Raw genomic sequence first — 55,957 nt, forward strand, 5'->3', positions numbered from 1 at the left:
CTTGCCGAGGAGGACGGCCTTGGAGAGCGGGGGCCGGTCGTAGGGCTGGTGGGGTTCGGCGCCGATGAGGGTGACGGGGCCTTCGAAGCCCTGCTCGCGCAGGGCGACGGCGGTCTGCACGCCCGCCATGCCCGCGCCGACGATCACGACGTGCCGCTGGGTCTGCTTCTGCTCGCTCACCCGTCCACCTTACGCAGCTGACGATCCGTCAGGAAGGGAGGTGCCCTGTGACCCCCCGGCCTCGGGGGCTAGGGTGGCGGGCACACACCACTCGCGGGAGCCCGGACGCACCGGGCTGAGAGGGAGGCTGGCCGGCCTCCGACCGTACGAACCTGATCCGGGTCATGCCGGCGAAGGGAGGGGCGGGAACGCCCATGCGTACGTCCGAAGCACACCGGAACGAACCCACCACCGACGTGCTCGTCGTCGGCGGCGGCGTCATCGGCCTGGTCACGGCCTGGCGGGCGGCCCTGCGCGGGCTGAGCGTCGCGGTCGTCGACCCCGAGCCGGGCGGCGGCGCCGCCCGGGTCGCGGCCGGGATGCTCGCCGCCGTCACCGAACTGCACTACGGCGAGGAGACCCTGCTCGGGCTCAATCTCGCCTCGGCCGCGCGCTACCCCGCGTTCGTCGCCGAGCTGGAGGAGGCCACCGGCCTCGACGTCGGCTACCGCGCCTGCGGCACCCTCGCCGTCGCGCTCGACACCGACGACCGGGCCCACCTGCGTGAACTCCATGCCCTCCAGACCCGCTGCGGGCTCGCCTCCGAGTGGCTGAGCGGCCGCGAGTGCCGCCGCCTCGAACCCATGCTGGCGCCCGGGGTGCGCGGCGGACTCCGGGTGGACGGCGACCACCAGGTGGACCCGCGCCGGCTGGCCGCCGCGCTGCTCAGGGCCTGCGAGCGGGCCGGGGTGGTCTTCCACCGGGCGCTCGCGGAGCGGCTCGTCGTGGTCCGCGAACGGGCGCGCGGGGTCGTCCTCGCCGACGGCACCGAACTCGCCGCGGGCCTGACGGTGCTCGCGGCGGGCAGCCTCAGCGGCCGGCTCGCGGGCGTGCCCGAAGCGGTGCTGCCGCCGGTCCGCCCGGTGAAGGGCCAGGTCCTGCGGCTGCGGATCCCCGCCCCGTACGCCCCCTTCCTCTCCCGGACCGTCCGGGCCGTGGTGCGCGGCAGCCACGTCTATCTGGTGCCGCGCGAGAACGGCGAGCTGGTCGTCGGCGCCACCAGCGAGGAGCTGGGCTGGGACACCACGGTGACCGCGGGCGGGGTGTACGAGCTGCTGCGCGACGCCCACGAGCTGGTCCCCGGTCTCACCGAGCTGCCGCTCACCGAGACCGTGGCCGGACTGCGCCCCGGCTCCCCCGACAACGCGCCGATGCTCGGGCCGAGCGCCCTGCCGGGCCTCCACCTGGCCACCGGCCACTACCGCAACGGGATCCTCCTCGCCCCCGTCACCGGCGACGTCATGGCGGAGGCGCTCGCCACGGGCGCCCTCCCCGACGAGGCGCGCCCCTTCTCCCCCCGCCGTTTCCCCCTCGCTCTCCCCGTACGTCAGGAGCAGCCCGCATGAACGTGTCCGTGAACGTCTCCGTGAACGGCGAGCCGCGCGCGCTCGCCGCCCCCGTCTCCCTGGCCTCCCTGGTGGCCGGTCTCACGACCGCCCCCGCCGGGGTGGCCGCCGCCGTCAACGAGGCGGTGGTGCCGCGCGGCGAGTGGGCGGCGACGCTGCTCGCCGACGGCGACCGGGTCGAGGTCCTGACCGCCGTGCAGGGGGGCTGAGCGCGATGTCCGACGACGTGTTCGTCCTCGGCGGTACGGAGTTCTCCTCCCGCCTCATCATGGGCACCGGCGGCGCCCCCAGCCTGGACGTCCTGGAGCGCTCGCTGGTCGCCAGCGGCACCGAGCTGACCACGGTCGCGATGCGCCGCCTCGACCCGACCGTGCAGGGCTCGGTCCTCTCCGTCCTGGACCGGCTCGGCATCCGCGTCCTGCCGAACACGGCGGGCTGCTACACGGCGGGCGAGGCCGTGCTGACGGCCCGGCTGGCCCGGGAGGCGCTGGGCACCGACTGGATCAAGCTGGAGGTGGTCGCGGACGAGCGGACCCTCCTGCCCGACGGGGTGGAGCTCCTCGACGCCGCCGAGACCCTGGTGGACGACGGCTTCACCGTCCTCCCGTACACCAACGACGACCCGATCCTGGCCCGGAAGCTGGAGGACGTGGGCTGCGCGGCGATCATGCCGCTCGGTTCCCCGATCGGCTCCGGCCTCGGCATCCGCAACCCGCACAACTTCGAGCTGATCACCGAGCGGGCGGGCGTGCCGGTGATCCTGGACGCCGGCGCGGGCACCGCCTCGGACGCGGCGCTCGCGATGGAACTGGGCTGTGCCGCGGTGATGCTCGCCTCGGCGGTCACCCGTGCGCAGGAGCCCGTCCTGATGGCCTCGGCGATGCGGCACGCGGTGGAGGCGGGCCGTCTCGCGCACCGCGCGGGCCGCATCCCCCGCCGCCACTTCGCGGAGGCGTCCTCCCCCGCGGAGGGCCGCGCCCGGCTGGACCCGGAACGCCCCGCGTTCTGACCCGGCGCGGAGCGGGGTACGTCACAAGCGTGCTGCGGTCGGGGCAGGCGGGGCGGGGCGTCCGTACCGGCTCGTAGACTCGACGCCGTGGACACGACCCTTCAGGACCCCCTCGTCGGGCGGCTGCTCGACGGCCGCTACCGCGTCGACGCGCGCATCGCCGTCGGCGGGATGGCCACGGTCTACCGGGCCGTGGACACCCGCCTCGACCGCGTCCTCGCGCTCAAGGTGATGCACCCCGCCCTGGCGGCCGACGCGGTCTTCGTCGAGCGGTTCATCCGCGAGGCGAAGTCCGTCGCCCGCCTCGCGCACCCGAACGTGGTCGCCGTCTTCGACCAGGGCGCCGAGGGCGCGTACGTCTACCTGGCGATGGAGTACGTCTCCGGCTGCACCCTGCGCGACGTGCTCCGCGAGCGCGGCGCCCTCCAGCCCCGCGCCGCCCTGGACATCCTGGAGCCGGTCCTCGCCGCGCTCGGCGCGGCGCACCGGGCCGGCTTCGTCCACCGGGACATGAAGCCGGAGAACGTCCTGATAGGGGACGACGGCCGGGTCAAGGTCGCCGACTTCGGGCTGGTCCGCTCGGTCGGCTCGGCGACCGCCACCACCGGCGCGGTCCTCGGCACCGTCTCGTACCTCGCCCCCGAGCAGATCGAGCACGGCACCGCCGACACCCGCGCCGACGTGTACGCCTGCGGCGTCGTGCTGTACGAGATGCTGACGGGCGGCAAGCCGCACGGCGGCGACACCCCGGCCCAGGTCCTCTACCAGCACCTGAACACCGACGTGCCGGCTCCGTCCGCCGCCGTCCCCGGGCTGCCGCTCGAACTGGACGAGCTGGTCGCCGCCGCCACCGCCCGCAACCCCGAGGTGCGCCCGCACGACGCCGTCGCGCTCCTCGCCCTGGCCCGGGAGGCGCGCGCGGCGCTCACCGACGCCCAGTTGGACGCGGTGCCGCCGCGCGCGCGGGCCGGGCAGCGGGACACCGGCGAGGACCGCACCGGTGTCATCGCCCGCCCGGTGCCCGGGCCGGAGGCCGGCGACCCGCACCCCGTGCAGCACACCAGCCGCCTCGCGACCCCCGAGCCCCCGCCGCCGGCCCGGCGCCGCCGCACCCGCCCGCTGCCGCCGCGCGGCCCGCTCCTCGTCGTCGTCGGTGTGCTGCTCGCCCTGGGCCTCGGCGCCGGCGTCTGGTACATCAACGCGGGCCAGTTCACCCGTGTCCCCGCCGTCCTCGGCCAGACCGAGCAGGTGGCCGCGGGACGGCTCGCCGACGCCGGCCTGGAGCTGGGCACGACGCGCCGCGCCTTCAGCGACGTGTACGAGCGCGGCACCGTGATGGGCGTCGACCCGGCGCCCGGCGAGCGGATCCGCAGCCACACCACCGTCACCCTCACCCTCTCCCGGGGGCCGGAGATCGTGAAGGTGCCCAATCTGAAGAACAAGCCGCTCGGCGAGGCCAAGCGGATCCTCGCGGAGCAGGGCCTCGCCCCCGGCGTGGTCACCACCGAGTTCAGCACCACCGTCGCCCAGGGCGCGGTGATCGGCTCCGACCCGGAGCCGGGCACCGAGCGCGCCCCGGACTCGGCCGTCGCCCTGCTCGTCAGCAAGGGCGCCCCGGTCGACGTCCCGGACGTGACCGGCGAGACCGTCGAGGACGCCACCGCCACCCTCCAGGAGGCCGGCCTCAAGGTCTCCGTCGCACCGGAGCGGGTCCACTCCCCCGAGGACGCGGGGGCGGTCGCCGCCCAGTCCCTCGCCGAGGGCAGCCGGGCCGCGAAGGGTGACACGATCACCCTGACCGTCTCGAAGGGACCGCGCCAGGTCGAGGTCCCGGACGTCGTCGGCATGACGACCGACGAGGCCCGCGAGGAGCTGGAGGCCGCCGGTTTCGAGGTGAAGGTGGAGAAGAACTTCCCCTTCCTCGGGGACGAGGTCACAGGTCAGTCGGTCGAGGGCGGCGGGACCGCTCCTGAGGGCTCCACCGTCGCCATCACGATCAAGGGAATCTGAGACACCCATGCGCAACCCCGTCGGCGGCCACGTCCCCGTGGCCGGCGGACTCGCCACGACCGGCCTGGGCTACGCCCGCGAGCTGGGCGCCGAGACCGTCCAGGTCTTCGTCGCCAACCCACGGGGCTGGGCCACCCCGACCGGCAACCCCGCCCAGGACGAACGCTTCCGGGAGGAGTGCGCCGCGGAGTCGCTCTCGGCCTGGGTGCACGCCCCGTACCTGATCAACTTCGGCTCCCACACCGAGGCGACCGTCGAGAAGTCGGTCGAGTCGCTGCGCCACTCGCTGCGCCGCGGCCGGGAGATCGGCGCGAAGGGCGTCGTCGTCCACACCGGCTCGGCGACCGGCGGCCGCCCCCGCGCGGAGGCGCTGGCGCAGGTACGGGAGCGGATGCTGCCGCTGCTCGACGAGCTGACCCACGAGGACGACCCGTACCTCCTCCTGGAGTCCACGGCCGGCCAGGGCTTCTCGCTCTGCTCCCGGGCGGAGGACTTCGGCCCCTACTTCGACGCGCTGGATCACCACCCCAAGCTGGGGATCTGCCTCGACACCTGCCACATCTTCGCGGCAGGCCACGACCTGGCGGAGCCGGGCGGGGCGGTACGGACGCTGGACGAGCTGGTGGCCACGGTCGGCGAGGGCCGGCTGCGGCTGATCCACGCCAACGACTCCAAGGACGTCTCCGGCGCGCGCAAGGACCGGCACGCCAACATCGGCGTCGGCCACATCGGCCAGGAGGCGTTCCGGCAGCTCCTGCGCCACCCGGCCACCGACGGCGTACCGCTGGTCATCGAGACGCCGGGCGGCAAGGAGGGTCACGTCGCCGACATCGAGCTGCTCAAGAAGCTGCGGGACTGATCCGGCCGGTCCGTCCTGTCCGGCCGTTCCGCGGCTGATCATTCCCGATTGAGGAATACCCCGAGGGGGTATACGGTTCCCGAGGAAGCAGGAACCGCTACCCGAGGTTGGGGGCACCCTCATGGAGCACGAAGCGCACCACGACCACACGGGACACACCGCCCACACGAGCAACTCCGCCCACGCGGACCACACGGGCCACACGGGCCACGAAGGCCATCACGCAGGTCACGGCGACCACGGCGGCCACGCGGGCCAGGCCGGCGGCGGGGCGTCCTGGAGCATGGCGGCGAAGGCGACCCTCCACTGCCTCACCGGCTGCGCCATCGGCGAGGTCCTGGGCATGATCATCGGCACCGCGCTGGGCTGGGGCAACGCGCAGACCATGATCCTCGCGATCACCCTCGCGTTCTTCTTCGGCTACGCGCTCACGCTGCGCGGCGTCCTCGCCGCCGGCCTGGACTTCAGGTCCGCCTTCAAGGTCGCGCTCGCCGCCGACACCCTCTCGATCGCCGTCATGGAGATCGTCGACAACGGCGTCCTGCTGCTCGTCCCCGGCGCCATGGACGCCCACCTGGACGCGCCGCTCTTCTGGGGCGCCCTCGCCTTCGCCTTCCTCGTCGCCTTCGTGGTCACCACGCCGGTGAACAAGTGGCTGATCGGCCGCGGCAAGGGCCACGCGGTGGTGCACCGGTACCACCACTGAACGCGGACCCGCGGCGGCCCGGGGCTACAGCTCCGGGCCGTCGCCCGGTTCCTCCTGGTACGAGTACCGCTGCTCGGTCCACGGGTCACCGAGGTTGTGGTAGCCGCGCTCCTCCCAGAAGCCCCGGCGGTCGGCGGTCATGTACTCCACGCCGCGGACCCACTTCGGGCCCTTCCACGCGTACAGGTGCGGCACGACGAGCCGCAGCGGGAAGCCGTGCTCCGCGGTGAGCAGCTCGCCGTCCTTGTGGGTGGCGAAGATCGTGCCCTCGGCCGCGAAGTCGGCGAGCCGCATGTTGGCGCTGTAGCCGTACTCGGCCCAGACCATCACGTGCGTGACGTGCGGCGCGGGCGGCGCGAGCTCCAGGACCGTCCGGGCGGCGACCCCGCCCCACTCCGCGCCGAGCATGCTGAACTTGGTCACGCAGTGCAGATCGGCCACCACCGAGGAGAACGGCAGGGCCGAGAACTCCTCGTGGTTCCAGCAGCGCTTGTCGCCGTCCGCGGTGGCACCGAAGACGCGGAACTCCCAGCGCTCGGGCTTGAACTTGGGCACGGGCCCGTAATGGGTGACCGGCCAGCCCCGCTGGAGTCTCTGCCCCGGCGGGAGCTCGGGAGAAATGTCCGCCATCCCCGCTTCCCGGTGTACCCCGCTCTCCGGCTGACCCATGTCATCCATGGTGACAGACGGCGAGGGGTGGTCATGACCAGCCACCCACCCGGACGCAGCCATTCGGGCAAGTCCTACTAAGCCTGCACTTACTGGACGACCCCCATTCGGAGTGCGAGGATGCGGCCATCCTGCCCTGTGAGAGGCCGGATACACCCCGTGATGGAAGGAACCTGGAGCGATGCAGGGCGACCCCGAGGTCCTGGAGTTTCTGAACGAGCAGCTGACCGGCGAGCTGACGGCCATCAACCAGTACTGGCTGCACTACCGCATCCAGGACAACAAGGGCTGGACGAAGCTCGCGAAGTACACCCGCGAAGAGTCCATCGACGAGATGAAGCACGCGGACAAGCTGACCGAGCGCATCCTGATGCTCGACGGCCTGCCCAACTACCAGCGGCTCTTCCACGTGCGCGTCGGCCAGACCATCACCGAGATGTTCCAGGCCGACCGCCAGGTCGAGGTGGAGGCGATCGACCGCCTGAAGAGGGGCATCGAGGTCATGCGCGCCAAGGGCGACATCACCTCGGCCAACCTCTTCGAGGAAATCCTCGCGGACGAGGAGCACCACATCGACTACCTGGACACGCAGCTGGAGCTGATCGAGTCCCTGGGCGAGGCGCTCTACATCTCGACCCTCATCGAGCAGCCGAGCTAGCGGGCCGCCCGAACGGGCTAGGCGGCCTCGGAGAGGTCGTCGAGACCATCGAGGCCGTCGAGGTCGGTGACGTCGGCGGCGAGGGCGGGCACACCCTTGTCCAGGAGCTCGCGGCGCGGGCAGTTCCCCCGCCCGAGGAGGGCCTGGATGCGACGGACGCACGAACCGCAGTCCGTGCCCGCCTTGCACGCGGAGGCGATCTGGCGGGGCGTGTGGGCGCCGGCCTCCGCGTGCTCCTTGACCTGCTTCTCCGTGACACCGAAGCATGAGCAGACGTACACGCGGTTCACCTCCCGCCGAGATCGATTAGGCTAACCTAACCTTACCCGGCGGCCGGGGAGCGTAAAAGCCTTCATTACGACGATGGGGCGCGGATCACAAGGATCCGCGCCCCATCGTCGTAGGTATCTACTTACTGATCGCGGTACATCTCGGCCACGAGGAAGGCGAGGTCGAGCGACTGGCTCCGGTTGAGGCGCGGGTCGCAGGCCGTCTCGTAGCGCTGGTGCAGGTCGTCGACGAAGATCTCGTCGCCGCCGCCCACGCACTCGGTGACGTCGTCACCGGTGAGCTCGACGTGGATGCCGCCCGGGTGGGTGCCCAGCTCCTTGTGGACCTCGAAGAAGCCCTTGACCTCGTCGAGCACGTCGTCGAAGCGGCGGGTCTTGTGGCCCGAGGCCGCCTCGAAGGTGTTGCCGTGCATCGGGTCGGTCACCCAGGCGACGGTCGCGCCCGAGGCGGTGACCTTCTCGACCAGCTCCGGGAGCTTGTCCCGGACCTTGTCGGCGCCCATGCGGACGATGAAGGTCAGCCGGCCCGGCTCGCGGTCCGGGTCGAGGCGCTCGATGTACGTCAGCGCCTCCTCCGGGGTGGTCGTCGGGCCCAGCTTGATGCCGATCGGGTTCGCGATCTGCGCGGCGAACTCGATGTGCGCGTGGTCCAGCTGGCGGGTGCGCTCACCGATCCAGACCATGTGGCCGGAGGTGTCGTACAGCTTGCCCGTGCGGGAGTCGGTACGGGTGAGGGCGCCCTCGTAGTCGAGCAGCAGCGCCTCGTGGGAGGCGTAGAACTCGACGGCCTTGAACTCGGCCGGGTCGGTGCCGCACGCCTTCATGAAGTTCAGCGCGTTGTCGATCTCGCGGGCGAGCGCCTCGTAGCGCTGGCCGGACGGGGACGACTTCACGAAGTCCTGGTTCCAGGCGTGCACCTGGCGCAGGTCGGCGTAGCCACCGGTGGTGAAGGCGCGGACCAGGTTGAGCGTGGAGGCGGAGGCGTTGTACATCCGCTTCAGGCGCTCGGGGTCCGGGACGCGGGCCTTCTCGTTGAAGTCGAAGCCGTTGACGGAGTCGCCCCGGTAGGTGGGGAGCGTCACGCCGTCGCGGGTCTCGGTGCCCTTCGAGCGGGGCTTGGAGTACTGCCCGGCGATGCGGCCCACCTTCACGACGGGCACGGAGGCCGCGTACGTCAGGACGGCGCTCATCTGGAGCAGGGTCTTCAGCTTGGCCCGGATGTGGTCGGCCGACACCGCGTCGAACGCCTCGGCGCAGTCGCCGCCCTGGAGCAGGAACGCCTCGCCACGGGCGACGGCTCCCATCCGGGCGCGCAGCTGGTCGCACTCGCCGGCGAAGACGAGCGGAGGATACGACTCGAGGTCCGCGATCACATCGCGCAGAGCCTCGGCATCGGGGTACTCGGGCTGCTGCGCCGCGGGCAGGTCTCGCCAGGTCGCCTTGGCGACGGCGTGGGATTCAGCGTTCACGGTCACACGGACCACACTACGGGGTTATTCGTCCTGTCCATCCCGGTGCCCAGTGGCTGAGACGCGCGCCCGTAATGTCCGGCGGGATCTTCACGCCATCGAGTGATGTTACCCTCGGGCCCGTTTAGCAAACGAGCAAAGCCGCTCGGGGCTGGCGTACATATACATAGCTGATGACACAGGGGTGGGCGTGACCCAGAGGCACCGCAGGGATCGCAAGAAGAAACGACTCTTGTACGGAGCGGCGGCCGCGGTCGTCGCCACGGCCACGATCGGCACGATCGCGGTCGCCTCGCCGGGCCTCCTCGGCACGGCCGACGACCCGAAGCCCGGCACCGCGGAAACCCTCCAGGAGCAGTTCGCGGCGGCGGCGGCGGAGTTCGATGTGCCGCAGAGCGTGCTGATGGCGGTGTCGTACCGCCAGACGCGGTGGGAGTCGCACGACGGGCAGCCGAGCGTCACCGGTGACTACAACGTCATGGGCCTGACGAAGGTCGACCCGGAGGACCTCGAGGACTCCGAGGAGCACATCGAGCACCTGGTCAACGGCACCGGCGACCCGTCGCTCGACAAGAAGATCGACAAGAAGAAGCTGCTTGCGCCGCTGCCCAGGCAGGAGGTCGACACCGACGACCCGAAGCTCCACACGCTGGACAAGGCCGCCGAGCTGATCGACAGTTCGACGGACGCCGTCCAGAACGACCCCGACGCCTCCATCCGGGCCGGCGCGGCGCTGCTCGCCGAGTACCAGAAGCAGGCGGGTGCCGAGCTGTCGGAGGAGCCGGGCGACTGGTACCCCGCCGTGGCCCGCTACAGCCAGTCCTCGGACCGCAAGGGCGCGGACCAGTTCGCGAAGCGCGTCTTCGAGTCGATCAGGACGGGTGAGGCGGAGATCACCACGGACGGCGAGCAGGTCGTCCTGCCGGCCGACCCGGGCGTCGAGCCGGTCAAGCCGGCCAACGTGCCGCTGGCCGCGGCGTTCGCCGCCACGACGGCCACTCCCGAGTGCCCCGCCGGTCTCGCCTGCACCTACGACTCGGCCGCGTACGTGAAGGACAAGGGCAACTACAACATCGCGACCCGCGTCCCGTACGGCCAGGGCGGCTTCGACATCCGCCAGATCGTGATCCACGACGTCGAGGGCACCCTCGCCGGAGCGGTGAGCACGTTCAAGGACCCGGAGCGGTGGGCCAGCGCCCACTACATCGTGGACGCGACCGGCAAGGTCACGCAGATGGTCGAGACCAAGAACGAAGCGTTCCACGCCGGCAACAAGACCCTCAACATGCACTCGATCGGCATCGAGCACGAGGGCTACGCCATCAAGGGCGGCAGCAACTGGTACAAGGAGTCGCAGTACGACACCACCGCGGAGCTGGTGAAGTACCTGGCGGCCAAGTACAAGGTCCCGCTGACCCGTGAGCACATCATCGGCCACGACGAGATCCCGGGCGTCGCCGATCCCCTCGCGTCGGGCGTGCACTGGGACCCGGGCCCGTTCTGGGACTGGAACCGCTTCATGACCATGATCGGCGCCCCGATCGGCGCCGGCGGCGCGGGCGGCTTGCTCCAGGCAGGCCAGACGGTCCGCGTGGTCCCGCCGTTCACCTCGGCGAACCAGCCGCCGCTGACGTACACGGAGGAGGACGCCCACGGCGTCGTGCGGCGCAAGACCGCGCCCGCCCAGCCGGCGAACTTCGGGTACCTCTACACGGAGCCGAACACCTCGTCCGCGACCATCAAGGACCCCTACATCTCCGGGGCCGTGTGGAACAGCGGCGACAACTGGGGCAACAAGGTCGTCGCCGGCGGACAGTACGTCGTCGCGGGCACCGCGGGCAACTGGACCGCCATCTGGTACGGCGGCCAGAAGGCCTGGTTCTACAATCCCGGCGGGCAGTACACGTCCCTGGTGAACACCGCGAAGACGGTGGTGAAGCCGCTGAGCACGACGGCGGTCAAGGTCTACGGTCGCGCCTACCCGGCTCGTACGGACTATGCGGGCACGGGTGTTCCCATCCAGGACGACCAGGACGGCCGTTTTAAGAACGAGGACCCGCTGACCAAGTACACGATCCCGGCGGGCCAGGCGTACGTCGCCGCGGGCGCCGAGGTCGCGGGCGACTACTACTACAGCGCCTACAACAAGGACGGGATCCGCGTCCACGGGACGACCAGGTTCATCCCGATCCACTACAACCACCGCATCGCGTGGGTGCAGTCCAAGGACGTCCAGGTCGTCAACGCGGCCGCCCCCGTCTCCACCACCAACCGCAACAACGTCATCGCCCGTGACGCGCAGGGCGTGCTCTGGCAGTACCAGGGCAGCGGCAGCGGCTCCGCGCCGTTCCTGACCAAGTTCCGGGTCGGGCCGGGGTGGCAGGTGTACAACACCATCACGCCGATGACGACGCTGAAGGCGGACGGTACCGGGGACGTCGTCGCGCGCGACAAGGACGGGGTGCTCTGGTACTACAAGGGCACCGGCAACCCCTCCGTCCCGTTCAAGACGCGCCTGAAGGTCGGCGGCGGCTGGAGCATCTACGACAAGCTCCTCGGCGTCGGCGACATGAACGCCGACGGACGGCCGGAACTGATCGCCCGGGACAAGACCGGCGTGCTCTGGCTGTACAAGAACACCGGCGCCTCCCCGAACCCCTTCGCCACCCGGGTCCGCGTCGGCGGCGGCTGGAACATCTACGACGAGCTGATCAGCACCGGTGACGTGACCGGCGACGGCAAGCCCGACCTGATCGCCCGCGACAAGACCGGCGTGCTCTGGCTGTACAAGAACACCGGCGGCTCCCCGAACCCGTACGCCACCCGCGGCAGGGTCGGCGGCGGCTGGGGCGTCTACAACCTGATGGTCGGCGCCGGTGACCTCGACAAGGACGGCAAGCCGGACCTGATCGCGCGGGACAAGTCCGGTGTCCTGTGGTTCTACAAGAACAAGGGCACCTACCCGAACCCGTACGCGGCCATGCAGCGGATCGGCGGCGGCTGGAGCGTCTACAACATGATCGTCTGATCGGTCGGCCTCCTCGCACGGGGCCCGTCCCGCGCCGTCCACGGCGTGGGACGGGCCCCGTTCCCTTATCCCGCTGGGTTACAGTGCTCGCATGTACGCGCTGCCGACCCAGAACTGGTGGTGGACCGTCCCTCCGGCGGCCCACTGACTGCGCGTATCCGAAGACCACGCGAAGGCCGCCCGAGGGGCGGCCTTTCTCGTTCCCGCGAGGCCGTTCCTCTCCGTACTCCCACCGGAAGGAACCCGCACGCCATGACCTTCGACCTCTCCCGTCTCCTCGACGGCTCCGCCCCGCCCTTCGCCCTGCTGCGCCGCCGCACCCCCGGCCGCGACCACGACACCGTCGAGGTGCTGATCGGCTCCGTCCACGAGGCCGAGCGGCTGGCCGACCTGCCGGTGGGCGGGCGGCCGGCGCTGGCGCTGGTGCCGTTCCGGCAGATCCGGGAACGCGGCTTCGACGTGCGGGACGACGGGACGCCACTGTCGGTGCTCGTCGCCGAGGAGACGTACGAGCTGCCGCTCGGCGAGGCGCTGGACGCGCTGCCCGCGCACCCGGTGGCCGTGACCGGCGGGGGCTTCGACGCCTCCGACGAGGAGTACGCGGGGATCGTGCGGCGGGTGATCGAGGAGGAGATCGGCGCCGGCGAGGGCGCCAACTTCGTCATCCGGCGGACGTACACCGGGGAGATCCCCGGCTTCGGGCGGGCCGACGCGCTGGCCCTGTTCCGGCGGCTGCTCGCCGGCGAGCGGGGCGCGTACTGGACCTTCGTGGTGCACACCGGGGAGCGGACGCTCGTCGGTGCCAGCCCCGAGGTGCACGTGCGGATGGCGGGAGGCACCGTCGTCATGAACCCGATCAGCGGCACGTACCGCTACCCGGACGGCGGGGCGCCGACCGCCGAGGGACTGCTCGGCTTCCTCGCCGACCGCAAGGAGACCGAGGAGCTCTCCATGGTGGTGGACGAGGAGCTGAAGATGATGTGCACGGTCGGGGACATGGGCGGGGTGGTGATCGGCCCCCGGCTGAAGGAGATGACCCATCTCGCCCACACCGAGTACGAGCTGCGGGGGCGGTCCTCGCTGGACGTGCGGGAGGTGCTGCGGGAGACGATGTTCGCGGCGACCGTGACGGGCTCGCCGGTGCAGAACGCCTGCCGGGTGATCGAGCGGCACGAGGCCGGCGGGCGCGGCTACTACGCGGGGGCGCTCGCGCTGCTCGGGACGGACGGGAACGGGGCGCAGACGCTGGACTCCCCCATCCTGATCCGGACCGCCGACATCGCCCCCGACGGACGGCTCCGCGTGCCGGTGGGGGCCACCCTGGTCCGGCACTCGGACCCGGCCGGCGAGGTCGCGGAGACCCACGCGAAGGCGGCGGCGGTGCTGACGGCGCTCGGGGTGCGGGAGGGTCGCCCGGCGGCGGAGGACGCGCCCGCCCGGCCGCGGCTCGCGGACGATCCGCGGGTGCGGGCCGCGCTGGACGCCCGGCGGGCGGACCTGGCGCCGTTCTGGCTGCGGATGCAGACCGAGTCGGGAACTGGGGGGAGGTCGGCGGAGCTGAGCGGGCACGCGCTGGTGATCGACGCCGAGGACACCTTCACCGCGATGCTGGCGCACCTGCTGCGCGCCTCGGGGCTCGACGTGTCGGTCGTCCGCTACGACGAACCGGGGCTGCGGGAACTGGCGCTCGCCCATGAGGGTCCGGTGGTGCTGGGTCCCGGCCCCGGCGACCCGTCAGACGCGGCCGACCCGAAGATGCGATTCTTGCGCGGACTCACCGCCGAGCTGCTGCGCGACCACCGGCACGGTCTTCTCGGGGTGTGCCTGGGGCACGAGCTGATCGCGGCGGAGCTGGGCCTGGAGATCGTCCGCAAGCGCGTCCCGTTCCAGGGCGCGCAGGTGCGGATCGAGCTGTTCGGGCAGGAGCGGACGGTCGGCTTCTACAACAGCTTCACCGCGCGCTGCGACGAGCGGGAGGCGACGGAGCTGGCGCTGCACCGGATCGAGGTGAGCCGGGACGCGGAGAGCGGCGAGGTGCACGCGCTGCGGGGCGTCGGCTTCGCGGGGGTGCAGTTCCACCCGGAGTCCGTGCTGACGCTGGAGGGGGCCGCGCTGACGGCCTCCCTCCTCGCGGGGGTGCTGGTCTAGGAGGCGGCCCGCGGGACCAGGACGTTCTCGCCGCGCCGTCCCTGGGTGTAGTCGAGGACGTTCTGGACTGTGGTGTCGATGATCTGGCCCACCGCGTCGGTGGTGTAGTACGCCTGGTGGCTCGTCACCAGGACGTGGGGGAAGGTCATCAGGCGGGCCAGGGTGTCGTCCTCGACGACCGCGAGGGACTTGTCGAGGAAGAAGAGGCCGGCCTCGGCCTCGTAGACGTCGAGGCCGACGCCGGCGAAGCGGCCGGCGCGCAGTTCGGTGACGAGGGCGTCGGTGTCGATCAGGCCGCCGCGGCTGGAGTTGATCAGGAGCGCGTCGTCCTTCATGGCCTTGAGGGCGGCGGCGTCGATGATGTGCTGGGTGGCGGGGAGCAGCGGCACGTGGAGGCTGACGAGGTCCGCCTCGGCGAGGAGCCGGTCCTTGTCGACGTACTCCATGCCGAGCTCGACGCAGGCCGGGTTCTCGGCGACGTCCCAGCCGAGCAGCCGCATGCCGAAGCCGTGGGCGATCCGGGCGAAGGCCTCGCCGATCTTGCCGGTGCCCAGGACGCCCGCGGTGCGGCCCCGCATGTCACGGCCCATCAGCCCGTCGAGGCGGAAGTCGAAGTCGCGGGTGCGGTTGGAGGCGCGGACGATCCGCCGGTTGACGGCCATGGCGAGGGTCCAGGCGAACTCGGCGACGGAGTAGGGCGAGTAGTACGAGACGCGGGCGACGGTGAGGCCCAGGCGCTCGGCGACCTCCAGGTCGATGTTGTTGAAGCCGGTGGAGCGCTGGGCGATCATCTGGGTGCCGCCGGCCGCGAGGGTCTGCAGGACCCGGTGGTCGAGGATGGCGTTCACGCTGGTGGAGATGATCTCGTAGCCCGCCGCGATGGGGGCGGTGTCCTCGGTGAGGAAGACGTCGAGGCAGCGGACCTCGTGGTGGCCCGCGAACGCCTTCTCGATCATCGGCTTCTCGTCCGCCTGTACGCCGAATGCCAGGATCTCCACGCCAGTCCTCTCGCCGGAAGGCCGCGTATGCGCCCGAATCCGGCGCATACGGGCCTGAATATACGGCTCCGTCCCCCGGCCCGCCCGGCGCCCGGCCGGTCAGCCCTCGTCGAGACCGCGCTCGATCGCGTACCGGACCAGCTCGACGCGGTTGTGCAGCTGGAGCTTGCCGAGGGTGTTCTGGACGTGGTTCTGCACGGTGCGGTGCGAGATGACGAGCCGCTCGGCGATCTGCTTGTAGCTGAGGCCCTTGGCGACGAGCCGCAGGACCTCGGTCTCGCGGTCGGTGAGGCGCGGTGCCTCGGGCTCGCCGGCGCCCGCGGCGGGCCCGGGCTCGGAGGCGAGGCGGCGGTACTCGCCGAGGACGAGGCCGGCCAGGCCGGGGGTGAAGACCGGGTCGCCGGCGGCGGTGCGGCGGACGGCGTCGGTCAGCTCCTCGGTGCTGGCCGACTTCAGCAGGTAGCCGGTGGCGCCGGACTTCACGGCCTCCAGGACGTCGGCGTGCTCGCCGCTCGCCGAGAGGACCAGCACCCGCAGCCCGGGCAGCGTGCCGACCAGTTCCTTGCAGACCTGGACGCCCGGCTTGGCCGGCAGGTTCAGGTCCAGGACGAGGACGTCGGGCCCGACGGCGGGGGCCCGGCGCACGGCCTGGTCGCCGTCGCCCGCGGTCGCGACGACGTCGAAGCCGGCCTCGGCCAGGTCGCGGGCGACGGCGTCGCGCCACATGGGGTGGTCGTCGACGACCATCACCTTGATGGGCCGCGCCCGCTCCGCCTCGCTGTGTGCCTCGTTCACTTCTCTCCTGCCTTCCCCCGTGCGTCCCGCGGCGGTCGCGGGACCTTCAGTTCGACTTCGGTGCCCTGGCCCGGGACCGAGATCAGCTCGGCCGTGCCGCCCAGGTCGCGCAGGCGCCCCCGGATCGAGAGCGCCACGCCCATCCGGCCCTCGCCCTCCGCCTCGACGAGCCGGCCCTCCGGGATGCCGGGCCCGTCGTCCCGGACGGTGACGACGACCTCGTCGTCCCAGTCCTCGACCAGGATCCACGCGCACGCGCCCGCGCCCGCGTGGACCCGGACGTTGTCCAGGGCGGCGCCGACGGCGGCGGCGAGTTCCCGCGCGGCGCCGGAGGGCAGCGGGACGGGCACCCCGGGGTCGGCGAGGGTGACCCGGGCGCCGGCCCGCGGGGCGAGCAGGGTGCGCAGGTCGACGGGGGTGTCGTCGTGGGGTTCGTCGTCGACCTCGACGACCCGGACGACGGCCCCCTCGGACTCGTCCTCGGAGACGTGGCTGGTACGGGTGAGGCCGCCGGCGACCAGGGTGCGCAGGGCGACCTCCTGCTCGCCGGCCATCCGGCCCAGCTCGGCGGCCTCCCCGCCGAGCGCGGTGCCGCGCCGCTGCACCATGGCGAGGACCTGGAGGACGCTGTCGTGGATGTCGCGGGCGAGCCGCTCGCGCTCCCGGGTGGCGGCCTCGATCTCCAGGGCGCGGGCGAGGGTGCGTTCGGAGGCGCGGGCGACCTCGACGACGTATCCGATGGCGATGGAGGCGACCCAGACGAGGATGACGTTGTGGATGGTGTCCCGGGTGGGGTGGCCGCGCTCGACGATGTTGGCGACGGCGACCAGGGAGGAGGCGAGACCGGCCCAGCGCCAGCCGCCCTTGATGGCGTAGGCGAGGACGGATCCCGCGGTCCATATCGTCGGCAGCGTCGGCCCGTCGACGGTCTGGGCGTGGGCGTCCGCGAGCGGGGTGAGGAGGATGCCGGTGAGGGCGACGGTGAGGTCGGCGACGAGGAAGCGCCTGGTGCAGCTGGCCGCGTTCGCCACCTTGGGGAGGGTGGCGAGGTTCCAGACGCAGAGCACCGCCAGGTAGACCACGGCGATCCAGGGCCGCTCGTAGCGGTCCCGGCCGGTGGCGAAGATCAGCACCGCGTAGACCATCGTCAGGACGCGGTATCCGGTCAGCGCGCGCCACAGCGGCTGCTCGACCGACATGCGCACGACACGCTCGCGCTTGGCCATCTCCCCCACCCCCACCGGCGCTCCCTCGCGGGAAGCGTCAGGCGCCGGACTCTTCCCGTGCGGCGATCTCCGCCTTCACGGCCTCCTTGGCGGCCTTCTCGGCCTCGGCGATCTGCCGCTTGGCGGCGGTCGCGTAGATGTCGACGTACTCCTGGCCGGAGAGCTTCATGATCTCGTACATGACCTCGTCGGTCACCGAGCGCAGGATGAAGCGGTCGCCGTCCATGCCGTGGTAGCGGGAGAAGTCCAGCGGCTTGCCGATCCGGATCCCGGGGCGCATCAGCTTCGGGACGACCTTGCCGGGCGGCTGGATCTTCTCGGTGTCGATCATGGCGACGGGGATGACCGGGGCGCCGGTGGCGAGCGCCACCCGGGCGAGTCCGCCGGGCTTGCCGCGGTAGAGGCGGCCGTCGGGCGAGCGGGTGCCCTCGGGGTAGATGCCGAAGAGGCCGCCGCCCTCGATGACCTCGATGCCGGCCTTGATGGCCGCCTCGCCGGCGCCGCGGGCGCCCGAGCGGTCCACCGGGAGCTGGCCGACGCCCTTGAAGAAGGCGGCGGTCAGCCGGCCCTTCACGCCGGGCGTCGTGAAGTACTCCGCCTTCGCGATGAAGGTGACCTTGCGGTCGAGGACGGCGGGGAGGAAGAAGGAGTCCGAGAAGGACAGGTGGTTGCTGGCGAGGATCGCGGGACCCTCGGCGGGCACGTTCTCCAAGCCCTCCACCCAGGGCCGGAAGGCGAGCTTCAGGGACCCTCCGAGGGAGAACTTCATTGCGCCGTAGATCAACTCGCCATGCCTTCCGTGTGCCGTCGCCACGACTTTATCCCGTACCGGCGTGCCGCCCCCGCTGCGGCCCTGGTCGGGTGTCGGTCCGGTCGCGTACCGTGAAGGTCCTTCCCCCATCGCCGTACGCCTCCGACGCCTCCGACGCGCCGGAGCCGCAACCGAACAGGAGACCCCGGTGCCGGTCCTTCCCGGAGCCGAGCCGTACCGCCATGAGGGCGGAGAGGTCGGCGTCCTTCTCTGTCACGGATTCACCGGTTCCCCGCAGTCGATGCGCCCGTGGGCCGAGTACCTCGCGGAGCGGGGTCTGACGGTGTCGGTGCCCCTGCTGCCGGGGCACGGCACGCGCTGGCAGGACATGCAGCTCACCACCTGGCACGACTGGTACGCGGAGGTGGACCGGGCGCTGCGGGAGCTGACCGCCCGCTGCTCGGCCGTCTTCGTCTTCGGCCTCTCCATGGGCGGGGCGCTGTCCCTGCGGCTCGCGGCGAAGCACGGTGACGCGATCGACGGCGTCGTGCTCGTCAACCCGGGGAACAAGGTGCACGGCCTCGCCGCGCACGCCCTGCCGGTGGTGCGGCACCTCGTCCCGACGACGAAGGGCGTGGCGAACGACATCGCCAAGGAGGGCGTGACCGAGCTCGGGTACGACCGGGTGCCGCTGCACGCGGCGCACTCCCTGCGGCAGTTCTTCCGGCTGGTCGACGGCGAGCTGCCGCAGGTCACCCAGCCCCTCCTGCTGCTGCACAGCCCGCAGGACCACGTGGTGCCGCCGGCCGACTCGGCCCGGGTGCTCGGCCGGGTCTCCTCCACGGACGTCCGGGAGGTCCTGCTGGAACAGAGCTACCACGTGGCGACGTTGGACCATGACGCGGAGAGGATCTTCGAGGAGAGTCTGGCGTTCGTCGAGCGTCTCGCCCCGGGGCTCGTGGGCGGGAAGGGGAGCAGGAGCGGTGGCTGACCAGCAGGACGGCGAGCGGGAGCCGCAGCCCATCGACGAGGAGGCGGCGTGGGCCGCGATCGTCGCGGGGTACGGCGAGGAGCCGGCGGACCCTCCGGGTGCGCGGCCGTTCCGGCCGATCGAGACCCTGAGGCTGCCGGAACCGGAGGAGCTGGAGGCCCGTGAGGCCCGGGCGGCCTCGGGCAGTGACGTGCCGAAGCCCGACAAGCCGAAGCCGGAGCCGAGGCGGGAGGCGCCGACGCCGCTGTCGCCGGAGCCGGAGCCGGGCCCCGACTCGGGCGACGAGGGGGACGAGAAGCCGGCGCTCGGCAGCTCGATCGTCTTCGCGCCCGGGGTGCGGTCGAGCGGCGGCCCGCGCGACTACAGCCTGGCGGAGCCGGAGGCGGGTCCCGGCGGTTCGGACGAGGGGCACTTCGTCCCGCCGGAGCCGCCGCCGCTGCCGGAGGCGGACGCCACCACCAAGTTCGCCTGGCTCGGAGTGGTCGGCGGCCCGGTGCTGATGCTGGTCGCGGTCCTCCTCCAGTGGGACATGACGTGGTGGCTCACCACCCTGTGCATCGGCGGCTTCCTGGGCGGTTTCGCGACCCTGGTGGCCCGTATGAAGGGCGACGACGAGGACGACGACGGCTACGACGACCCGGGCCGCGGCGCCGTGGTGTGACCCCGGCTCAGGCCCCTCCCCCGGCTCAGGCCCCTCCCCCGGCTCAGGCCCCTTCCCCGGCTCGGGACCCGGCGCCGGTCGCCGTCCGGCGCGGAACCCGTCCACGGCTCCGGTCCCGTCCCCGGGCGGGGCCGGGAGCCTGACGCCGCCGGGACCGGCCGGGGCGCCGAGGCCGCCGTCAGGCCGGGGCCCGGAGTCTGACCGCCGCCAGGACCGGCAGGTGGTCGGTGGCGGCGGTCAGGTCGGCGGGGTCGAGGCCGGTGGGGACGCCGCAGCCCAGGAACTCGACGCCGTCCGTCGCCAGGACCGCGTCGATCCGCTGCCGCGGGGCGGTCGGCGGGTGGGTGTGCTCGCCGCCCCAGGGGCGGACCTCCCAGCCGTCGCGGAGCGTCCGGGTGAGCCGGGTGAAGGCCGGGCCCCCGGGCCGCTCGTTGAGGTCGCCGGCGACGATCGTGTACGGGGTGCCCAGCGCGGCGACCCGGTCGAGGACCAGCCCGGCCTGGGCGTACCGCTCGTCCTCGCGCAGGCTCAGATGGCAGCTGACGAGCCCGAGCCGGACCGCTCCGAAGCGGACGACGGCGGTGGCGAGGCCGCGCCGGTGCAGGCCGGGGGTGAGCGGCAGCAGGACGTCCTCGGTCCGCTCGACGGTGGCGCGCAGCGAGCAGAGCAGCAGCGGCCCCGCGGCGGTGGCCCCGCCGGACAGGACGAGCAGCTCGCTCTTCGCGGCGAGCCGGGCCGCGTGCTTGCGCCAGCGGAAGAAGCGCGGGGCTTCCTGGGCGAGGACGACGTCCGGGGCGCAGGCCCGGATCACCCGGGCGAGGGCGTCCTCGTCGTCGCGCATCGAGCGCAGGTTGTAGCTGAGGATCCGGACCACGGCCGAGCCGTCGGGCTCGGTACGGGAGGCGGGCAGCGCGCCGGTCGCGTCGAGGGCCATGGGCCCAACATAAGGCGGATGCCCGCCCCGCCCGGAAGGGCGCGGCGGGCATCGACCGGAAACGGCGGACCGGGGCCGGGTCAGCCCTGGCGGGCCAGGTCCGCGGCGCCGACCAGGCCGGCCTTGTTGCCGAGCTGGGCGGCGAGGACCTGGGCGTGCGGGCGCCACTGGCCGCCGATCAGCCAGCGGCGGAAGGACTTGCGGATCGGGTCGAGGACGAGGTCGCCCTCGTCCGAGACCCCGCCGCCGACGATGAACGCCGACGGGTCGAAGAGCGAGGCCAGGTCGGCGAGGCCGGCGCCGGCCCAGCGGGCCAGCTCGCGGAAGGAGTCGACGGCGACCGGGTCGCCCGCGCGGGCGGCCTCGCTGACGTGCTTGCCCTGGATGCCCTCCGGGGTGCCGTCGCCGAGGCCGAGCAGGACCTCGGCCCGCTCGGGGGTGGCGTTGGCGCGCTGGCGGGCGTAGCGGACGAGGGCGCGGCCGGAGGCGTACTGCTCCCAGCAGCCCTGGCTGCCGCAACCGCACAGCAGGCCGTCGGGGACGACCCGGATGTGGCCGAACTCGGCGGCGACGCCGAAGCGTCCGCGGCGGAGCTTGTTGCCGATGATGATGCCGCCGCCGAGGCCGGTGCCGAGGGTGATGCAGATGACGTCCTCGTGGCCCTGGCCGGCGCCGAAGCGGTACTCGCCCCAGGCGGCGGCGTTGGCGTCGTTCTCCACGACGACGGGGAGGCCGACGCGCTGCTCGACCTTGTCCTTCAGCGGCTCGTGCCGCCAGTCGATGTTCGGCGCGAAGAGGACGGTGGCCCGCTTGTCGTCGACGTAGCCGGCCGCGCCGATGCCGACGGCCTCGATCTGGTGGCCCTTGCCGGCCTCGGAGACGGCCGCGCAGATGGCGTCGACGATGCCTTCGGGGGTCGGCGGGGTGGGCACCGTGTGCGTGTCGAGGATGTTGCCCTCCTCGTCGACCACGCCGGCCGCGATCTTCGTGCCGCCGATGTCGACGCCGATGGTGAGTCCCATGTGTCCCTCAGTTTTCGGTCGAGCCCCGCTAGGGCCCACCGTACCCGAGGGGAGGGGCCGTACTGATCAGTCCAGATCGATGGGGCGGCCGGGGGTGGGGCCTTCCTCGCCGTCCTTGCGGTCGTCCCCGTCCCGGCCCTCGGGCTCGCGGGGGGTGTCGGCGGCACGGCGGGGGTCGTCCTCGGCGAGGCCGGAGCCGCGGGTCCAGCGGGTCTCGTGGCCCTCGACGGCCGACCGGTAGGCGGCGAGGAGTTCGCTGCCGGCGGCGGCGAGGTGGTCGAAGACCTGCGGGTTACGCTCGATGACCGGCTCGACGGCGGCCTTCGCCTGGTTGACGAGTCCCTTGACGGTCGCGGCGGCCTGGGCGGCCGCCTCGGCGGCGTTCTGCCCGCCGAGCAGCGGGGCCGCGGCGCCGAGCCCGCCGGTGAGCTTGTCGGCGACGGCCTCGAAGAGCTTGCGGAACTCCTCGGCGGGCGAGCCGGGCTCGGCGCCGTGCTCCGCGCGGCGGCGGGCCTTCTCCGCCTCCAGGTCCTCGGCGCACGCCTTGGCCCAGGCGTCCGGATCGCTGTTCATGGCGTACTCCTCCGTCGCTTCCTTCCTTCGACGGTACACGCCGGGGGAAGCGGTCAGGAGTCCTTGGGCCAGAGTCCCGGGTCGGGGGCGAAGCGGACGGCGAGGACGCCGTCGACGAGGCCGGCGCCGGTGACGGTGCAGCGGCGCAGGGCCGGCGGGAGGGGCAGGGTGCGGCGGAAGGGTCCGGCGCCGAGGAGCAGTTCGTCGCCCCTGCGGACGAGGGAGAGCTCCTGCTTGACGGCGCCGGGCAGCGGGAGGTGCCAGACGAGCACGCCGTCCCGCGCGCGACGGTCCTCGACGACGGGGGCGGGCGGGGGGACGGGCGGGAGGCCGGGGCGCACGGCGGCGAGCAGGGCGAGGTCCTCGGGGCCGCGGGGGGCGCGGCCGAGGTGCGGCAGTTCGTGCAGGACGTCGCCGGCGTCGGCCCGGAGGGTCTCCAGGTGGCGGTGCTGCTCTGTGGTGAGGGCGGTGAGCCAGGGGTCCTCGGAGGCGGCGGGGAGGAGCCGGTTGGCGACGACGGCGTCGAGGGCGAGGCCCTGGAGGGCGAGGCCGAGGCGGGCCTCGCGGAGGGTGGCGGCGGCGGCCGGGCCGGGTTCGAGGACGAGCCGGACGGTGGTGCCGGGGGCTTCGACGACGTCCTGCACGGCGGCGAGCTCGTGCTCCCAGCGGGCGGTGGTCTCGTACAGCCACTGGGCGGGCATGGGGACGCCGGCGAGCTGGGCGAGCATCGGGCGCAGCGCGCGGGCGGCCTGCCGCTCGGGCGGCAGCAGCCGGCGCAGGTAGCGGCGGAGCTGCTCGGGGAGGGCGAGGACGGTCAGGGCCTCGCGGAGCGGGGGGAGGTCGACGACGGCGAGGTCGTGGTCGCCCGCGGCGGCCTCGCGCAGCGCCCGGAGGAGGGCGAACTGGCGGCTGCCGGGCAGCTCGGTGAGTTCGGCGTCCTCGAAGGGCGCGGCGCCGAGGAGGTCGAGGACGGTCCCGGAGCGGGCCTGGAGGGCGAGGAACTCGCGCCGGAAGTCGCCGGCCGGGTCGGGCCGCAGCACGGTGAGGGAACCGGGGCTGGCGAGGTCGTGGGCGGCGTCCTCGGCGGGCGCGGTCCGCGCGGGGTCCGTGTCGCCGGGGACGAGCAGGACGCGGCGGCCCGCGTGGGCCTCGGCGAGGGCGGTCGCGGTGGCGACCGTGGTGCGCCCGGCGCCGCCGGCTCCGGTGACGAGGATGATCCGCATACGGGTGACGCTATCGCGGGCCCGCCGGGGGCCGGGCCCCGGTCTCCGGCCGAGGGCTTCGGCCGTGTACTTCGGCCGAGGGCTTCGGCCCGGAGTCTCAGGCCGTCGACTCCACGCGCTTCTTCAGGCCGGCGAGGGCGCGGTCGATGATGACCTTCTCGGCCTTGCGCTTGATCATGCCGAGCATGGGGATCTTGACGTCCACGGTGAGCTGGTAGGTGACCTGGGTGCGGTCGCCTTCGAGCGGGGTGAGGCGGTAGGAGCCGTCGAGGGAGCGCAGCATCTGGGACTTGACCAGGGTCCAGCTGACCTCGTTGGCGCCGGTCCAGGTGTAGGCGAGGGTGTGGTCGTCCTTGATGGCGCCGGCGTCGAGGACGAGCCGGACCTTCTCGGCGCGGCCCGCGTCGTCGGTCTCCAGGACCTCGGCCTGGGTCACCTCGCCGGTCCAGTCGGGGTAGCGGGCGAAGTCGGCGATCACACCCATGACGTCGGCCGGCGCCGCCTCGATGGTGATGCTGGAGCTGGTGTGTTCGGCCATCGCGGTGGCTCCTCCACTGTGCGGTCCGGCGGACGTACGAAGGGCACACACGTGCCGACGGAAGGCTATCGCGCCCGGCTCGGGCGCCCGTCACCACTCCAGGGCGAAGGGGCTGCCGCTGGCCGCGAAGTGTCCGACGTTCACGCATTCGGTGGCGCCGATCCGCATCCGGCGGGCGAGCGGCTGGTGGACGTGGCCGAAGAGGGAGTAGCGGGGGCGGGTGCGGCGGATGGCGTCGAGGAGGGCGCGGCTGCCGCGCTCGAAGCGGCGGGCGACGGTGTCGTAGGTCAGGTCGGGGACCTCGGGCGGGATGTGGGAGCACAGGACGTCGACCTCGCCGAGGGCCTCGACCTTGGCGGCGTACTCCTCGTCCGGGATCTCGTACGGGGTGCGCATCGGGGTGCGCAGGCCGCCGCCGACGAAGCCGAAGGTGAGGCCGCCGAGCTCGATCCGCTGCCCGTCGAGGACGGTGGTGCCGGGGCGGGCGTACTCGGGCCAGAGGGTGGGGATGTCGACGTTGCCGTAGGTGGCGTAGGTGGGGGTGGGGAAGGCGGCGAAGAGTTCGGCGTACTGGCGGCGGACGGCCGCCTCGATGGCGGTCTCGCGGTCCACGGCGAGTCCGGCCCAGAGGCTGCGGCCCAGGTCGCGGGCCTCGTCGAAGCGGCGGGCGGTGCGCAGCTCGACGATCCGGTCGGCGTTGGCCACGCCGAAGAGGTCGGGGAAGATGCCCCGGCTGTGGTCGGCGTAGTCGAGGAAGAGGACTAGGTCGCCGAGGCATATGAGGGCGTCGGCGCCGTCCCCCGCCCGGGCGAGGGCGCCGGAGTTGCCGTGCACGTCGCTGACCACGTGGACTCGCATGAGCCCACCTTAGGGCGTCGGACCTGCGGTTACTTGGGAGTCGGGAAAGCTGTGGATTACTGTGCGCGGAGGGCCGTCACGCTGGTGTGACGCACGGAACATCTCGCCGGGACCCCCTATCGGGAACCACGTACTGATGGGTAACGTCCGGGCAGTCCACAGTCGTGCTCACCCCCACGAGCACCTGCCCGATCATGGACCGCACCGGTGCGTCACACAGAGCCGTGGCACCGGAGCCCGATGAGGAGCAGCAGTCTTGCGCGAGTTCAGCCTTCCGGCCCTGTACGAGGTCCCTTCGGACGGCAACCTGACGGATCTCATCCGCCGCAACGCCTCCCAGCACCCAGACGTCGCCGTGATGGGCCGCAAGGTCGACGGCGTGTGGACGGACGTCACCGCCGAGGAGTTCCTGGCCGAGGTGCGCGGGGCCGCCAAGGGCCTGATCGCGGCCGGCGTCGGGGTGGGCGACCGGGTCGCGCTGCTCTCCCGCACCCGCTACGAGTGGGTGCTGCTGGACTTCGCGATCTGGAGCGCCGGCGGCGTGACCGTGCCGGTGTACGAGACCAGCTCGCCGGAGCAGATCCAGTGGATCCTCGGCGACTCCGGGGCCTCGCTGGCCGTGGTGGAGTCCGCGGCGCACCAGGCGTCGGTGGAGTCCGTGCGTGACGGGCTGCCGGCGCTGAAGGGCGTGTGGCAGATCGAGGACGGCGCGGTCGAGCGGCTCACGACCTCCGGCGCGGAGGTCTCGGACGAGACGCTGGACGCCCGGATGTCGGCGGCGAACGCGGACGACCCGGCGACCATCGTCTACACCTCGGGCACGACGGGCCGGCCCAAGGGCTGCGTGCTGACCCACCGGGCCTTCTTCGCCGAGTGCGGCAACGTGGTGGAGCGCCTGAAGCCGCTCTTCCGCACCGGCGAGTCCTCGGTGCTGCTCTTCCTCCCGGCGGCGCACGTCTTCGGCCGGCTGATCGAGGTGGCCTCGGTGATGGCCCCGATCCGGCTGGGCTGTCTCCCGGACATCAAGACCCTCACGGACGAGCTGGCCTCCTTCCGCCCGACGCTGATCCTGGGCGTGCCGCGCGTCTTCGAGAAGGTCTACAACTCGGCGCGCGCCAAGGCGCAGGCCGACGGCAAGGGCAAGATCTTCGACAAGGCCGCGCACACGGCCATCGCGTACAGCCGCGCCCTCGCGACCCCGCAGGGCCCGTCGTTCGGGCTCCGGCTCAAGCACAAGCTCTTCGACAAGCTGGTCTTCTCGAAGCTGCGGGCGGTGCTCGGCGGCCGGGGCGAGTACGCGATCTCCGGCGGCGCTCCGCTGGGCGAGCGGCTCGGCCACTTCTTCCGCGGCATCGGCTTCACCGTCCTGGAGGGCTACGGCCTGACGGAGTCGTGCGCGGCGACCGCCTTCAACCCGTGGGACCGCCCGAAGATCGGCACGGTCGGCCAGCCGCTGCCGGGCTCGGTGGTGCGGATCGCGGACGACGGCGAGGTGCTGCTGCACGGCGAGCACATCTTCACGGGGTACTGGAACAACGAGGCGGCGACGGCCGAGGCACTGGCGGACGGCTGGTTCCACACCGGCGACATCGGCACCCTCGACGAGGACGGCTACCTCGCGATCACCGGCCGGAAGAAGGAGATCCTGGTGACGGCGGGCGGCAAGAACGTCGCCCCGGCGGTCATCGAGGACCGGATCCGCGCCCACGCCCTGGTGGCGGAGTGCATGGTGGTCGGCGACGGGCGCCCGTTCGTCGGCGCGCTCGTCACCCTCGACGAGGAGTTCCTGGGCCGCTGGGCGGCCGAGCACGGCAAGCCGGCCGGTCTGACCGCCGCCGCGCTCCGCGACGACCCCGAGCTGCTCGCCGAGGTCCAGCGCGCGGTCGACGACGGCAACGCGGCGGTCTCCAAGGCGGAGTCGGTCCGCAAGTTCCGTGTCCTCGCCCACCAGTTCACCGAGGAGGCGGGGCACATCACCCCGTCGCTGAAGCTGAAGCGGAACGTGGTGGCGAAGGACTTCGCCGACGAGATCGAGGCGATCTACAGCAAGTGAGCGGTGACGGCGGAGGGGCCCGGCGCGTGCGCCGGGCCCCTCCGCCATGACCGTGGCTCTTCCGCCTCCGCCGTGACCGTGGCTCTTCCGCCTCCGCCGTGCCTACAGCAGTTCCCTGAGCCGTTCCGCCAGCAGGTCCCAGCGCCACTTCTCCTCGACCCAGGCGCGGCCGCGTTCGCCCATGCGGGCGCGGAGCGCGGGGTCGAGGAGGAGGGTGGTGACGCGGTCGGCGGTGTCCTCGGCGGACTCGCCCCGGACGACCCAGCCGGTCTCGCCGTCGAGGACGGCGTCGGGGGCGCCGCCGGAGTCGCCGGCGACGACCGGGAGGCCGGTCGCGGACGCCTCCAGGTAGACGATGCCGAGCCCCTCGACGTCGAGGCCGCCGCGGCGGGTGCGGCAGGGCATGGCGAAGACGTCGCCGGCGCCGTAGTGGGCGGGCAGCTCGGACCAGGGGACGGCGCCGGTGAAGCGGACGGAGCCGGCGACGCCGGTCTCCGCGGCGAGCCGGCGCAGGTCCTTCTCGTACGGGCCGCCGCCGACGATCAGCAGGACCGCGTCGGGCACCTGCCGGAGGATCCGGGGCAGGGCGCGGATCAGGGTGTCCTGCCCCTTGCGCGGGACGAGCCGGGAGACGCAGACCACGACCGGGCGGTCGGTGAGGCCGAGCCGGGCCCGGACCTCGTCCCCGCCGGAGCCGGGGTGGAAGGTCTTCTCGTCGACGCCGGGCGGCAGCTGCACCATGCGGCCCGCGGCGGCCGGGGTGAGGGCGGAGGCGATCCGGGAGCGGGTGTACTCGCCGAGGTACGTGATCGTGTCCGTGCCCTCGCCGATCCGCCGCAGCAGCTGCCGGGCGGCGGGCAGCTGGGCCCAGCCCGCCTCGTGCCCGTGGGTGGTCGCCACCAGCCGCTTCGCACCGGCCCTGCGCAGCGCGGGAGCCATCAGACCGAGCGGCGCCGCGGCGCCGAACCAGACCGATTCACAGCCGTGCTCGCGCAGCAGCGCGGTCGCCCGGGCGGTCACACGTGGCGTAGGCAACAGCATGGTGGTGCGGTCTCGGACAACCGTGAAAGGCTGTTCCGCGTCGAACAGTGCGGTGGCCTCCGCCCCTTCGCGGCCTCGCTTCCAGGTGGAGGCGTAGACCACGAGCCGGTCGGGGTCCAGTCGCAACGCCATGTTGTGCAGGAACGCCTGGATTCCGCCGGGACGCGGCGGGAAGTCGTTCGTTACGATCAGGGTCTTGTGCATCGTGACAGACAGTACGTGATGGCTGTACGTCATGGCGCGCGATCGCACCCTACGCCCGGCACCACCCCCCTCCGCGCGAGCGGACCGACAGGACAGGAACAGGACAGGTAATGACGGGCGCAGTGGGGATCGGCCCGCGCACGGGTACGCGACTGCGGGAGTTGCGTCTTCCGCTCGGCCTCTGGGCACTGACCAGGATCATCCTCCTGGTGTGCGTCTTCAAGATCGTGGTGGTGCCGGGGCCGGACGTTACCAGTGACGTCGAGCAGATCTACCAGAGCTGGTACGAGGTCCTGAAGACCGGCACGTACCCGCAGGACGACGTCACCTGGCAGTACCCGCCCGCCGCGGCCCTGGCGATCCTCTCGCCCGCCCTGCTGCCCTTCCTGAACTACTCGGCCGCGTTCTTCGTGCTGGCCTTCCTCTGTGACGCCGCGGTCTTCGCGCTGCTCGTGTACACGGGCGGGCGGCCCGGCCGGTCGATGCGGGGCGCGTGGCTCTGGCTGGCGGCGGTGCCGCTGATGGGCCCGACCGCGTACGCCCGCTACGACATCATGGTCACCGCGGTCGCCGTGGTGGGTCTGCTCGCCGCGATCCGCAGTCCGCGGGTGCTGGGCGCGATGGCCGGTTTCGGCGCGGTGCTGAAGGTCTGGCCGGCGCTGATCCTGGCGGGCACCCCGAAGGGCCGCGCGACCTGGCGCTCCTGGCCGGTGGCGGCCGGGACGGCGGCGGGCGTGCTGGCGCTGTGCATGGCCTGGATGCCGGGCGGTCTCGCCTTCCTCTCCTTCCAGAGCGAGCGGGGCACCGAGGTCGAGTCGCTGGGCGCGATGGTCTTCCACGTGGCCCGGCACTTCGGCTGGGACGGCGAGGCCCGGATGAACTACGGCTCGATCGAGTTCCTCGGCCCGTATGTCTCCTGGGTGTCGAAGGGCGCGATGGCGCTGACCGTGGCCGCCTTCGCCTGGCTGCTGCTGTGGCGGTTCAAGGCGCGCCGCTTCACCTCGTCGACGGTGGCGGACGCGGCCTTCGTCGCGGTGCTGCTCTTCACGGCGACGAGCCGGGTGATCTCCCCCCAGTACATGATCTGGCTGGTCGGTCTCGCCGCGGTCTGCCTGGTCTACCGGTCGAGCCGGATGCGGACGCCCGCCTATCTGATCCTGTGGGCGACGGCGGTGACCCAGTTCGAGTTCCCTGTCTGGTTCTCGCACGTGACGCAGAGCGACTGGCTGGGCATCGGCGTGCTGTTCCTGCGCAACGGCCTGCTGATAGCGGCGACCCTGATGGCCTGCCGGATCCTGTGGAAGCACACGGTCACCGAGGCCGGCACGGTCATCCCCGTCCCCGAGGGCCGGCCGGAGCGCGAGAAGGTGCTGGCCGGCTGAGCCCGGCCGGTGCGGCACCGCCGGCGCGGCGCCCTGCGCGGCCGTGGCGAGCGTCCTGGCCGGGCGGACGCCGCCTCCCCGGCGCGACCGGCACCGAGGAGAAGGCCCGGCTGGTCGAGGCCTCGCCGCACTCGACGCCGGACCGCCGGCCGAGGCCCTGACCGAGGCCTCAGGCGAGCTTCTCCCGCAGATAGGCCCGCCAGCTCGCCGTGAACTCCTCCGGCGTCGTGTCCAGCACCTTCCGCAGGGCGCTCTCCACCGCCCCGTCCCGGCCCGGGTGGGCGCCCACCTCGCGGTAGAAGGCCGTCAGCCGCTCCTCGCCCCAGCGGTCGGCGATCATCGCGCAGGCCAGCCAGCCGGTCTCGTAGGCCCGGGCCAGCGCCTCGGCGTCGCCGGAGAAGGCGAAGTCACGGTCCTCGGGCAGGGCGGCGGGCACCTCCCCGGCCTTCACGGCCCGCCGGAGCTCGGGGGCGGCCTCGGCGGGGGTCCGGTCGCCGCCCCGGTAGGCGGCCCAGTCGGCGAAGCCCTCGGAGAGCCAGACCGGGGTGGACGGCGAGGTGTCGGCGCGGGTGGCGACGTGGACGGTCTCGTGGGTGAGGATCACCTCCCGGCCGAAGTCCCCGAGCACCCCGTACGCCTCGGGGTTGACGATCACCCGGTCCGCGGGGGACGTCGCCGTGCGCGCGGTCTCCCCGGTGGTGACGGCCGCTATACCCCGGTACTGGGAGCCGTCCACCGCGAGCAGCCCGCCCATGTCGTCGAGGGAGGCGGGGACGAGGACCAGCACCTTGCGGACCCACCCGGGGCCCCACACCTCGTCGACGGCGGGCACCGCGCGGTCGGCGAGGCGGGCGATCTCGGCCAGCCGGTCCCGGTCCTGGCCGACGCCGAGGACGAGCGAGCGGGCGCCCCGCACCGAGGCCACCTCGCCCTGCTCCCAGAGCCGCTCGGGGGCGCCGTCGGCGGGCCGCTCGGCCGTGACGTACCAGCGTCCGTCCCGCTCGGCGAAGTCCATGACCCGGCCGGCGTCGAGGGGGCCCCGGTCGAACCCCTCGATCCGGTGCCCGCGCTCGACGTGGGCGGTGAGCCGGCCCTCACCGGTCCGGTCGACGCCGGTGACGCGGTAGCTCCAGCCGGCCAGCGGGACCTCGGCGAGGCGGCGGAACTCGGTGCGCGCGGCGGACCGGTGGGCGGGGTCGGCGGCGGCCAGCCAGGCCGGCTCGTCACGGTCGAGCAGGGCCCGGGCGTGCCGGTCGAGCAGGGCCTGCACCTCCCGGAGGGCCGGGTCGGCGGGCCGGGCGGCGGTGGAGCAGCCGACGAGGGCGGCGAGGGCGAGGAGCAGGGCGAGCAGCGCTCCGCCCGGCCGTCGCGCGCCGCACCCCTGGTCCACCATCCCTCAGATGGTACGGAAGAGCTACGGGCACCCGCCTCCGGGCACCCGCCTCCGGGCGCCCGCCTCCGGGAGCCCGCGGAAGCCGCCGGGGCGGGCTCAGAGACGGGTCACCGTCACGTGGGACATCATGTTCACCGGGTCGTAGCGGACCCGGGCGCCCGGGTAGGGGGCGTGGATGACCTGCCCGTTCCCGGCGTAGATGCCGACGTGGCTGGCGTCGCCGCGGTACGTGACGATGTCACCGGGCTGCGCCTGGGAGAGTGGCACCTGCCGGCCCGCGTACCGCTGCGCGGACGAGGTCCGCGGGAGACTGATCCCGGCCTGCCGGTACGACCAGACCATGAGCCCCGAGCAGTCGAAGCCGGTGGGGCCGGTCGCGCCCCAGACGTAGGGCTTGCCGACGGCGCTGCGGGCGGCGAGCACCGCGGCCGCGCCCCGCGAGTCGGCCGGACCGAGGTCGGCGGCCGGCGGCAGCTCCTCACCGGGCCCCGCGGCGCGCCCGCCGGAGCGGGAGGCCCGCTCGTACGCGGCGCGCTCGGCGGCGGTGAGGGAGGCCAGGACCCGGCGCGCCTCGGCGAGCTTCCGCTCGACCGACCGCTTGTGGCGGGCGACCTCGGCACGGCTGCGCTCCAGCTCGCCCAGGGCGGTGCGGGCCTCGGTTCGCTCCTGGTCGAGCCGGCGGCGCTCCCGCTGCAGCTCGGTGAGGGCGGCCGTCTGCCGGGCGGTGGCCCGGTCGAGGGCGGAGGCCCGGTCGAGGTAGCTGTCCGGGTCGGAGGAGAGCAGCAGCACCAGGGCCGGGTCGAGGCCGCCGGAGCGGTACTGGGCGCCGGCGAGCGCGCCGAGCGCGCCCCGCATCCGGTTGATGCGCTCCTGGCCGCGGGCGAGGCTGTCCTGGGCCTGGCCGACCTTGCGGCGCAGGGCGTCGGCCTTCTCGTCCGCCTGGTTGTACCCCTCGGCGGCGCGCTCGGCCTCCTCGTAGAGCCGGTCGACCTTGGCGCGGGTGGCCGCGGTGCCGGCGCCCGGGTCGGCGCTCGCGGGGACGGCGCCGAGGGAGGCCGCCGCGGTGGCCGCGGCGGCTGCGGTCAGGACGGTGACCCGGGCGGGTCGGCGGTGGGAGGCCACGGCTCGCGCTCTTTCCGTTCGGCTCGTTGCGGACTGGCGCCGCAGACAGTAGCCGCTCCCCCGGTCGCGTCCAACGAAGGCACCGGGCACACAAAATGACGCCCCGCCGGAGATCACAAGGTCACCGGCGGGGCGTCAGGTCAGTACGGAGTGCGGCGAACCACCCGTTCGGGCGGCATGCCGGGCGGGTCAGCCGCCGATGCGGACGCCGAACTGGAACGTGCCCATGTAGTTCATCGACTCGTAGCGGACCGAGGCGCCCGGCTTCGGGGCGTGCAGGATCGTGTTGTTGCCCGCGTAGAGGCCGACGTGCGACAGGCCGTTGAAGAAGACCAGGTCGCCGGGCCGGAGCTGGCTGCGGCCGATCTTGGTGCCGTCGTTCTGCTGGGTGTAGGTGACCCGGGAGAGCCGGGCGCCGGCCTTGCCGTAGGCCCACTGCGTGAGGCCGGAGCAGTCGTAGGCGTACGGGCCCTCGGCACCGGACTGGTACGGCTTGCCCACCTGGGTGGCGGCGTTGGCGAGGGCGGCGGCGCCCAGGCCGCTGGCCGCGACCTCGTTGCCGAGGTCGAGGCGCTCGTTGGAGGCGCGGCTGGCGCGCTCGGCCTTCTCGGCCTTCTCCTGCTCCTGCTGCCGGATGCGGGCGCGCTCCTCGGCGGTGAGGGTGCCGAGCAGCTCGCGCGCCTCGGCGAGCTTGCCCTGGACCTTGCGCTTCTTCTCGCCGAGCGTCTTGCGGACCTCTTCGAGGTCGGCGAGCTTGGCGGTGGCCTCGGCGCGCTGCTGGGCGAGGGTGCGCTGCTTGTCCTGGATGGTGGCGAGGACGTCGGCCTGCTGGTCGGTGACCCGGCCGATGGCGGAAGCCTTCTCCAGGTAGTCGTCCGGGTTCGAGGAGAGGAAGAGCTGGAGCGCCGGGTCGATGCCGCCGGAGCGGTACTGGGCGCTGGCGACCGAACCGATCTGGTCCCGGAGGGTGTTCAGCTCCTGCTGACCACGTGCCACCCGGTCCTGGATCTGGCCGATCTCCTTCTGCAGCTTGCCGCGGCGCTCCTCGGCCAGGCTGTGCTGCTCCGTGGCCTCCTCGGCCTCGTGGTACAGGTCGTCGACCTTCGCCTTGACCTCGTCGATCTTCGGCTTGGGGGCCGCCTGGGCACCGGTCTGGGCGGAGAACGCGACGGCGGCGGCCGCGGTCGCGGTGAGCACGGTCACACGGGTGCGGCTCGGCTGCTTGGGTCGACGGTGGGACGCCACGAAGGCGAGCTCCTTCTTCCTCAGAGCCGCCGGCCGGTCAGGGGCAGGCGGTTCCTCCACGGATCGCCCTGATGGGTGATCAACCGCGCGAAGGTTCGAGCCCCGACCCTAGTGACCAAGTTGTGATCAGTTCAAATCCCGCTGGCAAAAATCTCGCCCACCCACCACTTTATTTACCAGCATCACACGGGCCGTGACCGGCACTTGACGGTGCGCCCTCCAGAAATCGGGCATAGAACCCAAGAGTTGCGAGCCGGGCGAGTCGTTACGAGAGGCGCGAAAGGCGCTTGAGGAGCAGAGCCGACGCCACCGGACGCGCACCGGCCTTGGCGACGCCGTCCGCCACCTCGCGGTCGGTGGAGACCACGACGACCGGCCGGCCCGGCGGCTCCGCCCTCACCAGCTGGCGGATCAGCTCGTCGGCCGTCACGCCGGGCTTGGAGAAGAGCACCCGCACCCCGCGCGGCGGCGCGAGGAGCACCGGCGCGGCCAGCTCCGCCCCGTCGAAGACGCAGGTGACCTCGGCGCCCGAACGGGCCGCGAGGGCAGAGAGCCCGCCCAGCAGCCGCAGCCGCTGCTTCTCCAGCGGCATCGTCGGGTAGCCGGTCTTGGTGACGTTGTAGCCGTCGACGACGAGATGGGCCTGCGGCAGCTCCAACAGCTGGTCCAGCAGCGCCGGATCCGTCTCCGACAGGGCGCGGGCGGCGATGTCCTTCGGGGACATCCGCCCCGGCTCCACCGCGTCCACGGTGTCCGCCGGGTGGATCGACGCGGGCGGCAGGGCGAGTTCGCGCCGCAGCCCCTGGGCCGCGTCGAGCACGGTGTCGAGGAGCAGCCGCAGCCGCATGTCCTCCACCGAGCGCCCCTCGCGGGCGGCGCGGCGGCTCGCCTCCAGAGCCGCCTCCACCTCGCCGAGCCGGGCCTTGAGCCGCCGTGACTCGCTCTCGGCGGCGGACACCTGGGCCGCCGCCTCGGAGCGCGCGGCCTCGATCTCGGCCTGGGCCCGGCGCAGCGCCGCCTCGCCGCGCTTCACGTCGCTCTGGGCCCCGCGCAGCTTGCGGTGAAGCGATTCGGCTTCCTTGCGGGCGGCCTCCATGTCGTGCCGGAGCTGTTCGGTCTCGCCCCGGGTCCGCTCGCGGGCGGCGGCCAGTTCCTCGCGCAGCCGTTCGACCTCGCGCCGGCCCGCCTCGTCGGCGCGTTCGGCGTCGGCCCGCTGGACCTCCTCGCCCGCGGCGGCCACCAGCTTGGCCCAGCCCGTGGGGCGGAGCACGTACGCCGCGGCGGCCACGTCGACGGGGTCCGCGGCGGCGGGCGGGGTACCGGTCTCGACGGCCGCGGCCAGCTCCGGCTGGGCCTGCTTGAACCGTTCGCCGATCCGCTGCCGGAAGAGCGGGTCGCCGTCCAGGGCGGCGGCCATCGCGTTGCCGGCGAACTTGGCGCGCCGGCTGGCGGTGAAGCGGGCGTACTGGCGCAGGGGGGCGGGCAGCTCGGCGACGGTGAGGCCGCCGAAGGCGTCGGCGACCAGCGCGATCACCCGCCGCCGTACCCCCTCCGGCAGGGGATGGTCGAGCGTCTCGGCAGCGTCACCTGCCGCGCCGGCCGGTTCGTCACCGTGCGCGGGCTGCTCCACGATCCGTCACCCCTACTGTCGTCGGCGCCGTCCGTCAGGACTCGACGCCCGGCTTGTCCACCAGTTCGATCTGGTCCACCGCGTTGCACCAGCGGCAGCGGACCGACTCGATGGTCTCACTGAGCACCTCGCGCTCCTCGACCTTGGGCTCACCGGCCAGGTCCAGATGGACGTACTCCACGACCTTGGAGGAGCGCGTCACGTCGAAGCGGGTCAGATTGCCGCAGAGGGTGCAGCGCCAGCGGGTCTCGGCGGTCGGCAGGGGAACCGTCGTCATCGTTGCCGTCCTTCTTCCTGTCGTGGTGGAACCAGGTGCGGGAGCCGCGGTGCGCCGTCGGACTGCGGTGCTCGATCCCGTAACCCTACGGCCTCACCGGAGGGCGCCCGGCCCGGCGAGGCGCTCTGTCCACTTCGTCCCTTCTGGGCCATGATCTGTCCATGATCGACTGGCGAGCCACGGCCCTGGGCGCGTACCGGGGCGTCCGTACCGGCCCCGCGGTGACCTACGGGCTGATCGCCGCCTGCTGCCTCCTCTTCATTGTCAGCCCGGTCTCCGGACTCAACCCGGCGCACGGGACCGGGGACGAGGTGCTCGCGGCGCAGAGCGCGTACTTCCGGCGGTGGGGCGTGGTGCCGGCCGAGCTGACGCGGGGGGACCCGGGCGCGCTCCTCACCCCCTTCACCGCCCTCTTCGTGCACGGCGGCTGGCTCCACCTGCTCGGCAACATGCTCTTCCTCTGGGTCTTCGGGGCGATGGCCGAGGAACGGATGGGGCACGTCGAGTTCGCCCTCTTCTACCTGGGCACCGGCTACATCGCCCTGTCGGGCTACGCGATCGCGCACGCCGACAGCGAGCAGACGCTGGTCGGGGCCTCGGGGGCGATCTCCGCGGTGCTCGGGGCCTTCCTCTTCCTCTTCCCCCGCTCCCGGGTGACCAGCCTCTTCCCCTTCCTCTTCTTCCTGCCGCTGCGCTTCCCGGCCTGGGCGGTGCTCGTCTTCTGGTTCACGCTCCAGTGGCTGGCCGCGCGGGCGGCGGGCGCGGGCCCGGGGGTCGCCTATCTGGCCCACGTCGTGGGCTTCGCGGCCGGCTTCCTCTACGCATGGGTGCGCTTCCGGGGTGGGGATAGAGTGAAAACCCCAGCAGCGGCGACCGAGGGAGACAGCCAGCCGTGATCACCGCGATCGTCCTCATCAAGACCAGCGTGGACCGCATCCCCGAGATCGCGGAGTCGATCGCCGCGCTCGAGAACGTCAGCGAGGTCTTCTCGGTGACCGGTACGTACGACCTCATCGCGATGGTCCGGGTGCCGCGCCACGACGACCTGGCCGAGGTCATCCCCGGCCGGATCAGCAAGATCCCGGGCGTCGAGGGCACCGACACGCACGTCGCCTTCCGCACCTACTCGCAGCACGACCTGGAGGCGGCCTTCGCCATCGGCCTGGAGTCCTGATCCAGGACGACGTGCCGCCGCGACGCCCGGATGAAGGAATCCTCATCCGGGCTTCATCCAGGGGCGCGCCTTCCCGCCCCACCCTGGCGCCATGTCCTTCACCCCTGGAGGCGGCCTTCGCCATCGGCCTGGAGTCCTGATCCAGGACGACGTGCCGCCGCGACGCCCGGATGAAGGAATCCTCATCCGGGCTTCATCCAGGGGCGCGCCTTCCCGCCCCACCCTGGCGCCATGTCCTTCACCCACCGCATGGCCGGACTCGTCGCCGTGGTCGCCGTCCCGCTCGGCATCGCCGCGACCAGCTACGCGCTGACCGACGAACCGGCGGCGCCGCGGGTCCCGCCCGCCGTGCACCTCTCCACCACGCCGCCCCCCAGCGGGTCCGCCACGCCGCCGCCCACCGGCACCGCGCCGACGGCCCCCACCTCCCCACCGACGCCGTCGTCGCCGTCGCCGTCGGCCTCGTCGGCCGGCTCGACGCCGCCGCCCTCCGACTCCGTCGTGCCCGGACCCTCCACCACGGGCGACGACGACGATGACGATCACGAGTGAAGCGCACCGAACACCGTCTCTCCGCCCGCGTCCGCATCCTGCTGTGGCTGCTGCTCGTCATGGCGGTCGCGCTGGCCGCGGTCGCCGTGGTCACCCGCACCCTGCTGCTGCGGGACGCCGACCACCGCATCAACCAGCTGCTCACCCAGGAGACCGGGGAGTTCGCCACCTTCGTGACCCAGGGCGTCGACCCGGAGACCGGCCGGAGCTTCACCGATCCCGAGGCGCTGCTGCGGGTCTTCCTCCACCGCCAGTACTCCGACCCGGACGAGGAACTCCTCGGCCTGGTCGGCACCGGCGGACCCGGCCCGATGGTCGTGCGGCAGTCCCGTGAGATACCGAGCGCCCTCCCGCTCCACCTCGACCGTCCCGCGCTCGACGCCATCGCCGCCGCCCCCGAGCCCTCGGGCCGCATCGAGCGGAAGCAGGGCGAGGTGCGGTGGGCGAAGGTGCCGATCGAGACCGGCGGTCCGCCGTCGGCCTTCGTCGTCGCCTTCCACGCCGACCGGCAGCAGGCCATCGCCGACGAGGCGTTCCGCATCCTGCTCGCCATATCCGGGGTGGCGCTGCTGCTGACCACCGGCATCGGCTGGGTGGTCGCGGGCCGCATCCTCGCCCCCGTACGGGTGGTGCGGACGACCGCCGCGGAGCTGACCGAGCGGGACCTCACCCAGCGGATCCCGGTGCAGGGCAAGGACGACATCGCCGCGCTCGCCGAGACCTTCAACGCGATGCTCGACCGGCTGGAGCGGGCCTTCGCGGGCCAGCGGCAGTTCGTGGACGACGCCGGGCACGAGCTGCGGACCCCGATCACCATCGTCCGCGGCCATCTGGAGCTGATGGGCGACGACCCGGCCGAGCGGGCCGAGACCGTCCGCCTCGTCACCGACGAGCTGGACCGGATGAGCCGGATCGTGGAGGACCTGCTGCTGCTCGCCAAGGCCGAACGGCCCGACTTCGTGCGGACCGAGCCGGTGCAGCTGGCCGAGCTGACCGCCGACGTCTTCGTGAAGGCCCGGACGCTGGGCGACCGCGACTGGGTGCTCGACGGGGTGGCCGACCGGGAGGCGTCGCTCGACGCCCAGCGGATCACCCAGGCGATGGTGCAGCTGGCGCAGAACGCGGTCCAGCACACCGTGCCGGGCACGCGGATCGCGATCGGCTCGCGGACCGGGGGCGGGCGGATCGAGCTGTACGTGGCGGACCGGGGCCCGGGCGTGCAGGAGGCGGACGCCGCCGTGATCTTCGAGCGGTTCCGGCGGGGCACCGCCCGGCGCGGGGCACGCACCAGCGGCGCCGGGCTCGGGCTGGCCATCGTCCGGGCGATCGCCGAGGGGCACCGGGGCGGCTCCGTCGAGCTGCGGCCGACCGAGGGCGGCGGCGCCACTTTCGTACTTGTCTTCGAGGAGTGAATCCTCGGTCTGTCAGAGGAGAGACCATGAACCGCGTCCTGATCGCCGAGGACGAGGAGCGCATCGCCTCCTTCGTGGAGAAGGGCCTCCGCGCGAACGGCTTCACCACCTCCGTCGCCGCCGACGGCGACACCGCGCTCGCCTGGGCGCTCACCGGAGGCTTCGACCTGATGGTGCTGGACATCGGGCTGCCCGGCCGGGACGGCTTCACCGTCCTGCGGGAGCTGCGCGAGGCCCGGGTGACCCTGCCCGTCCTCGTCCTGACCGCCCGTGACTCGGTCCGGGACACCGTGGCCGGCCTGGAGGGCGGCGCCGACGACTGGATGACCAAGCCCTTCCGCTTCGAGGAGCTGTTGGCCCGGATCCGGCTGCGGCTGCGGACCGCCGCCCGCGCCCCCGAGGTGACCGTGCTCCGCAGCGGCGACCTCGGCCTGGACCTGCGCACCCGGCGGGCCCGCTCCGGAGACCGGACGGTGGACCTGACCGCCCGTGAGTTCGTGCTCCTGGAACTCTTCCTGCGCCACCCGGGGCAGGTGCTCTCCCGGGAGCAGATCCTCTCCCACGTGTGGGGGTACGACTTCGACCCCGGCTCCAACATCGTGGACGTCTACGTCCGCGCGCTGCGGAAGAAGCTGGGCGCGCAGCGGCTCGAGACGGTCCGGGGGATGGGGTACCGGATGCCGTGACGCTCCCGGCCGGGGACGTGTGGCGGGGCACGTGCCGACGGGGGTGCCGGGGTGCGTGGCCGCGCGTGCCGGGTGCGTGACCGGACCCGGCCGGAGGGCGTGGCGGCGCGTGTGCCGGGGTGCGTGACCTGACCCGGCCGGAAGGCGTGGCCGCGTGCGCCGGGGTGCGTGACCGGGTGCGTGAACCTTCCTTCATGGAGGGCTCATCGAGGGCTCACCGGCCGCCCCGAGGGTGGATCACGTGAACCTCTCCCTCCGACAGACGGTGTGGCTCTGCCTCGCGCTCAGCGCCTGCGCGGTGCTCGCCGTCCCCGGCACCGCCCCCGGCCTGGGCGGCGAGGCCCGGCTGACCCTGGCCGTGTTCGCCCTCGCGACCTGCGCCTGGATCGCCGCCCCCGTCGACGACACCTACATCGCGCTGGGCGCCGGGCTCGCCCTGACCGTCACCGGGGTGCTCAGCGCCGACACCCTCTTCGCCACCCTCGGTGACGCCACCGTCTGGCTGCTGATCTGCGCCTTCGTCCTCGCGGCCGCGGTGACCCGGACCGGGCTCGCGGGCCGCGCGGCCGCCTTCCTCGTCACCGGGGCCCGGTCCGTGCGCCAGCTGGTCCACCTCACCACCGCCGCACTGGTCGTCACCGCCTTCGCCGTCCCCGCGACCTCGGGGCGGGCCGCGCTGGCCCTGCCGGTCTTCCTCGCCCTCGCCCGCTCCCTCGCCGAGCGGCGCCGGCTCGTGGTGATGCTGGCCCTGCTCTTCCCCACCGTCATCCTGCTGTCGGCCGTCGCCACCCTGATCGGCGCCGGCGCCCACCTCATCACCGTCGGGGTGCTCCTGGAGCAGACCGGCGAGTCCATCGGCTTCGCCCGCTGGCTGGTCCTCGGCCTGCCGCTCGCGGTGGTCTCCTCCCATCTCGCGGCGGAGGCGGTGCTGCTCACCTCCACCCGGCGCGAGGACCGGCGCGGCCCCGTACGGATCACCCTCGGCGCGCTCCAGGAGCACTCCGCCACCCCGGTGTCGGGCCCGCTCTCCCCGCCCGAGCAGCGCTGCCTGCTGCTGCTGTGCACGGTCGTCGTGCTGTGGTGCGCCGAACCGCTGCACGGGGTCTCGCCCGCCGTCGTCGCGCTGATCGGCGCGGTGGTGGCCTCCTCCCCCGCGCTCGGCACCGTCCGGATGAAGGACGGGCTGCGGTCGGTGCCCTGGCCGATGCTGCTCTTCATGGCGGCGACCACCGCGATGGGCGTCGCCCTGGTCGACTCCGGCGCGGCCGGCTGGCTGGTCGGCGGGATGCCGGGCGGGGTCCCCCCGTGGGCCTTCCTCACCGTGGTCGTCGTCGTGAGCACCGCCGCCCATCTGGTGCTCCAGTCCCGCTCGGCCCGCTCCTCGGTCCTGGTGCCGCTGGTCGTGGCCGCGGCGGTCGGCGCCGGGGTCGACCCGGTGGCCGCGGCGCTCGCCTCCACCGCCGCGGCGGGCTTCTGCCACACGCTGCCGGCCTCCGCGAAGCCGGTCGCCCTCTTCGCCGAACCCCCGGACGGCGTCCCCACCTTCACCCCGCGCGACCTGCTGCGGCTCTCCGCCGTGCTCGCCCCGCTCAGCGCCGTCCTGGTGCTGCTCTTCGCCCTGTTCGTCTGGCCGCTGCTCGGCGTGCCCGTCCTTCTGGAGTCCCAGCCGTGAGCCTTCACATCGCCGTCGCCCCCAGCGGTTTCAAGGAGTCCCTCTCCGCCCCCGAGGCCGCCGAGGCCATCGCCGAGGGGTTGCGCCGGGTCCGCCCGGACGCCGTCGTCGACCTGATCCCGCTGGTCGACGGCGGCGAGGGCACCGCGCGGGCGCTGGCGGCCGCGACCGGGGGCAGGCTGCTGCCCCGGATCGCGACCGGCCCCGTCGGCGCCCCGGTCCGCACCCACTTCGCGCTTCTCGACCACTCCTCCGCGGTGGTCGAGATGGCGGCCGTCGCGGGCCTGTCCCTGGTGCCGGCCGACCGCCGCGACCCGGGGTCCACCACCACCTACGGGGTGGGCGAACTGGTCCGGGCGGCACTGGACGCCGGCGCCCGCCGCATCCTCGTCGGCTGTGGCGACTCCGGCACCTCGGACGGCGGAGCGGGTGCGCTCCAGGCCCTCGGCGCCCGGCTCCTGGACTCCGAGGGAGTCGAACTCCCCTCCGGGGGTGCCGCGTTGACCCGGCTGGACCGGATCGACCCGGCCGGGCTCGACCCGCGGCTGGCCGGCACCGAACTGCTCGTGGCCTGCAATCCGTACAACGTGCTCTGCGGCGAGCGGGGCGTGGCCCGGGTCTTCGGCCCGCAGAAGGGCGCGGGTCCGGAGCGGGTCGAGGAGCTGGCGGCGGCCCTGGACCGCTGGGCCGCCCTGCTCGTACGGGACCTCGGCGCGCCCGCCGGACTCGCCACGGCCCCGGGGTCCGGGGCCTCGGGCGGGCTCGGCGCCGGACTCGCCGCGCTCGGCGCCCGGCTGCTCCCCCGCTTCGAGGTGCTGCTCGACCACGTCGACCTGGACGCCCGGCTGGCCCGCGCCGATCTGGTGATCACCGCGGAGGGCGCGCTGGACGGGCAGACCGTGCGGGGCAAGGTCCCGGCCGAGGTGGCGCGCCGGGCCAAGGCCCACGGGGTGCCGGTCCTGGCGCTGGCCGGGACGCTCGGGCAGGGCGCCCACGAGGTGCGGGCGGTCGGGGTCGACGCCTACGGTTCGATCCTGCCCGCGCCGGTGGCGCTGCCCGAAGCACTCGACCGGGGCGGCGAGTTCCTGGCGGACGCGGCCGAGCGGGCGCTGCGGATGGTGCTGGTCGGCACCCGGCTCGCGGCCTGAACCCCGGCGCTCAGCCGCGGTCGGGCACGCAGCGGCCGTCCTCGGTGCGGTACTTCCACTGGGCGCCGTCGCGGACGAGCTCCTTCACGGCGCCGACGAACCGCTCGACGTGCTCGTCCGGCGTGCCGGCGCCGAAGCTGACGCGGATCGCGTTGAGGGACCGCTCGCCGGGGGCGGCCGGCTCCGGGGCGCCGCACTCGCCCGGGTCCTGGGCGTCGGAGCCGAGCAGGGTGCGGACGAGCGGGTGGGCGCAGAAGAGGCCGTCGCGGACGCCGATGCCGTACTCGGCGGAGAGGGCGGCGGCGAAGTGGGAGCTGTTCCAGCCGTCGACGACGAAGGAGATGACGCCGACCCGGGGGGCGTCGTCGCCGAAGAGGGAGAGAACGCGGACCTCGGGGACCTCGGCGAGGCCGGAGCGGACGGTGTCGATGAGGTGCCGCTCGCGGGCGACCAGGGTGTCGAAGCCGGCCTCGGTCAGCGCCTTGCAGGCGGAGGCGATGGAGTAGACGCCGATGACGTTCGGGGAGCCGGCCTCGTGGCGGGCCGCGGTGGTGTGCCACTCGACGTCCACGCCGCCGTCGGCGCGGCGGGCCACGGTGCGGGAGGCGCCGCCGCCGGCCAGGTACGGCTCGGCGGCCCGGAGCCAGTCGGCACGTCCGGCGAGGACGCCGGAGCCGAAGGGCGCGTAGAGCTTGTGCCCGGAGAAGGCGACCCAGTCCACGTCCAGTTCGCGCACGGAGACCGGGTGGTGCGGGGCGAGCTGGGCGGCGTCGAGGACGATCCGGGCGCCGTGCGCGTGGGCGGCGGCGGCCAGTTCGCGGACCGGCCACAGCTCGCCGGTCACGTTGGACGCGCCGGTGACGCAGACGAGGGCGGGACCGTAAGGGTCCCGGTCGGCGAGGGCGCGCTCCAGGGTCTCGACGGCCTGCCCGGGCGTGCGGGGGGCGTTGAGGTAGGTGACCTGGGCGTCGCGCCAGGGCAGCAGGGAGGCGTGGTGCTCGGTCTCGAAGACGAAGACCTGGCAGTCGGCGGGGACCACCTGGGCGAGGAGGTTGAGCGAGTCGGTGGTGGAGCGGGTGAAGACGACCTGGTCGTCCTCGCGGCAGTCGAGGAACTCGGCGACGGTGACGCGGCTCTGCTCGAAGAGGTCGGTGGAGAGCTGGGAGAGGTAGCCGGCGCCGCGGTGGACGCTGCCGTAGTACGGGGCGTAGGCGGCGACGTCGTCCCAGACCCGCTGGAGGGCGGGGGCGCTGGCGGCGTAGTCGAGGGCCGCGTAGGTCACCTCGCCGCCGGTGACGAGCGGGACGGTGACGTCGCGGCCGAGGACGGCCAGCGGGGCGGTGCAGCAGGCGTCGGCGGAGTCGGCGGCGGTGACGTCGGAGGTGGTGACGGCGGCGTTCGGGCGTGCGGACATGGCGGTATCTCCCGGCAGGACAAGGCGAGTGGCGTGAAGGACCCGCGGGCGGCGTCGCCAGGACGCCCGCCGTGTACGGGTGTTGACCTCGACGCGCGGCGAGAAGGGTGCCGTGCGGAGGTGGGAGGAAGGGGCCGGAGGCCCTAACGCATTCGCTTGCTCACGAGACCGCTCCCTCGAGGACCAGGACCCCAGGGATGGCGCAGGGGTCCGCGCTTGCCGAGGACCTTGCTGTCCACGGCCTGGTCTTCACCCGGGGCACCCCGCCACGGACGGAGGGTTGCCGGACAGCCAGCCGGGGCTTGAGGGCTGTCGCTCATGACCTGTTGCCGAACGTATGCCACCGCTCGCGGTCCGCGCAACCCCGTCCGTATTTCGGAACGGGTGTCTCGCGGACCGCGCGGCGGGGCCGTCACGCGTTGCTGGCGGTGATCCAGCGGTCGAGGGCCGTGCGGGCGGCGCCAGAGTCGATGGACTCGGCGGCCCGTGCCATGCCGGCCCGCAGCTGCTCCGCGAGGGTGCCCTCGCCGGGCTCCAGCGCGGTGAGCGCCGCCGCCGCGTTGAGCAGCACCGCGTCCCGTACCGGCCCGGTCTCGCCGGCGAGGAGGCGGCGGGCGACGTCGGCGTTGTACGAGGCGTCGGCGCCGCGCAGGGCCTCCAGGGGCGCGTAGTCGAGGCCGACGTCCTTCGGGTCGAAGACCTCCTCGCGCACCGAGCCGTCCCGGACCACCCAGACCCGGGAGGTGCCGGTGATGGTCAGCTCGTCGAGGCCGTCGTCGCCGCGGAAGACCAGCGCCGAGTTGCCGCGCTCGGCGAAGACGCCGGCGACGATCGGCGCCATCCGGGGGTCGGCGACGCCGACGGCCTGGGCCTTGACCCGGGCCGGGTTGGTGAGCGGGCCGAGCACGTTGAAGGTGGTGCGGATGCCGAGCTGGCCGCGGGCGGCGGCGACGTGCCGCAGCGAGGGGTGGAAGCGCACCGCGAAGCAGATGGTGATGCCGGCTTCCTCGGCGACCTCGGCGACCCGCTGCGGGGTGAGGCCGAGGTTGATGCCGAGCTTCTCCAGGACGTCGGAGGAGCCGGAGGCGGAGGACGCGGCCCGGTTGCCGTGCTTGACGACCTTGGTGCCGGTGCCGGCGACGACGATGGAGGCCATCGTGGAGATGTTGACGGTCTTGGCGCCGTCGCCGCCGGTGCCGACGATGTCGACGGCCGGTCCCGCCACCTCGATGGTGTTGGCGTGCGCGTACATGGTCCGGACGAGTCCGCTGATCTCCTCGACGGTCTCGCCCTTGGCCCGGAGCGCCACCATGAAGCCGGCGATCTGGGCGTCGGTCGCCTCGCCGCTCATGATGAGGTCCATCGCCCAGGCGGTGTCGTCGGCGGAGAGGTCCTTCCCCTCCAGGAGGCCGTTCAGGAGGACGGGCCAGGAGCGGCCCGCCGTGGTCGGTCCTCCAGCGGGGGTCACAGCGCTCATGGCAGCTCCTGATGATCGTGCGTCGGATACGGGGTCCAGCCTATCGATCCACGGGTACGGCAAAGAGCCCCGTCCATCGAATGGACGGGGCTCTCGCCGTGGCGACCTGCTCAGGAGGTCAGGAGGTCTCAGTGGTGGCCGTGGCCGCTCTGGATCTCCTTGTACTCGTCGAGCGTGGGCTTGGCGATCTGGTTGTCGTCGCCGTAGTAGCCCTTGTTGAGCTTGACCCGGAGCTTCTCGACCGCGCCGATCTTCCGCTCCACGCCGTTCTCGTCGACGGCCGGCGGCAGCTCGGCGGGCTGGTACTGCTCGTGCGCGGTGAGCTTGTACAGCTCGCCCTGGCTGAGCGGCTCGTGGATCTCGACGAACTCACCGTGCGGCAGGCGCTTGATGATGCCGGACTCGCGCCCGTGCAGCACCTTGTCCTTGTCCCGGCGCTGGAGGCCGAGGCAGATCCGCTTGGTGACGATGAACGCGATGACCGGGCCGACGAAGAAGAAGATCCGCACGAACCAGGTGATCGAGTTGATCGACAGGTGGAAGTGGGTCGCCCAGAGGTCGTTTCCACCACCCACGAGCATGATCATGTACGCGGTGATCCAGGCGACACCGAAGGCGGTGCGCGTCGGAGCGTTGCGCGGGCGCTGCGCGATGTGGTGCTCGCGCTTGTCGCCGGTGATCCAGGACTCGATGAACGGGTAGACCGCGATCGCCGCGAGGACCAGCGGGAAGATCACCAGCGGGATGAACACGCCCAGGACGAGCGTGTGGCCCCAGAGGTTGATCTCCCAGCCCGGCATGACACGGATCAGACCCTCGGCGAAGCCCATGTACCAGTCGGGCTGGGCGCCGGTGGACACCTGGTCCGGGCGGTACGGGCCGAGGGCCCAGATCGGGTTGATCGAGGCGATCGCCGCGATGACCGTGATCACGCCGAAGACCAGGAAGAAGAAGCCTCCGGCCTTGGCCATGTACACGGGGAGCAGCGGCATGCCGACGACGTTCTTGTTCGTCCGGCCGGGGCCCTCGAAGTGCGTGTGCTTGTGGACGAACACCAGGATCAGGTGCGCGACCACCAGGCCCAGCATGATGCCGGGGAGCAGCAGCACGTGCGCCGAGTAGAACCGGGCCACGAAGTCGCCGCCGGGGAACTCGCCGCCGAAGAGGAACATCGACAGGTAGGTGCCGACGATCGGCACCGACAGGATCGCGCCCTGCATGAAGCGGACACCGGTGCCGGAGAGCAGGTCGTCCGGGAGCGAGTAACCGGTGAAGCCGGTGAACATGCCCAGGAAGAACAGCAGGAAGCCGAACAGCCAGTTGATCTCACGCGGCTTGCGGAAGGCGCCCGTGAAGAAGACGCGCATCATGTGCACGAACATGCCGGCGAGGAAGATCAGCGCCGCCCAGTGGTGGATCTGCCGGATGAGCAGACCACCGCGCACCTCGAACGAGATGTGCATGGTCGAGTTGAACGCCTCGGACATCAGCTGTCCCTGGAGCGGGACGTATGGTCCGGCGTACTCCACCTCGTTCATCGACGGGTGGAAGAACAGCGTCAGGTAGACGCCCGTCAGGATGATGATGAGGAAGCTGTAGAGGCAGATCTCGCCCAGCATGAAGGACCAGTGGTCCGGGAAGATCTTCCGCATGTTGGCCTTGGCCAGCGTGTAGATCCCCAGGCGACCGTCGGCCCAGTCGGCGATCCGCTCACCGGCGGGCGCCTTCTTCTCCGTGTTGGTCACAGTGCTCATCCGCGCTCCCAGAAAGAGGGACCGACGGGCTCGTCGAAGTCGCCGTGCGCTTCGAGGAAGCCCTCGTCGTTCACGCCGATCCGCAGCTGCGGGAGCGCGTGACCGGCCGGGCCGAAGATGACTCGCGCGCCGTCGGACAGGTCGAAGGTGGACTGGTGGCACGGGCAGAGCACGTGGTGGGTCTGCTGCTCGTACAGCGAGATCGGGCAGCCGACGTGGGTGCAGATCTTCGAGAAGGCGACGATGCCCTCGTGCGACCACTCGAGCTCGCGCTTGTCCTTGATGTCCTCCGGCTGGATCCGGACGATCATCAGGGCGGCCTTGGCGATCTCCACCTGGAAGTGGTGGTCGTGCTCGGAGAGGCCCTCGGGCATCGCGAAGGTCAGCGAGCCGACGGCCACGTCCTCGGGACGCAGCGGCTCGTGCGTGTTCATGTTGATGAGCAGCTTGCCCTTGGCCCACAGCGTGGTGCGGAGCTTCCGCTCGGGCAGCGGGCCCATGTCACGCAGCAGCACGATGCCGGAGAGCGGCACCATGGCCAGCGCGCCGAACAGGGTGTTGCGGATGAGCTTGCGGCGGCCCATGCCGGACTCGGCGGCGCCGGCCGCGAAGTCCGCCATGACCTTCGCCTTGACCTCGGGCGACGCCTCCATCGGGTGGCGCTCGTCCGCGACCTCGACGTCGGACATCAGGGTGCGGGCCCAGTGGACCGCTCCCGCGCCGATGAAGAAGAGGGCGAGACCGAGCGTCCAGCCCAGCGCGAAGTTGAGCGCGGACACGTGGCCGAAGGGCCAGATGTACACGTTCTTGTCGACCGGGAAGATCACGTACGAGGCGATGAAGCCGACGGTGGCCAGCATCGACAGCACGAACATGAAGGCGACGGCGCGCTCGGACCGGCGGGCGGCCCGCTCGTCGATGTCCTGGATGCGCGGCTTGTGGGGCGGAAGGCCCGGGTCGACGAACGGGTTGTCCGCGACCTTCACCGCGCCGTGCGCGGTGTCCTGCCCTGCCGGCAGGTTCTCTTCTGGAATCTCTTGGCTACTCATGACTTCTTGGCCTTAGCGGTGTGGGCCGCGACCCAGATGGCAACTGCGATCAGTGCGCCCAGACCGAAGACCCAGGCGAACAGGCCCTCGGAGACGGGGCCGAGGCCACCGAGCGAGAGGCCGCCCGGGCTGACGGTCTTGTCGCCGTTGACGGCCTGGACGTACGCGATGATGTCCTTCTTCTCCTTCTCCGGCATGGTCGTGTCCGGGAAGGAAGGCATGTTCTGCGGGCCGGTCTGCATGGCCTCGTAGAGATGCTTCGGGCTGACGCCGTCGAGGCTCGGGGCGTACTTGCCGTGGGTCAGGGCGCCGCCCTCACCGGTGAAGGCGTGGCACTGCGCGCAGTTGGTGCGCCACAGCTGGCCACCGTTGGCGACATCGGCACCCGCGGGGTCGTACTGGCCCTGCTTCGGCGTGGTCGGGCCGGCTCCGAGGGAGGCCACGTACGCCGCGAGCTGGTCGATCTCGGCCTGCGTGTAGATGACCTTCTTCTTCGGGACCTGGGCGCCCGGCTGCTGCGCCGGCATGCGGCCGGTGCCGACCTGGAAGTCCACGGAGGCGGAGCCCACGCCGACGAGGGACGGGCCGTCAGAGGTGCCCTGACCGCCGGTTCCGTGGCAGCTGGCGCAGCCGACGGAGTAGAGCTTCTTGCCCTCCTCGATGGCGAGGGACTGGGCGGTTTCATCGGCCTTCGCCGTGCCCGCGGGCGCGAACGCGGCGTACAGCCCCCCCGTGGCCGCCAGCGCGAGAAGTAGGACGACGACCGCCGCCAGCGGATGGCGTCGTCGTGCGGAGAGCTTTTTCACGGATTACCCCGGTGTCAGGATCTTCTGCGTCGATGCTTGCTGGATGTCGGTCCGCCGCGACGGGCGGTGACCGACTACTTGATCATGTAGATCGTGGCGAAGAGGCCGATCCAGACGACATCGACGAAGTGCCAGTAGTAGGACACGACGATGGCGGCGGTTGCCTGCTCGTGAGTGAACCTCTTGGCGGCGTACGTCCGGCCGAGGACCAGCAGGAAGGCGATGAGACCGCCCAGCACGTGCAGGCCGTGGAAGCCGGTGGTCAGGTAGAACACCGTGCCGTACGGGTCGGACGAGAGCGAGAGGCCCTCGTGCTTGACCAGCTCGGTGTACTCCAGGACCTGGCCGCCGATGAAGATCGCACCCATCACGAACGTGATGATGAACCACGTCCGGAGCTTCTTCACGTCACCGCGCTCCGCGGCGAAGACGCCGAGCTGGCAGGTGAGCGAGGAGAGCACCAGGATCGTGGTGTTGGTCGCCGCGAACGGAAAGTTCAAGGCGTCGGCCTTTTCCGTCCAGAACTCGGGACCGGTCACCGATCGCAGGGTGAAGTACATCGCGAAGAGGGCCGCGAAGAACATCAGCTCGGAACTCAGCCAGATGATGGTTCCGACGCTGGTGAGGTTCGGTCGATTGACCGACGGGTGCGCGTGCCCGGTATCTACTGTCGTTACTGTCGCCACGACCGACATTATGTCGGTCGCTTATCCCGCCCTCACTCCGGGGGGTGCCGTTCGGAGTGTCAGGGGGGTGTGTCCAGCCCGAACGGCCCATCGCGCGGGCCTCCCGGCACCCTTCGAACAGGTGTTGAACGGGTGTTGACGGGGTGTGGAGCGGAGTAGCATCCCGCGCACCGGTCGAGGACGACCGGCCCGCCTTCCGGACGGAGGAACGATGCAGTCGAGTGCCACGGTCCTGGTCTACAGCGACGACGCGAACACCCGGGAGCAGGTCCGGCTCGCCGCCGGGCGGCGGCCCGCCGCGGACGTGCCCCCGGTGCGGTTCGTGGAGTGCGCGACGCTCCCGGCCGTGCTGAAGCACCTTGACGAGGGCGGGATCGACGTCTGCGTGCTGGACGGCGAGGCCGTCCCGGCGGGCGGCATGGGCGTCTGCCGGCAGATCAAGGACGAGGTCTTCCGCTGCCCGCCGGTCCTGCTGCTCATCGGCCGCCCGCAGGACGCCTGGCTGGCCACCTGGAGCCGCGCGGACGCCGCGGTCACCCTTCCGGTGGAACCGGTCGAGTTCGCGGCGTCCCTGGCCGCCCTGCTCCGCACGCGCCTCTCGATCGCCTCCTGAGGGTGATCGGTCGGCCTCCGGTCAGAGCGCGGGCCGGAGGCGGGCCTTGGTGACCTCGGTGGCCGAGGGGTCGCCCTTCTCGGCCACCAGGGCGCTGCCCCGGCGCCACTTCTCCCACTCCATGTTCCAGTCGCCGAAGCCGTTGCCGAAGGTGTCCATCAGCTCGCCGTAGCTGTTGACGGTCCGGACGATGTCGCCGGGGCGGACGGTCTCGTAGAACCAGGCGGCGTTGCCGGTGGACATGCCCACGCAGCCGTGGCTGACGTTGGCGACGCCGTGGGAGCCGACGGACCAGGGGGCGGCGTGCACGTACTCGCCGCTCCAGGTGACCCGGGTGGCGTAGTAGACCGGCAGGTCGTACGACTCGGAGCTGCCCTCGGCGATGCCGATGCTGGTGCCGCGCATCCGGACGTAGTACTCCTTGCCGAGCACCACTTTGATCCCGTTACGGGTGGAGAAGCCCGGTTTCCCGGTGGTCACCGGAATGGTGTTGATCACTTCTCCGTTGCGCCGGACCGTCATGTAGTGGGTCGAGGCGTCCGCGACGGCCTCGACGCGGTCGCCGATCTTCAGCCGCAGCGGGGTGGACGGGCCGCCGTAGAGCTTGTCGCCGACCCGGAGGCCGTCGAGGTTGGCGGTGGCGGAGACGAGCGCGCCGGACGGCCAGTACTCCTTCGGGCGGAAGTGCAGCTTCTTGTCGTCCACCCAGTACCAGGAGCCCTCGACGGCGGGCGTGGAGCGGACCTTGAGGGCCCGTTCGACGACGGCGCGCGCGGCCCGGTCCTTCACGGGGAGGCTGAGGTCGGCGGTGATCGGCTGTCCGACGCCGTAGGTGCCCGCCTCCGGCCCGAAGGTGACGGTCAGGGCCCTTTTGGTCGGAGCTGTCTCGAAGGTGTACGTACGGGCGCCAGGGGCCCCGTCCTCGTCCTCCGTGGCCACTCTGACGGTGTAGCGGGTCCCGGCGGCCAGTGAGCCCGTGGAGCGCCAGGTACGCCCGTCCGCGGTGAGCTCGCCCGCGAGGTGGCGGCCGGCCGCGTCGGTCGCGGTGACGTCGGTGAGGCGCCCCTCGTCGCCCTTGGCGGTGATCTCCAGGGGCTTCTCGGGGTCGAGCCGGGTCCCGTCGGCCGCCGCGAAGGCGATCTGGTCGGCAGCGTCGTACGGGGTCGCCGACAGCGGGTGCCCGTCCGGACCGCCCACGCACGCCGCCGCGCCCGCGGTGACGGTGAGGGCCAGGAGGGTGCAGCTCAGAACAGTCCGAATGCGCGGCGTGTCGTTCATGACTTCACGCTAAGGACACTTCCGCGCGCAGGCGCGCCGAGCGGTGCAAAAGAGGGGCCCGGCCGCTTCGCGTACGAAGTGACCGGGCCCCTCGGGGGTGTTGCGGGGTGCTGCTACTGGTTCTGGTTCTCACCGCGGTAGAACTCGAAGACCCAGCCCCAGATGCCGACGAGGATCAGCGGGGCGGAGAAGTACATGATCCACCAGCCCATCGCGACCGAGAGGAACGCGAGCGCTCCACCGAGGGCCAGCGACAGCGGCTGCCAGCTGTGGGGGGCGAAGAAGCCCACCTCGCCGGCCTCGTCCGCGACGTCGGCCTCCTTGTCGTCCTGGGCCATCGCGTCGACACGCTTGGCCGTGAAGGCCAGGTAGTAGCCGATCATGATGGAGAGGCCGAAGGCCAGGAAGAGCGCCGTCGTACCGACCGGCTCCTTGCTCCAGACGCCGTACAGGACCGCCATGGCAAGGATGAAGACGCTCAGCCAGATGAACATCTTGCCCTGGATCTTCACTTGCCGGCCTCCTTGCTGCCCGTGAGGGCCGCGGCCTCGTGCGGCTTGTTCTCCAGCTGGTCGACAGCCGCGATCTCAGGGTGGTGCAGGTCGAACGCGGGCGATTCCGAACGGATCCGCGGCAGCGTGAGGAAGTTGTGCCGCGGCGGCGGGCAGGACGTCGCCCACTCGAGCGAACGGCCGTAGCCCCACGGGTCGTCGACCTCGACCTTCTTGCCGTACTTGGCGGTCTTCCACACGTTGTAGAAGAACGGCAGCATCGACAGGCCGAGCAGGAACGACGAGATCGTCGAGATCGTGTTCAGCGCGGTGAAGCCGTCGGCGTCCAGGTAGTCCGCGTAACGACGCGGCATGCCCTCGGCGCCCAGCCAGTGCTGCACCAGGAAGGTGCCGTGGAAGCCGATGAACAGCGTCCAGAAGGTCATCTTGCCCAGGCGCTCGTCCAGCATCTTGCCGGTGAACTTCGGCCACCAGAAGTGGAAGCCGGCGAACATCGCGAAGACGACGGTGCCGAAGACGACGTAGTGGAAGTGCGCCACCACGAAGTACGAGTCCGAGACGTGGAAGTCCATCGGCGGCGAGGCCAGGATGACGCCGGTCAGACCACCGAAGGTGAAGGTGATCAGGAAGCCGATCGTCCAGAGCATCGGCGTCTCGAAGGACAGCGAGCCCTTCCACATCGTGCCGATCCAGTTGAAGAACTTCACGCCGGTCGGTACGGCGATGAGGAACGTCATGAAGGAGAAGAACGGCAGGAGCACGCCGCCTGTGACGTACATGTGGTGGGCCCACACGGTCACGGACAGACCGGCGATCGCGATGGTCGCGGCCACCAGACCGATGTAGCCGAACATCGGCTTACGGCTGAAGACCGGGATGACCTCGGAGACGATGCCGAAGAACGGCAGGGCGATGATGTACACCTCTGGGTGTCCGAAGAACCAGAAGAGGTGCTGCCAGAGCAAGGCTCCGCCGTTGGCCGCGTCGAAGACGTGGGCACCGAACTTGCGGTCCGCCTCCAGGGCGAACAGCGCCGCCGCGAGGACCGGGAAGGCGAGCAGGACCAGGACACCGGTCAGCAGCACGTTCCAGGTGAAGATCGGCATGCGGAACATCGTCATGCCCGGAGCGCGCATGCAGATGATCGTGGTGATGAAGTTGACCGAGCCGAGGATCGTGCCGAAGCCGGAGAAGGCCAGACCCATGATCCACATGTCGGCGCCGACACCCGGCGAGCGGACCGCGTCCGACAGCGGGGAGTAGGCGAACCAGCCGAAGTCGGCCGCACCCTGCGGGGTGAGGAAGCCGGCCACCGCCATGATCGAGCCGAAGAGGTACAGCCAGTAGGCGAACATGTTCAGCCGCGGGAACGCCACGTCGGGCGCGCCGATCTGCAGCGGCATGATCCAGTTCGCGAATCCGGCGAACAGCGGCGTCGCGAACATCAGCAGCATGATCGTGCCGTGCATCGTGAACGCCTGGTTGAACTGCTCGTTCGACATGATCTGCGTGCCCGGACGGGCCAGCTCGGCGCGCATGAAGAGCGCCATCAGGCCGCCGATGATGAAGAACACGAACGAGGTGACCAGGTACATCGTACCGATGGTCTTGTGGTCGGTGGTGGTCAGCCACTTCACCACCACATTGCCGGGCTGCTTGCGGCGGACGGGCAGCTCGTTCTCGTACGAGTCCTCAGCCGCGGCACCCTTGGTTTCGTTGGGGATGCTCACAGTTGGTTCTTCTCCGCGTTCCTGGCCGGGTCCGTCTGCTCGATGCCGGACGGAATGTAGCCGGTCTGGCCCTTCTCGGCCAGCTCCTTCAGGTGCGCCTGGTAGCGCTCCGGGGAGACGACCTTGACGTTGAAGAGCATCCGGGAGTGGTCGACACCGCACAGCTCGGCGCACTTGCCGAGGAAGGTGCCCTCCTGGGTCGGGGTGACCTCGAAGACGTTGGTGTGGCCCGGGATGACGTCCTGCTTGAAGAGGAACGGCACCACCCAGAAGGAGTGGATGACGTCACGCGAGGTGAGGACGAAGCGGACCTTCTCGCCCTTCGGCAGCCACAGGGTCGGGCCCGGGTTGCCGGTCTGCGGGTTGCGGTCGCCGGGGATGCCGGCGGCGTAGACGCCGCCCGCGTTCTCCGGGAACTGCTTGATGTACTTGTCCGGAATGGACGCGAGGTTCTTGTCCGTCTTCGCGTCACCCTCGACGCCGGGCACGTCCTCGATGTAGTTGAAGGCCCAGCTCCACTGGTAGCCGACCACGTTGATCGTGTGGGCCGGCTTATCCGAGAGGGCAAGGAGCTTCGACTCGTCGCGCGCGGTGAAGTAGAAGAGCACCGAGACGATGATGAGGGGGGTGACCGTGTACAGCGCCTCGATGGGCATGTTGTAGCGGGTCTGCGGAGGTACCTCGACCTTGGTCCGGCTGCGCCGGTGGAAGATGACCGACCACAGGATGAGGCCCCACACCAGGATGCCGGTGAGGAGCGCGGCGGCCCAGGACCCCTGCCACAGGGAGAGGATCCGAGGCGCCTCTTCCGTGACGGGGGTGGGCATGCCAAGGCGGGGGAAGTCTTCCCAGTTGTACGAGCAGCCGGTGGCTGTCGCCAGGATCAGGCCCGCAGTCAGCACCTGCGGCAGCTTCCGCCGCATCGGGCGCCGCGACGAGCGGTCGGAGCCGTTGGGACTCACGTAGCGCCTTCCCGAGAGTCTCGGCCCGCGTTGGTCGGCCACGGCCGTCCGTCTCGCTGGTCGGTCGCCGCCCCGGCCGCGGGCAGGGGTTTGGATGTTTATGCGGACCAAACCCTACTGGACGCTATTTGGGGTCGCGCGGGGAGGGTGCCCAACGCGCCGTCCGAGTCCCCGAAGGGGTGGACCCGAACGTTCCGCCGAGCGACCGGAAGCGCCCGTTCGGGGGTCTGGGGGTGGGTGGGGGCGCTCTTCTGACGCAGGCTCACCCGTCGCGGGCGGATCCTTCTCGTGCCGCCGGGCCCGGCCCGCGGGGGGGGCGCGCCTGTGGTCGGTGGGGTGGCGTGGGGGGGCGGGGCGGGTGGTGGCCTGGGGGCGGCCGGGGGCGGGGCGGCCGGGGGCACGGGGGGGGCGGCCGGGGGCGGGCAGTGGGGAGGCCTGGCGGGGGCAGCCGGTGGCGCGGGTGGGCGGGTGGGGCTGGTGACAGGTCGGGGCGGCCGGCGGCGCGGGCCGGGGGCCCGCCCTGCGGGTGAGGGAGAGGGGGCGGAGCAGCAGTGGCCGGTGGAGGGGGAGGCTCTGGGCCTGTGACCAGGGGCGGGGCGTTCGGCTCGTGGCCGGCGGGGGCCGCGGGGACGGAGGAGGCGGGGGCGCGGGGACGGAGGAGACAGGAGCCGCGGGGGCGGAGGAGGCAGGGGCCGCGGGGGCGGAGGAGGCAGGGGCCGTGGGGGCGGAGACAGCGGGCCGTGGGGGCGGAGACGGCGGGGGCCGTGGCTGGGCGGGGAGGCGTCGGGCGCAGGCTCTACGGTGGGCGGATGCCGTACTTCGACGCCGCGTCCGCCGCTCCTCTTCACCCCGTCGCCCGTCAGGCGCTGCTCGCCGCCCTCGACGAGGGGTGGGCCGACCCGGCCCGGCTCTACCGGGAGGGGCGGCGGGCCCGGCTGCTGCTCGACGCGGCGCGGGAGGCCGCGGCGGAGGCGGTGGGCTGTCGCCCCGACGAACTCGTCTTCACTCCTTCGGGGACACGCGCCGTCCACTCGGGCGTGTCGGGCGCGCTCGCCGGACGCCGGCGGGTCGGCGCCCGGCTGGTGGTCTCGGCCGTCGAGCACTCCTCGGTGCTGCACGCGGGCGAGGCGCACGCGGCGGCCGGCGGGGCGGTGACGGAGGTTCCGGTCGGCCGGACCGGCGCGGTGGACCCCGAGGCCTTCGCCGCGGAGCTCGGTGACGGGGTCGCGCTCGCCTGTCTCCAGTCGGCCAACCACGAGGTGGGAACGGAGCAGCCGGTGGCCGAGGTCGCCGAGGCGTGCCGGGCGGCCGGGGTGCCGCTGCTGGTGGACGCGGCCCAGTCGCTGGGCTGGGGGCCGGTGCCGGAGGGCTGGTCGCTGCTGGCGGCGAGCGCGCACAAGTGGGGAGGACCGGCGGGCGTGGGGCTGCTCGCGGTACGGAAGGGAGTGCGGTTCGCTCCTCAAGGGCCTTCCGACGAGCGGGAGTCGGGCCGCGCGCCCGGCTTCGAGAACCTGCCCGCGATCGTCGCCGCGGCGGCCTCTCTGCGCGCGGTGCGGGCCGAGGCGGCGGCGGAGGGCGCCCGGCTGCGGGCGCTCGTCGACCGGATCAGGGCGCGGGTTCCGGAGCTGGTGCCGGACGTGGAGGTGGTGGGCGACCCGGTGCGGCGCCTCCCCCACCTCGTCACCTTCTCCTGCCTGTACGTCG

The 55,957-nt window shown here is 72.4% G+C and carries 52 protein-coding genes, 1 pseudogene and 2 riboswitches (2 of these 55 cut by a window edge); of the genes and pseudogenes, 23 read left to right on the forward strand and 30 right to left on the reverse strand.

Translation table 11 applies throughout. From position 1 onward, the window contains the following. Positions 1-180, reverse strand: partial view of an NAD(P)/FAD-dependent oxidoreductase gene (locus ACFYT9_RS10590; RefSeq protein WP_376600341.1) — the 5' portion only. Its footprint begins 1,056 nt before the window's first position; 180 of the gene's 1,236 nt are visible here — the first part of the coding sequence; its start codon is at positions 178-180; the stop codon falls past the left edge of the window. Positions 181-263: 83 nt separating this feature from the next. Continuing rightward, positions 264-377: riboswitch (TPP riboswitch) on the forward strand. On the opposite strand from ACFYT9_RS10590, the gene thiO reads away from it, so the two are divergent. The 6 genes from thiO (at position 375) to ACFYT9_RS10620 (ending at position 6,149) form a co-directional block, all read left to right on the forward strand. Then, positions 375-1,565, forward strand: a complete 1,191-nt coding sequence (thiO, locus tag ACFYT9_RS10595) for a glycine oxidase ThiO (protein ID WP_389162201.1) — start codon at positions 375-377, stop codon at positions 1,563-1,565. Its footprint overlaps the riboswitch before it by 3 nt. Beyond that, positions 1,562-1,774 carry a sulfur carrier protein ThiS gene (gene thiS / locus ACFYT9_RS10600; RefSeq protein WP_376600337.1) on the forward strand — a complete coding sequence of 71 codons (213 nt, stop codon included), beginning with the start codon at positions 1,562-1,564 and terminating at the stop codon, positions 1,772-1,774. The genes thiO and thiS overlap by 4 nt, the downstream gene beginning before the upstream one ends. A gap of 5 nt (positions 1,775-1,779) precedes the next feature. Further along, positions 1,780-2,574 (forward strand): thiazole synthase, encoded by a 795-nt coding sequence (locus tag ACFYT9_RS10605; protein ID WP_376600336.1) that lies wholly within the window; start codon positions 1,780-1,782, stop codon positions 2,572-2,574. Positions 2,575-2,661: 87 nt separating this feature from the next. Continuing rightward, positions 2,662-4,584, forward strand: coding sequence for a Stk1 family PASTA domain-containing Ser/Thr kinase (gene pknB, locus ACFYT9_RS10610; protein WP_389162202.1), 1,923 nt, complete (start codon positions 2,662-2,664; stop codon positions 4,582-4,584). A gap of 7 nt (positions 4,585-4,591) precedes the next feature. Further along, positions 4,592-5,443 carry a deoxyribonuclease IV gene (locus ACFYT9_RS10615; protein WP_389162204.1) on the forward strand — a complete coding sequence of 284 codons (852 nt, stop codon included), beginning with the start codon at positions 4,592-4,594 and terminating at the stop codon, positions 5,441-5,443. A 121-nt stretch (positions 5,444-5,564) separates the two neighbouring features. After that, positions 5,565-6,149, forward strand: a complete 585-nt coding sequence (locus ACFYT9_RS10620; protein WP_389162206.1) for a DUF4396 domain-containing protein — start codon at positions 5,565-5,567, stop codon at positions 6,147-6,149. A gap of 24 nt (positions 6,150-6,173) precedes the next feature. Here ACFYT9_RS10620 and ACFYT9_RS10625 read toward each other — a convergent pair whose 3' ends face one another. After that, a complete protein-coding gene (locus ACFYT9_RS10625; protein WP_376600329.1) occupies positions 6,174-6,818 on the reverse strand; it encodes a sulfite oxidase-like oxidoreductase in 645 nt (214 codons plus the stop codon). A 181-nt stretch (positions 6,819-6,999) separates the two neighbouring features. Here ACFYT9_RS10625 and bfr point away from each other — a divergent pair, with 181 nt between their 5' ends. Beyond that, positions 7,000-7,476, forward strand: coding sequence for a bacterioferritin (bfr, locus tag ACFYT9_RS10630; RefSeq protein WP_015032978.1), 477 nt, complete (start codon positions 7,000-7,002; stop codon positions 7,474-7,476). A gap of 17 nt (positions 7,477-7,493) precedes the next feature. On the opposite strand, the gene ACFYT9_RS10635 is transcribed toward bfr, so the two are convergent. Both ACFYT9_RS10635 and ACFYT9_RS10640 read right to left on the reverse strand, forming a co-directional pair. Continuing rightward, the gene (locus tag ACFYT9_RS10635; RefSeq protein ID WP_387279494.1) at positions 7,494-7,766 is read right to left on the reverse strand and encodes a bacterioferritin-associated ferredoxin; all 273 of its coding nucleotides are present in this window, start codon (positions 7,764-7,766) and stop codon (positions 7,494-7,496) included. A 122-nt stretch (positions 7,767-7,888) separates the two neighbouring features. Further along, positions 7,889-9,241 carry a class II 3-deoxy-7-phosphoheptulonate synthase gene (locus ACFYT9_RS10640; RefSeq protein WP_376600325.1) on the reverse strand — a complete coding sequence of 451 codons (1,353 nt, stop codon included), beginning with the start codon at positions 9,239-9,241 and terminating at the stop codon, positions 7,889-7,891. A gap of 184 nt (positions 9,242-9,425) precedes the next feature. Here ACFYT9_RS10640 and ACFYT9_RS10645 point away from each other — a divergent pair, with 184 nt between their 5' ends. The 3 genes from ACFYT9_RS10645 (at position 9,426) to ACFYT9_RS10655 (ending at position 14,411) form a co-directional block, all read left to right on the forward strand. After that, positions 9,426-12,263: an N-acetylmuramoyl-L-alanine amidase gene (locus ACFYT9_RS10645; protein ID WP_389162209.1), complete on the forward strand. Its 2,838-nt coding sequence runs from the start codon at positions 9,426-9,428 to the stop codon at positions 12,261-12,263. A 91-nt stretch (positions 12,264-12,354) separates the two neighbouring features. After that, positions 12,355-12,411 carry a trp operon leader peptide gene (locus ACFYT9_RS10650; protein ID WP_107049246.1) on the forward strand — a complete coding sequence of 19 codons (57 nt, stop codon included), beginning with the start codon at positions 12,355-12,357 and terminating at the stop codon, positions 12,409-12,411. 104 nt (positions 12,412-12,515) lie between these two features. After that, positions 12,516-14,411, forward strand: coding sequence for an anthranilate synthase family protein (locus ACFYT9_RS10655; protein ID WP_389162210.1), 1,896 nt, complete (start codon positions 12,516-12,518; stop codon positions 14,409-14,411). Here the strand turns inward: ACFYT9_RS10655 and ACFYT9_RS10660 are convergent. The 4 genes from ACFYT9_RS10660 to ACFYT9_RS10675 form a co-directional block, all read right to left on the reverse strand. Continuing rightward, positions 14,408-15,409 (reverse strand): 2-hydroxyacid dehydrogenase, encoded by a 1,002-nt coding sequence (locus tag ACFYT9_RS10660; protein ID WP_387279488.1) that lies wholly within the window; start codon positions 15,407-15,409, stop codon positions 14,408-14,410. The genes ACFYT9_RS10655 and ACFYT9_RS10660 overlap by 4 nt on opposite strands. A 99-nt stretch (positions 15,410-15,508) precedes the next feature. Then, positions 15,509-16,156 carry a response regulator gene (locus tag ACFYT9_RS10665; RefSeq protein ID WP_376602664.1) on the reverse strand — a complete coding sequence of 216 codons (648 nt, stop codon included), beginning with the start codon at positions 16,154-16,156 and terminating at the stop codon, positions 15,509-15,511. A 44-nt stretch (positions 16,157-16,200) separates the two neighbouring features. Further along, a complete protein-coding gene (gene macS, locus ACFYT9_RS10670) occupies positions 16,201-17,430 on the reverse strand; it encodes a MacS family sensor histidine kinase (RefSeq protein ID WP_376602660.1) in 1,230 nt (409 codons plus the stop codon). A gap of 37 nt (positions 17,431-17,467) precedes the next feature. Further along, positions 17,468-18,199, reverse strand: a complete 732-nt coding sequence (locus ACFYT9_RS10675) for a lysophospholipid acyltransferase family protein (protein WP_360313587.1) — start codon at positions 18,197-18,199, stop codon at positions 17,468-17,470. Positions 18,200-18,389: 190 nt separating this feature from the next. On the opposite strand from ACFYT9_RS10675, the gene ACFYT9_RS10680 reads away from it, so the two are divergent. Then, entirely contained in the window at positions 18,390-19,172 is a 783-nt protein-coding gene (locus ACFYT9_RS10680; RefSeq protein ID WP_387279486.1) for an alpha/beta hydrolase, read from the forward strand. Further along, positions 19,165-19,833, forward strand: a complete 669-nt coding sequence (locus tag ACFYT9_RS10685) for a hypothetical protein (RefSeq protein ID WP_387279484.1) — start codon at positions 19,165-19,167, stop codon at positions 19,831-19,833. Before ACFYT9_RS10680 ends, ACFYT9_RS10685 begins: the two co-directional genes overlap by 8 nt. Before the next feature lie 178 nt (positions 19,834-20,011). On the opposite strand, the gene ACFYT9_RS10690 is transcribed toward ACFYT9_RS10685, so the two are convergent. From ACFYT9_RS10690 to ACFYT9_RS10715, 6 genes are all read right to left on the reverse strand, one after another. Then, positions 20,012-20,767, reverse strand: a complete 756-nt coding sequence (locus tag ACFYT9_RS10690; protein WP_389162214.1) for an endonuclease/exonuclease/phosphatase family protein — start codon at positions 20,765-20,767, stop codon at positions 20,012-20,014. A gap of 80 nt (positions 20,768-20,847) precedes the next feature. After that, positions 20,848-21,789 (reverse strand): ROK family glucokinase, encoded by a 942-nt coding sequence (locus tag ACFYT9_RS10695; RefSeq protein ID WP_389162215.1) that lies wholly within the window; start codon positions 21,787-21,789, stop codon positions 20,848-20,850. Between the two features lie 66 nt (positions 21,790-21,855). Continuing rightward, the gene (locus ACFYT9_RS10700; RefSeq protein WP_387280505.1) at positions 21,856-22,362 is read right to left on the reverse strand and encodes a DUF5304 domain-containing protein; all 507 of its coding nucleotides are present in this window, start codon (positions 22,360-22,362) and stop codon (positions 21,856-21,858) included. Positions 22,363-22,415: 53 nt separating this feature from the next. After that, on the reverse strand, positions 22,416-23,585 hold the full coding sequence (locus ACFYT9_RS10705; protein ID WP_389162217.1) for an ArsA family ATPase: 1,170 nt from the start codon (positions 23,583-23,585) through the stop codon (positions 22,416-22,418). Positions 23,586-23,682: 97 nt separating this feature from the next. Continuing rightward, complete coding sequence (locus ACFYT9_RS10710; RefSeq protein ID WP_376603684.1) at positions 23,683-24,123, reverse strand: SRPBCC family protein; 441 nt, start codon at positions 24,121-24,123, stop codon at positions 23,683-23,685. A 90-nt stretch (positions 24,124-24,213) separates the two neighbouring features. Further along, positions 24,214-24,981: a metallophosphoesterase gene (locus tag ACFYT9_RS10715; RefSeq protein ID WP_376603686.1), complete on the reverse strand. Its 768-nt coding sequence runs from the start codon at positions 24,979-24,981 to the stop codon at positions 24,214-24,216. 256 nt (positions 24,982-25,237) lie between these two features. On the opposite strand from ACFYT9_RS10715, the gene ACFYT9_RS10720 reads away from it, so the two are divergent. Then, positions 25,238-27,034, forward strand: coding sequence for an AMP-dependent synthetase/ligase (locus ACFYT9_RS10720; RefSeq protein WP_389162219.1), 1,797 nt, complete (start codon positions 25,238-25,240; stop codon positions 27,032-27,034). Between the two features lie 102 nt (positions 27,035-27,136). Here the strand turns inward: ACFYT9_RS10720 and ACFYT9_RS10725 are convergent, their stop codons facing one another. Continuing rightward, the gene (locus tag ACFYT9_RS10725; protein ID WP_389162221.1) at positions 27,137-28,279 is read right to left on the reverse strand and encodes a glycosyltransferase family 4 protein; all 1,143 of its coding nucleotides are present in this window, start codon (positions 28,277-28,279) and stop codon (positions 27,137-27,139) included. A gap of 110 nt (positions 28,280-28,389) precedes the next feature. On the opposite strand from ACFYT9_RS10725, the gene ACFYT9_RS10730 reads away from it, so the two are divergent. Then, the gene (locus tag ACFYT9_RS10730) at positions 28,390-29,661 is read left to right on the forward strand and encodes a glycosyltransferase 87 family protein (protein ID WP_387274157.1); all 1,272 of its coding nucleotides are present in this window, start codon (positions 28,390-28,392) and stop codon (positions 29,659-29,661) included. A gap of 169 nt (positions 29,662-29,830) precedes the next feature. On the opposite strand, the gene ACFYT9_RS10735 is transcribed toward ACFYT9_RS10730, so the two are convergent. The 5 genes from ACFYT9_RS10735 to ACFYT9_RS10755 all read right to left on the reverse strand — a co-directional run bounded on the left by ACFYT9_RS10735 (position 29,831) and on the right by ACFYT9_RS10755 (position 35,328). Further along, entirely contained in the window at positions 29,831-31,054 is a 1,224-nt protein-coding gene (locus ACFYT9_RS10735; RefSeq protein ID WP_389162223.1) for a hypothetical protein, read from the reverse strand. Positions 31,055-31,150: 96 nt separating this feature from the next. Continuing rightward, positions 31,151-32,176: an NlpC/P60 family protein gene (locus tag ACFYT9_RS10740; protein WP_376596789.1), complete on the reverse strand. Its 1,026-nt coding sequence runs from the start codon at positions 32,174-32,176 to the stop codon at positions 31,151-31,153. A gap of 189 nt (positions 32,177-32,365) precedes the next feature. Beyond that, positions 32,366-33,421, reverse strand: coding sequence for an NlpC/P60 family protein (locus tag ACFYT9_RS10745; protein ID WP_376596787.1), 1,056 nt, complete (start codon positions 33,419-33,421; stop codon positions 32,366-32,368). A 265-nt stretch (positions 33,422-33,686) separates the two neighbouring features. Then, on the reverse strand, positions 33,687-35,051 hold the full coding sequence (locus tag ACFYT9_RS10750) for an NYN domain-containing protein (RefSeq protein ID WP_376596785.1): 1,365 nt from the start codon (positions 35,049-35,051) through the stop codon (positions 33,687-33,689). A 34-nt stretch (positions 35,052-35,085) separates the two neighbouring features. Next, the gene (locus ACFYT9_RS10755) at positions 35,086-35,328 is read right to left on the reverse strand and encodes a hypothetical protein (protein ID WP_376596783.1); all 243 of its coding nucleotides are present in this window, start codon (positions 35,326-35,328) and stop codon (positions 35,086-35,088) included. 161 nt (positions 35,329-35,489) lie between these two features. Here ACFYT9_RS10755 and ACFYT9_RS10760 point away from each other — a divergent pair, with 161 nt between their 5' ends. The 7 genes and pseudogenes from ACFYT9_RS10760 to ACFYT9_RS10790 form a co-directional block, all read left to right on the forward strand. Next, positions 35,490-36,224 (forward strand): rhomboid family intramembrane serine protease, encoded by a 735-nt coding sequence (locus ACFYT9_RS10760; protein WP_387274166.1) that lies wholly within the window; start codon positions 35,490-35,492, stop codon positions 36,222-36,224. Then, on the forward strand, positions 36,221-36,502 hold the full coding sequence (locus ACFYT9_RS10765) for an Lrp/AsnC family transcriptional regulator (protein WP_376596779.1): 282 nt from the start codon (positions 36,221-36,223) through the stop codon (positions 36,500-36,502). Before ACFYT9_RS10760 ends, ACFYT9_RS10765 begins: the two co-directional genes overlap by 4 nt. Before the next feature lie 231 nt (positions 36,503-36,733). Beyond that, entirely contained in the window at positions 36,734-37,054 is a 321-nt protein-coding gene (locus ACFYT9_RS10770; protein ID WP_389162227.1) for a small hydrophilic protein, read from the forward strand. A 59-nt stretch (positions 37,055-37,113) separates the two neighbouring features. Further along, positions 37,114-38,466 carry a sensor histidine kinase gene (locus tag ACFYT9_RS10775; RefSeq protein WP_376596792.1) on the forward strand — a complete coding sequence of 451 codons (1,353 nt, stop codon included), beginning with the start codon at positions 37,114-37,116 and terminating at the stop codon, positions 38,464-38,466. A gap of 26 nt (positions 38,467-38,492) precedes the next feature. Further along, complete coding sequence (locus ACFYT9_RS10780) at positions 38,493-39,152, forward strand: response regulator transcription factor (protein WP_376596775.1); 660 nt, start codon at positions 38,493-38,495, stop codon at positions 39,150-39,152. Positions 39,153-39,393: 241 nt separating this feature from the next. Further along, positions 39,394-40,824 (forward strand): SLC13 family permease, encoded by a 1,431-nt coding sequence (locus tag ACFYT9_RS10785; protein ID WP_389162229.1) that lies wholly within the window; start codon positions 39,394-39,396, stop codon positions 40,822-40,824. Next, positions 40,779-42,022: pseudogene (locus tag ACFYT9_RS10790) on the forward strand (glycerate kinase); the annotation flags it as partial. The gene ACFYT9_RS10785 and the pseudogene ACFYT9_RS10790, both read left to right, overlap by 46 nt. On the opposite strand, the gene ACFYT9_RS10795 reads toward ACFYT9_RS10790, so the two are convergent. The 6 genes from ACFYT9_RS10795 to ACFYT9_RS10820 all read right to left on the reverse strand — a co-directional run bounded on the left by ACFYT9_RS10795 (position 41,983) and on the right by ACFYT9_RS10820 (position 49,167). Next, positions 41,983-43,386 carry an aminotransferase class V-fold PLP-dependent enzyme gene (locus tag ACFYT9_RS10795; protein WP_389162231.1) on the reverse strand — a complete coding sequence of 468 codons (1,404 nt, stop codon included), beginning with the start codon at positions 43,384-43,386 and terminating at the stop codon, positions 41,983-41,985. The pseudogene ACFYT9_RS10790 and the gene ACFYT9_RS10795 sit on opposite strands and share 40 nt — an antisense overlap. A 207-nt stretch (positions 43,387-43,593) precedes the next feature. Then, positions 43,594-43,710, reverse strand: a riboswitch (SAM riboswitch). An 88-nt stretch (positions 43,711-43,798) separates the two neighbouring features. Further along, positions 43,799-44,863 carry an anthranilate phosphoribosyltransferase gene (trpD, locus tag ACFYT9_RS10800; RefSeq protein WP_387274172.1) on the reverse strand — a complete coding sequence of 355 codons (1,065 nt, stop codon included), beginning with the start codon at positions 44,861-44,863 and terminating at the stop codon, positions 43,799-43,801. 128 nt (positions 44,864-44,991) lie between these two features. Continuing rightward, entirely contained in the window at positions 44,992-46,617 is a 1,626-nt protein-coding gene (locus tag ACFYT9_RS10805; protein WP_387274174.1) for a cytochrome bc complex cytochrome b subunit, read from the reverse strand. Beyond that, positions 46,614-47,666, reverse strand: a complete 1,053-nt coding sequence (locus ACFYT9_RS10810) for a Rieske 2Fe-2S domain-containing protein (protein WP_376596765.1) — start codon at positions 47,664-47,666, stop codon at positions 46,614-46,616. The genes ACFYT9_RS10805 and ACFYT9_RS10810 overlap by 4 nt, the downstream gene beginning before the upstream one ends. Further along, positions 47,663-48,472: a c-type cytochrome gene (locus tag ACFYT9_RS10815; RefSeq protein WP_376596763.1), complete on the reverse strand. Its 810-nt coding sequence runs from the start codon at positions 48,470-48,472 to the stop codon at positions 47,663-47,665. The genes ACFYT9_RS10810 and ACFYT9_RS10815 overlap by 4 nt, the downstream gene beginning before the upstream one ends. Before the next feature lie 74 nt (positions 48,473-48,546). Beyond that, entirely contained in the window at positions 48,547-49,167 is a 621-nt protein-coding gene (locus ACFYT9_RS10820; RefSeq protein WP_376596761.1) for a heme-copper oxidase subunit III, read from the reverse strand. A 202-nt stretch (positions 49,168-49,369) separates the two neighbouring features. Between ACFYT9_RS10820 and ACFYT9_RS10825 the strand changes: the two genes are divergently transcribed. After that, positions 49,370-49,771 (forward strand): hypothetical protein, encoded by a 402-nt coding sequence (locus ACFYT9_RS10825; RefSeq protein ID WP_376596759.1) that lies wholly within the window; start codon positions 49,370-49,372, stop codon positions 49,769-49,771. Between the two features lie 21 nt (positions 49,772-49,792). Here the strand turns inward: ACFYT9_RS10825 and ACFYT9_RS10830 are convergent, their stop codons facing one another. The 4 genes from ACFYT9_RS10830 to coxB all read right to left on the reverse strand — a co-directional run bounded on the left by ACFYT9_RS10830 (position 49,793) and on the right by coxB (position 54,253). After that, positions 49,793-51,049, reverse strand: a complete 1,257-nt coding sequence (locus ACFYT9_RS10830; RefSeq protein ID WP_387274178.1) for an Ig-like domain-containing protein — start codon at positions 51,047-51,049, stop codon at positions 49,793-49,795. Positions 51,050-51,162: 113 nt separating this feature from the next. After that, positions 51,163-51,561: a cytochrome c oxidase subunit 4 gene (locus ACFYT9_RS10835; protein ID WP_360313649.1), complete on the reverse strand. Its 399-nt coding sequence runs from the start codon at positions 51,559-51,561 to the stop codon at positions 51,163-51,165. Further along, positions 51,558-53,291: a cytochrome c oxidase subunit I gene (gene ctaD / locus ACFYT9_RS10840; protein WP_360313651.1), complete on the reverse strand. Its 1,734-nt coding sequence runs from the start codon at positions 53,289-53,291 to the stop codon at positions 51,558-51,560. Before ctaD ends, ACFYT9_RS10835 begins: the two co-directional genes overlap by 4 nt. Further along, positions 53,288-54,253 carry a cytochrome c oxidase subunit II gene (coxB, locus tag ACFYT9_RS10845; RefSeq protein ID WP_360313653.1) on the reverse strand — a complete coding sequence of 322 codons (966 nt, stop codon included), beginning with the start codon at positions 54,251-54,253 and terminating at the stop codon, positions 53,288-53,290. The genes ctaD and coxB overlap by 4 nt, the downstream gene beginning before the upstream one ends. Before the next feature lie 809 nt (positions 54,254-55,062). On the opposite strand from coxB, the gene ACFYT9_RS10850 reads away from it, so the two are divergent. Then, positions 55,063-55,957, forward strand: the 5' portion of a protein-coding gene (locus ACFYT9_RS10850; RefSeq protein WP_389162236.1) for a cysteine desulfurase/sulfurtransferase TusA family protein. The gene runs 491 nt beyond the window's last position; only the first 895 of its 1,386 coding nucleotides appear in the window; it begins with the start codon at positions 55,063-55,065; its stop codon lies off the right edge, out of view.

The sequence above is a fragment of the Streptomyces sp. NPDC004435 genome, from assembly GCF_042873895.1.
Taxonomy (GTDB): domain Bacteria; phylum Actinomycetota; class Actinomycetes; order Streptomycetales; family Streptomycetaceae; genus Streptomyces.

Bases quoted from the DNA above. Each gene is read 5' to 3' on its own strand.
- thiO (WP_389162201.1), top strand. From the start codon at position 375: ATGCGTACGTCCGAAGCACACCGGAACGAACCCACCACCGACGTGCTC.
- thiS (WP_376600337.1), top strand. From the start codon at position 1,562: ATGAACGTGTCCGTGAACGTCTCCGTGAACGGCGAGCCGCGCGCGCTC.
- ACFYT9_RS10605 (WP_376600336.1), top strand. From the start codon at position 1,780: ATGTCCGACGACGTGTTCGTCCTCGGCGGTACGGAGTTCTCCTCCCGC.
- ACFYT9_RS10615 (WP_389162204.1), top strand. From the start codon at position 4,592: ATGCGCAACCCCGTCGGCGGCCACGTCCCCGTGGCCGGCGGACTCGCC.
- ACFYT9_RS10620 (WP_389162206.1), top strand. From the start codon at position 5,565: ATGGAGCACGAAGCGCACCACGACCACACGGGACACACCGCCCACACG.
- ACFYT9_RS10625 (WP_376600329.1), bottom strand. From the start codon at position 6,818: ATGGGTCAGCCGGAGAGCGGGGTACACCGGGAAGCGGGGATGGCGGAC.
- bfr (WP_015032978.1), top strand. From the start codon at position 7,000: ATGCAGGGCGACCCCGAGGTCCTGGAGTTTCTGAACGAGCAGCTGACC.
- ACFYT9_RS10655 (WP_389162210.1), top strand. From the start codon at position 12,516: ATGACCTTCGACCTCTCCCGTCTCCTCGACGGCTCCGCCCCGCCCTTC.
- ACFYT9_RS10665 (WP_376602664.1), bottom strand. From the start codon at position 16,156: ATGGTCGTCGACGACCACCCCATGTGGCGCGACGCCGTCGCCCGCGAC.
- macS (WP_376602660.1), bottom strand. From the start codon at position 17,430: ATGGCCAAGCGCGAGCGTGTCGTGCGCATGTCGGTCGAGCAGCCGCTG.
- ACFYT9_RS10675 (WP_360313587.1), bottom strand. From the start codon at position 18,199: ATGAAGTTCTCCCTCGGAGGGTCCCTGAAGCTCGCCTTCCGGCCCTGG.
- ACFYT9_RS10690 (WP_389162214.1), bottom strand. From the start codon at position 20,767: ATGGCCCTCGACGCGACCGGCGCGCTGCCCGCCTCCCGTACCGAGCCC.
- ACFYT9_RS10695 (WP_389162215.1), bottom strand. From the start codon at position 21,789: ATGGGACTCACCATCGGCGTCGACATCGGCGGCACGAAGATCGCGGCC.
- ACFYT9_RS10700 (WP_387280505.1), bottom strand. From the start codon at position 22,362: ATGAACAGCGATCCGGACGCCTGGGCCAAGGCGTGCGCCGAGGACCTG.
- ACFYT9_RS10705 (WP_389162217.1), bottom strand. From the start codon at position 23,585: ATGCGGATCATCCTCGTCACCGGAGCCGGCGGCGCCGGGCGCACCACG.
- ACFYT9_RS10710 (WP_376603684.1), bottom strand. From the start codon at position 24,123: ATGGCCGAACACACCAGCTCCAGCATCACCATCGAGGCGGCGCCGGCC.
- ACFYT9_RS10715 (WP_376603686.1), bottom strand. From the start codon at position 24,981: ATGCGAGTCCACGTGGTCAGCGACGTGCACGGCAACTCCGGCGCCCTC.
- ACFYT9_RS10725 (WP_389162221.1), bottom strand. From the start codon at position 28,279: ATGCACAAGACCCTGATCGTAACGAACGACTTCCCGCCGCGTCCCGGC.
- ACFYT9_RS10730 (WP_387274157.1), top strand. From the start codon at position 28,390: ATGACGGGCGCAGTGGGGATCGGCCCGCGCACGGGTACGCGACTGCGG.
- ACFYT9_RS10735 (WP_389162223.1), bottom strand. From the start codon at position 31,054: ATGGTGGACCAGGGGTGCGGCGCGCGACGGCCGGGCGGAGCGCTGCTC.
- ACFYT9_RS10755 (WP_376596783.1), bottom strand. From the start codon at position 35,328: ATGACGACGGTTCCCCTGCCGACCGCCGAGACCCGCTGGCGCTGCACC.
- ACFYT9_RS10760 (WP_387274166.1), top strand. From the start codon at position 35,490: ATGATCGACTGGCGAGCCACGGCCCTGGGCGCGTACCGGGGCGTCCGT.
- ACFYT9_RS10770 (WP_389162227.1), top strand. From the start codon at position 36,734: ATGTCCTTCACCCACCGCATGGCCGGACTCGTCGCCGTGGTCGCCGTC.
- ACFYT9_RS10775 (WP_376596792.1), top strand. From the start codon at position 37,114: ATGGCGGTCGCGCTGGCCGCGGTCGCCGTGGTCACCCGCACCCTGCTG.
- ACFYT9_RS10780 (WP_376596775.1), top strand. From the start codon at position 38,493: ATGAACCGCGTCCTGATCGCCGAGGACGAGGAGCGCATCGCCTCCTTC.
- ACFYT9_RS10795 (WP_389162231.1), bottom strand. From the start codon at position 43,386: ATGTCCGCACGCCCGAACGCCGCCGTCACCACCTCCGACGTCACCGCC.
- trpD (WP_387274172.1), bottom strand. From the start codon at position 44,863: ATGAGCGCTGTGACCCCCGCTGGAGGACCGACCACGGCGGGCCGCTCC.
- ACFYT9_RS10805 (WP_387274174.1), bottom strand. From the start codon at position 46,617: ATGAGCACTGTGACCAACACGGAGAAGAAGGCGCCCGCCGGTGAGCGG.
- ACFYT9_RS10810 (WP_376596765.1), bottom strand. From the start codon at position 47,666: ATGAGTAGCCAAGAGATTCCAGAAGAGAACCTGCCGGCAGGGCAGGAC.
- ACFYT9_RS10820 (WP_376596761.1), bottom strand. From the start codon at position 49,167: ATGTCGGTCGTGGCGACAGTAACGACAGTAGATACCGGGCACGCGCAC.
- ACFYT9_RS10825 (WP_376596759.1), top strand. From the start codon at position 49,370: ATGCAGTCGAGTGCCACGGTCCTGGTCTACAGCGACGACGCGAACACC.
- ACFYT9_RS10830 (WP_387274178.1), bottom strand. From the start codon at position 51,049: ATGAACGACACGCCGCGCATTCGGACTGTTCTGAGCTGCACCCTCCTG.